The sequence below is a fragment of the Chromobacterium subtsugae genome, from assembly GCF_001676875.1.
Lineage (GTDB): Bacteria > Pseudomonadota > Gammaproteobacteria > Burkholderiales > Chromobacteriaceae > Chromobacterium > Chromobacterium subtsugae.
The window spans coordinates 1-49,706 of the sequence record NZ_JYKA01000026.1 but is presented as its reverse complement, the minus strand read 5'-3'; the positions used below and the strand labels follow the sequence as shown (position 1 = coordinate 49,706).

49 protein-coding genes and 1 pseudogene are annotated in these 49,706 nt (G+C 65.3%); 31 read left to right on the top strand and 19 right to left on the bottom strand.

The window, feature by feature from the left end; all coding sequences use genetic code 11:
* Window positions 1-418: pseudogene (locus tag MY55_RS24335) on the bottom strand (transposase); the annotation flags it as partial.
* Window positions 419-783: 365 nt separating this feature from the next.
* Here MY55_RS24335 and MY55_RS21045 point away from each other — a divergent pair.
* The gene (locus MY55_RS21045) at window positions 784-2,100 is read left to right on the top strand and encodes an esterase/lipase family protein (protein WP_157889400.1); all 1,317 of its coding nucleotides are present in this window, start codon (window positions 784-786) and stop codon (window positions 2,098-2,100) included.
* Here the strand turns inward: MY55_RS21045 and MY55_RS21040 are convergent.
* Window positions 2,018-2,545 carry a GNAT family N-acetyltransferase gene (locus MY55_RS21040; RefSeq protein WP_065202965.1) on the bottom strand — a complete coding sequence of 176 codons (528 nt, stop codon included), beginning with the start codon at window positions 2,543-2,545 and terminating at the stop codon, window positions 2,018-2,020. The genes MY55_RS21045 and MY55_RS21040 overlap by 83 nt on opposite strands.
* A gap of 54 nt (window positions 2,546-2,599) precedes the next feature.
* Window positions 2,600-3,373, bottom strand: coding sequence for a peroxide stress protein YaaA (gene yaaA, locus MY55_RS21035; RefSeq protein WP_047237246.1), 774 nt, complete (start codon window positions 3,371-3,373; stop codon window positions 2,600-2,602).
* A gap of 114 nt (window positions 3,374-3,487) precedes the next feature.
* On the opposite strand from yaaA, the gene dtd reads away from it, so the two are divergent.
* Window positions 3,488-3,940, top strand: a complete 453-nt coding sequence (gene dtd, locus MY55_RS21030) for a D-aminoacyl-tRNA deacylase (protein WP_043575630.1) — start codon at window positions 3,488-3,490, stop codon at window positions 3,938-3,940.
* Window positions 3,941-3,944: 4 nt separating this feature from the next.
* Complete coding sequence (locus MY55_RS21025) at window positions 3,945-5,000, top strand: FUSC family protein (protein WP_052258079.1); 1,056 nt, start codon at window positions 3,945-3,947, stop codon at window positions 4,998-5,000.
* An 81-nt stretch (window positions 5,001-5,081) separates the two neighbouring features.
* Here MY55_RS21025 and MY55_RS21020 read toward each other — a convergent pair whose 3' ends face one another.
* Together MY55_RS21020 and gloB are read right to left on the bottom strand one after the other, a co-directional pair.
* Complete coding sequence (locus MY55_RS21020; protein WP_244270705.1) at window positions 5,082-6,860, bottom strand: lytic transglycosylase; 1,779 nt, start codon at window positions 6,858-6,860, stop codon at window positions 5,082-5,084.
* 201 nt (window positions 6,861-7,061) lie between these two features.
* Entirely contained in the window at window positions 7,062-7,829 is a 768-nt protein-coding gene (gene gloB, locus MY55_RS21015) for a hydroxyacylglutathione hydrolase (RefSeq protein ID WP_043575628.1), read from the bottom strand.
* Between the two features lie 13 nt (window positions 7,830-7,842).
* Here gloB and MY55_RS21010 point away from each other — a divergent pair, with 13 nt between their 5' ends.
* From MY55_RS21010 to MY55_RS24680, 11 genes are all read left to right on the top strand, one after another.
* Window positions 7,843-8,610, top strand: coding sequence for a class I SAM-dependent methyltransferase (locus MY55_RS21010; RefSeq protein WP_043575626.1), 768 nt, complete (start codon window positions 7,843-7,845; stop codon window positions 8,608-8,610).
* A gap of 11 nt (window positions 8,611-8,621) precedes the next feature.
* Entirely contained in the window at window positions 8,622-9,065 is a 444-nt protein-coding gene (gene rnhA, locus MY55_RS21005) for a ribonuclease HI (RefSeq protein WP_065202964.1), read from the top strand.
* A gap of 49 nt (window positions 9,066-9,114) precedes the next feature.
* A complete protein-coding gene (gene dnaQ, locus MY55_RS21000) occupies window positions 9,115-9,834 on the top strand; it encodes a DNA polymerase III subunit epsilon (protein WP_043575825.1) in 720 nt (239 codons plus the stop codon).
* Between the two features lie 2 nt (window positions 9,835-9,836).
* The gene (gene ispD, locus MY55_RS20995) at window positions 9,837-10,523 is read left to right on the top strand and encodes a 2-C-methyl-D-erythritol 4-phosphate cytidylyltransferase (protein WP_047237247.1); all 687 of its coding nucleotides are present in this window, start codon (window positions 9,837-9,839) and stop codon (window positions 10,521-10,523) included.
* Window positions 10,524-10,545: 22 nt separating this feature from the next.
* Window positions 10,546-11,022 (top strand): 2-C-methyl-D-erythritol 2,4-cyclodiphosphate synthase, encoded by a 477-nt coding sequence (gene ispF / locus MY55_RS20990; protein WP_043575620.1) that lies wholly within the window; start codon window positions 10,546-10,548, stop codon window positions 11,020-11,022.
* A 101-nt stretch (window positions 11,023-11,123) separates the two neighbouring features.
* Complete coding sequence (gene rpiA / locus MY55_RS20985; RefSeq protein ID WP_047248969.1) at window positions 11,124-11,783, top strand: ribose-5-phosphate isomerase RpiA; 660 nt, start codon at window positions 11,124-11,126, stop codon at window positions 11,781-11,783.
* 101 nt (window positions 11,784-11,884) lie between these two features.
* A complete protein-coding gene (gene phoU, locus MY55_RS20980) occupies window positions 11,885-12,589 on the top strand; it encodes a phosphate signaling complex protein PhoU (protein WP_043575616.1) in 705 nt (234 codons plus the stop codon).
* 138 nt (window positions 12,590-12,727) lie between these two features.
* The gene (gene ppx, locus MY55_RS20975; protein WP_043575614.1) at window positions 12,728-14,221 is read left to right on the top strand and encodes an exopolyphosphatase; all 1,494 of its coding nucleotides are present in this window, start codon (window positions 12,728-12,730) and stop codon (window positions 14,219-14,221) included.
* 7 nt (window positions 14,222-14,228) lie between these two features.
* Window positions 14,229-15,293: a magnesium/cobalt transporter CorA gene (gene corA / locus MY55_RS20970; RefSeq protein WP_047243815.1), complete on the top strand. Its 1,065-nt coding sequence runs from the start codon at window positions 14,229-14,231 to the stop codon at window positions 15,291-15,293.
* A gap of 78 nt (window positions 15,294-15,371) precedes the next feature.
* Window positions 15,372-15,605, top strand: coding sequence for a DUF1902 domain-containing protein (locus MY55_RS20965; protein WP_043575610.1), 234 nt, complete (start codon window positions 15,372-15,374; stop codon window positions 15,603-15,605).
* Window positions 15,598-15,792 (top strand): type II toxin-antitoxin system HicA family toxin, encoded by a 195-nt coding sequence (locus MY55_RS24680; RefSeq protein WP_076098250.1) that lies wholly within the window; start codon window positions 15,598-15,600, stop codon window positions 15,790-15,792. Before MY55_RS20965 ends, MY55_RS24680 begins: the two co-directional genes overlap by 8 nt.
* A gap of 46 nt (window positions 15,793-15,838) precedes the next feature.
* Here the strand turns inward: MY55_RS24680 and pncA are convergent, their stop codons facing one another.
* Window positions 15,839-16,471 (bottom strand): bifunctional nicotinamidase/pyrazinamidase, encoded by a 633-nt coding sequence (gene pncA / locus MY55_RS20960; protein WP_043575607.1) that lies wholly within the window; start codon window positions 16,469-16,471, stop codon window positions 15,839-15,841.
* Between the two features lie 129 nt (window positions 16,472-16,600).
* On the opposite strand from pncA, the gene MY55_RS20955 reads away from it, so the two are divergent.
* From MY55_RS20955 to MY55_RS20945, 3 genes are all read left to right on the top strand, one after another.
* On the top strand, window positions 16,601-18,940 hold the full coding sequence (locus MY55_RS20955; RefSeq protein ID WP_065202963.1) for a heavy metal translocating P-type ATPase: 2,340 nt from the start codon (window positions 16,601-16,603) through the stop codon (window positions 18,938-18,940).
* A gap of 35 nt (window positions 18,941-18,975) precedes the next feature.
* Window positions 18,976-19,185, top strand: coding sequence for a heavy-metal-associated domain-containing protein (locus MY55_RS20950; protein ID WP_043575603.1), 210 nt, complete (start codon window positions 18,976-18,978; stop codon window positions 19,183-19,185).
* Window positions 19,186-19,309: 124 nt separating this feature from the next.
* Window positions 19,310-20,329: a linear amide C-N hydrolase gene (locus MY55_RS20945; protein ID WP_052258078.1), complete on the top strand. Its 1,020-nt coding sequence runs from the start codon at window positions 19,310-19,312 to the stop codon at window positions 20,327-20,329.
* On the opposite strand, the gene MY55_RS20940 is transcribed toward MY55_RS20945, so the two are convergent.
* Together MY55_RS20940 and MY55_RS20935 are read right to left on the bottom strand one after the other, a co-directional pair.
* Entirely contained in the window at window positions 20,326-20,643 is a 318-nt protein-coding gene (locus tag MY55_RS20940; RefSeq protein ID WP_043575820.1) for a DUF190 domain-containing protein, read from the bottom strand. The genes MY55_RS20945 and MY55_RS20940 overlap by 4 nt on opposite strands.
* Window positions 20,644-20,669: 26 nt before the next feature.
* Window positions 20,670-21,437, bottom strand: coding sequence for a 3',5'-cyclic-nucleotide phosphodiesterase (locus MY55_RS20935; RefSeq protein ID WP_043575601.1), 768 nt, complete (start codon window positions 21,435-21,437; stop codon window positions 20,670-20,672).
* Between the two features lie 182 nt (window positions 21,438-21,619).
* Between MY55_RS20935 and MY55_RS20930 the strand changes: the two genes are divergently transcribed.
* On the top strand, window positions 21,620-23,485 hold the full coding sequence (locus tag MY55_RS20930) for a S9 family peptidase (protein ID WP_043575599.1): 1,866 nt from the start codon (window positions 21,620-21,622) through the stop codon (window positions 23,483-23,485).
* Between the two features lie 50 nt (window positions 23,486-23,535).
* On the opposite strand, the gene chrA is transcribed toward MY55_RS20930, so the two are convergent.
* From chrA to lgt, 5 genes are all read right to left on the bottom strand, one after another.
* A complete protein-coding gene (gene chrA, locus MY55_RS20925; protein WP_065202962.1) occupies window positions 23,536-24,729 on the bottom strand; it encodes a chromate efflux transporter in 1,194 nt (397 codons plus the stop codon).
* 60 nt (window positions 24,730-24,789) lie between these two features.
* The gene (locus MY55_RS20920) at window positions 24,790-25,497 is read right to left on the bottom strand and encodes an amino acid ABC transporter permease (protein ID WP_244270704.1); all 708 of its coding nucleotides are present in this window, start codon (window positions 25,495-25,497) and stop codon (window positions 24,790-24,792) included.
* On the bottom strand, window positions 25,479-26,219 hold the full coding sequence (locus tag MY55_RS20915; protein ID WP_047237249.1) for an amino acid ABC transporter permease: 741 nt from the start codon (window positions 26,217-26,219) through the stop codon (window positions 25,479-25,481). Before MY55_RS20915 ends, MY55_RS20920 begins: the two co-directional genes overlap by 19 nt.
* A 76-nt stretch (window positions 26,220-26,295) precedes the next feature.
* Window positions 26,296-27,099: an ABC transporter substrate-binding protein gene (locus MY55_RS20910; protein WP_043575594.1), complete on the bottom strand. Its 804-nt coding sequence runs from the start codon at window positions 27,097-27,099 to the stop codon at window positions 26,296-26,298.
* Window positions 27,100-27,291: 192 nt separating this feature from the next.
* Complete coding sequence (lgt, locus tag MY55_RS20905; RefSeq protein WP_047237250.1) at window positions 27,292-28,143, bottom strand: prolipoprotein diacylglyceryl transferase; 852 nt, start codon at window positions 28,141-28,143, stop codon at window positions 27,292-27,294.
* Window positions 28,144-28,338: 195 nt separating this feature from the next.
* Here lgt and ilvD point away from each other — a divergent pair, with 195 nt between their 5' ends.
* On the top strand, window positions 28,339-30,192 hold the full coding sequence (gene ilvD / locus MY55_RS20900; RefSeq protein ID WP_043575590.1) for a dihydroxy-acid dehydratase: 1,854 nt from the start codon (window positions 28,339-28,341) through the stop codon (window positions 30,190-30,192).
* Window positions 30,193-30,473: 281 nt separating this feature from the next.
* Here the strand turns inward: ilvD and MY55_RS20895 are convergent, their stop codons facing one another.
* From MY55_RS20895 to MY55_RS20885, 3 genes are all read right to left on the bottom strand, one after another.
* Window positions 30,474-30,794, bottom strand: coding sequence for an SMR family transporter (locus MY55_RS20895; RefSeq protein ID WP_043575588.1), 321 nt, complete (start codon window positions 30,792-30,794; stop codon window positions 30,474-30,476).
* Window positions 30,791-31,159, bottom strand: coding sequence for a DMT family transporter (locus MY55_RS20890; protein ID WP_043575585.1), 369 nt, complete (start codon window positions 31,157-31,159; stop codon window positions 30,791-30,793). The genes MY55_RS20895 and MY55_RS20890 overlap by 4 nt, the downstream gene beginning before the upstream one ends.
* 165 nt (window positions 31,160-31,324) lie before the next feature.
* Complete coding sequence (locus tag MY55_RS20885; RefSeq protein ID WP_065202961.1) at window positions 31,325-32,413, bottom strand: AAA family ATPase; 1,089 nt, start codon at window positions 32,411-32,413, stop codon at window positions 31,325-31,327.
* Between the two features lie 813 nt (window positions 32,414-33,226).
* On the opposite strand from MY55_RS20885, the gene MY55_RS20880 reads away from it, so the two are divergent.
* Entirely contained in the window at window positions 33,227-34,309 is a 1,083-nt protein-coding gene (locus MY55_RS20880) for a hypothetical protein (protein WP_047237555.1), read from the top strand.
* 58 nt (window positions 34,310-34,367) lie between these two features.
* Here the strand turns inward: MY55_RS20880 and MY55_RS20875 are convergent, their stop codons facing one another.
* Window positions 34,368-35,297 (bottom strand): LysR family transcriptional regulator, encoded by a 930-nt coding sequence (locus tag MY55_RS20875; RefSeq protein WP_065202960.1) that lies wholly within the window; start codon window positions 35,295-35,297, stop codon window positions 34,368-34,370.
* A 168-nt stretch (window positions 35,298-35,465) separates the two neighbouring features.
* Between MY55_RS20875 and MY55_RS20870 the strand changes: the two genes are divergently transcribed.
* Together MY55_RS20870 and glyA are read left to right on the top strand one after the other, a co-directional pair.
* Window positions 35,466-36,167 (top strand): pirin family protein, encoded by a 702-nt coding sequence (locus MY55_RS20870; protein WP_043575576.1) that lies wholly within the window; start codon window positions 35,466-35,468, stop codon window positions 36,165-36,167.
* Between the two features lie 124 nt (window positions 36,168-36,291).
* The gene (glyA, locus tag MY55_RS20865) at window positions 36,292-37,539 is read left to right on the top strand and encodes a serine hydroxymethyltransferase (RefSeq protein ID WP_043575574.1); all 1,248 of its coding nucleotides are present in this window, start codon (window positions 36,292-36,294) and stop codon (window positions 37,537-37,539) included.
* Window positions 37,540-37,602: 63 nt separating this feature from the next.
* Here glyA and MY55_RS20860 read toward each other — a convergent pair whose 3' ends face one another.
* Window positions 37,603-38,289 carry a hypothetical protein gene (locus MY55_RS20860; RefSeq protein ID WP_065202959.1) on the bottom strand — a complete coding sequence of 229 codons (687 nt, stop codon included), beginning with the start codon at window positions 38,287-38,289 and terminating at the stop codon, window positions 37,603-37,605.
* Between the two features lie 169 nt (window positions 38,290-38,458).
* Between MY55_RS20860 and nrdR the strand changes: the two genes are divergently transcribed.
* The 5 genes from nrdR (at window position 38,459) to MY55_RS20835 (ending at window position 43,053) form a co-directional block, all read left to right on the top strand.
* Entirely contained in the window at window positions 38,459-38,917 is a 459-nt protein-coding gene (gene nrdR / locus MY55_RS20855) for a transcriptional regulator NrdR (RefSeq protein WP_043575570.1), read from the top strand.
* Between the two features lie 83 nt (window positions 38,918-39,000).
* Window positions 39,001-39,534 (top strand): GNAT family N-acetyltransferase, encoded by a 534-nt coding sequence (locus MY55_RS20850; RefSeq protein ID WP_052941334.1) that lies wholly within the window; start codon window positions 39,001-39,003, stop codon window positions 39,532-39,534.
* Complete coding sequence (gene ribD, locus MY55_RS20845) at window positions 39,531-40,634, top strand: bifunctional diaminohydroxyphosphoribosylaminopyrimidine deaminase/5-amino-6-(5-phosphoribosylamino)uracil reductase RibD (RefSeq protein WP_047243829.1); 1,104 nt, start codon at window positions 39,531-39,533, stop codon at window positions 40,632-40,634. Before MY55_RS20850 ends, ribD begins: the two co-directional genes overlap by 4 nt.
* A 118-nt stretch (window positions 40,635-40,752) precedes the next feature.
* Window positions 40,753-41,433: a hypothetical protein gene (locus tag MY55_RS20840; protein ID WP_047237551.1), complete on the top strand. Its 681-nt coding sequence runs from the start codon at window positions 40,753-40,755 to the stop codon at window positions 41,431-41,433.
* 132 nt (window positions 41,434-41,565) lie between these two features.
* Window positions 41,566-43,053, top strand: coding sequence for a carboxypeptidase M32 (locus tag MY55_RS20835; RefSeq protein ID WP_047237550.1), 1,488 nt, complete (start codon window positions 41,566-41,568; stop codon window positions 43,051-43,053).
* A gap of 40 nt (window positions 43,054-43,093) precedes the next feature.
* On the opposite strand, the gene MY55_RS20830 is transcribed toward MY55_RS20835, so the two are convergent.
* Entirely contained in the window at window positions 43,094-43,960 is an 867-nt protein-coding gene (locus MY55_RS20830; RefSeq protein ID WP_043575563.1) for an alpha/beta fold hydrolase, read from the bottom strand.
* Window positions 43,961-44,677: 717 nt separating this feature from the next.
* Here MY55_RS20830 and MY55_RS20825 point away from each other — a divergent pair.
* The 4 genes from MY55_RS20825 (at window position 44,678) to MY55_RS20810 (ending at window position 49,654) form a co-directional block, all read left to right on the top strand.
* A complete protein-coding gene (locus MY55_RS20825; protein WP_043575561.1) occupies window positions 44,678-45,205 on the top strand; it encodes a fimbrial protein in 528 nt (175 codons plus the stop codon).
* Window positions 45,206-45,275: 70 nt separating this feature from the next.
* Window positions 45,276-46,025 carry a fimbrial biogenesis chaperone gene (locus MY55_RS20820; RefSeq protein WP_043575559.1) on the top strand — a complete coding sequence of 250 codons (750 nt, stop codon included), beginning with the start codon at window positions 45,276-45,278 and terminating at the stop codon, window positions 46,023-46,025.
* Window positions 46,026-46,073: 48 nt separating this feature from the next.
* The gene (locus MY55_RS20815; RefSeq protein WP_081284767.1) at window positions 46,074-48,650 is read left to right on the top strand and encodes a fimbria/pilus outer membrane usher protein; all 2,577 of its coding nucleotides are present in this window, start codon (window positions 46,074-46,076) and stop codon (window positions 48,648-48,650) included.
* Between the two features lie 41 nt (window positions 48,651-48,691).
* Window positions 48,692-49,654: a fimbrial protein gene (locus MY55_RS20810; RefSeq protein WP_157889399.1), complete on the top strand. Its 963-nt coding sequence runs from the start codon at window positions 48,692-48,694 to the stop codon at window positions 49,652-49,654.
* Window positions 49,655-49,706: the final 52 nt, after the last annotated feature.

The window sequence follows — 49,706 nt, the reverse complement described above, 5'->3', positions numbered from 1 at the left end:
AGGATTCGCTGCCGCTCCGCACGATCGTCTCGAGGGTGAGGGCGGTAAAAATAGGTAGCTTGCCGCAGCTGAATGACTGCGGTGGCGCGACGGATGCTGACGCGGTACGCGTCGATCAGGAAGTTGGCCAACTCGCGTTTGCGGCCCGGCCTCACAGCTTTTTTTGGATGACTTCCTGCAGCATCTGCTTGTCCAAGCTCAGGTCGGCGACCATGCGCTTGAGACGGGCGTTCTCTTCTTCCAGTTGTTTCAGGCGGCGCAACTCGCTGACGCCCAGGCCGCCGTATTTCTTCTTCCAGTTGTAGAAGGTGGCTTCGGAGACGCCCATCTTGCGGCAGACCTCGGCGACGGTGGTGCCGGACTCCGCCTGGCGCAACGCGAAGGCAATCTGTTCTTCGGTGAACTTCGATTTTTTCATGACAAACCTCCTGCCCGGATGGGCTTAAATTTGCCAGAAATCTCTACTTTTCGCCGCTACGTTTTTGCGGGAGGAGGTCAGTCACAAGGCCTGAATGCGCTCCTGCTCGTTGCTGGGGAGAAGAGGGCTTTGCATCTAGATTGACTCCGTGATGCGGTATACAAATATAGTATCGATTCGGATTTGCCGGTTTCATAATCCGGGCCGCCGAATTCAGGCAACCGCCCCGGCAGCTTCCGCCGGGTTTTTTTCTTGGCGGCTGGAGAGGCGCCGGGATGTCTCGCCGTGCGGTAGTGTCGTCGCAGCGCTAGTGGTATGGTTTGTGTTGACGTTGTCATTTTCTGGCGCGATCGGGAGGAGGCGGAGTGACGAATTCGCGGGTGAGCCGTTTCTGCCATGCTCTGGCGCTGTGCGCCGCGTTGGCCGGGTGCGCGATGTCGCCGCGGGGGGGCGAGCTGTGCAGCTTCTCCGGCGCGGCGCAGTCGGCAAGGCCGGGGGCGGTGATCGTCAATCTGTACGCTTTGGGAGAGGGCCTGCCAGAGCTGGCCGCGCAGCAAGTGTTGCCGCAGGGTGGGGAGTGGCGGCTGGCGGCCGCGCCGGGGCGCTATCTGGCGTTGGCGTTCCAGGACGAGGCGGGCGACCAGCAATGGAGCGGCGGCGAGTCTTGGGGCGAGGCCGGCGGCGGCGAGCCGCTGGTCTGCGCGGGAGGCAGGCCGCTGCGCGGATTGGATATCGATCTGGGATCGCGGCAGCCAGGCGGCGAGGTGCGCAAGATGCTGCAGGAGTCACGGCCTGGGCCGCTTGCTCTGCCGCAGGGCCGCGCGTTGAGCGTGGGGGAGGTCGGCAGGATGGATGATCCGCTGTGGACGCCGGAGTATGGGCAGCAGGGCATCTGGCATCCGGACCTGTTTATGCGCCAGGCGCATCCCGGCATTTATTTCCTGCATCCGTACCAGGAGGGCAAGATCCCGGTGCTGTTCATTCATGGCATGGGCGGGACGCCGCGCAACTTCGACACGTTGGTCCAGAGTTTGGACGTCAGCCGTTTTCAGCCATGGCTGGCGTTTTACCCCAGCGGGAGCGATTTGACGGTTTCGGCGCAAATGCTGCACGTGGTTTTGCTGCAATTGCAGCGGCGCTTTCATTTTCCGAGTTTGGTGGTGGTTGCGCACAGCATGGGCGGGCTGGTGGCGCGCCAGCTGTTGCTGGACATGGCTGTGGATCGGTCGGCGGTCACGGTGCCGCTGCTGTTGACACTGGCGACGCCATGGGCCGGGGATGGCGGCGCAGGCGTGGGGGTGAGGCGCACGCCGGCGCCATGGGTAGTGGACAGCTGGCGCAATCTGGCGCCGGACAGCGTTTTTTTGCGGCAATTATTCGTGCGCGCGGACGGCTCGCCCAAGACACTGCCGGCGGCGACCCGGCATGTGTTGCTGTTCGGCTTTCAGCGCGGCAGATGGATGTCGCGGGAACCAGGGGATGGCCGGGTAGCGCTGAGCAGCCAACTGCGCGACGAGGCGCAGAGCCAGGCTTCCCGCATCAAGGGTTACCAGCAATCTCATGCCGGCATTCTGCATGCGGATGAAGTGTCGCGCGATGTCAGCGCGGCGCTGGCCAGCTATGCGCTGCCGGCTGCTGGTCAGCCGGATGGCGGGCGAAGGCCGCCAATGCTGCGCCGCTGATGCGGTAATACACCTTGTCCTCCACCACGCCGGCGCCTATTCGGTCATAGAAGGCGAGGGCTGCCTGGTTGCCGCGCTCGGCGGTCCAGTCCAGCCGTTGGCAGCCGCGCTCCAGCGCCAAGCTGGCTAAGGCTCGCAGTAGGGCCTGGCCGGCGCCGCTGCCGCGGGCTTCCTTGCGGGTGAACAGATCCTTCATGAACAGCTGGCCGCTGTACTCCGGCGCGGGGTAGAGCAGGGAGAATGTCGCCAGGCCGAGCGTTTGGCCATCGCGCTGGGCCAGCATGGTCTGCACGCCGCAGTGCGGCTGGAACAGATTGGCGGCGACATAGCGTGCCGAGGCGTCCAGATTGGCGCGGTCGGCGCCGAAATAATGCCGGTCTATCAGGTAAAACAGCTCGGCCAGCACATCGCAATCGGCCGGTGTGGCCAGTCGGGTAGTGATCATGTCTTTATCCTGTCGGGCCGGGTGTTGCCGGCCATGGCTCGGATGGAGCGGAGGTTATTCCAGATCGCGGCGGAACACCCAGGTCAGCTCGCTGGAGGCTGAGGCGTCGAAAGCGTAGCCTTCGCTGTCGAAGTCGCGCAAAGCTTCCGGCTGCAGCACGCGATGCTCGGCGGCCCAGCGCGCCATCAGGCCGCGCGCGCGCTTGGCGTAGAAGCTGATGATCTTGTACTGGCCATTCTTGCGGTCCTGGAATACCGGCGTCACGATGGCGGCGTTCAGCTGCTTCGCTTTGACCGACTTGAAATACTCTTCCGATGCCAGGTTGACCAGGACGCTTTGTCCCAGCTGTTCCAGTTGCGCGTTCAGCGCGTCGGTGACGATCCGTCCCCAGAACTCGTACAGGTTCTTGCCGCGCGGGTTGGCCAGCCGGGTGCCCATTTCCAGGCGGTAGGCCTGCATCAGGTCCAGCGGACGCAGCACGCCGTACAGGCCGGACAGGATGCGCAGGCGCTGCTGCAGGTAGCCGGTGGCGTCGGGACTCAGGCTACCGGCGTCGAGGCCTTCGTAGACATCTCCCTTGAAGGCGTACAGCGCCTGTTTGGCGTTGTTCGGGGCAAATGGCGGCTGCCAGTCGGCGTAGCGGCCGACGTTGAGGTTGGCCAGCGCGTCGCTGATGCTCATCAACTGGCTGATTTCCAGCGGGCTTTTGCGTCGCAGCTCGCTTATCAGTTCGGCGCTGTGCTCCAGCAGGCTGGGCTGGCTGAATTGCGCGGAGGCGGGGGGCGTCTGGTAGTCCAGCGTCTTGGCCGGCGAGATGACCATCAACATGCGGCAAATCCTTTTGATGAATAGCCGGCTATTGTAGCAAGCTTGCCGCCGCGGGCGGCGCGCGGCGGCGGGATTGGATAGAATGAACCGTGTGTGATGACGAGGAGGAGCCGGATGCGGGTGTTGGTGCAGAGAGTCAGCCAGGCGGAGGTGACGGTTGCCGGCGAGGTAAAGGGGCGTATAGGCGAAGGCTTGCTGCTGCTGGTGGGCGTGGAAGAGGCGGATGGCGGCGACGATATCGGCTGGCTGGTGCGCAAAATCAGCCAGCTGCGCATTTTCGGCGACGAGAACGGGGTGATGAACCGTTCGCTGCTGGAGAGCGGCGGGCAGGCGCTGGCGGTCAGCCAGTTCACCTTGCACGCCAGCGTGAAAAAAGGCAATCGGCCATCGTATTCGCGCGCGGCGCGCGGCGAGATTTCGCAGCCCTTGTTCGACCGCTTCGTCGCCGAACTGGCGGCGGCGCTGGGCAAGCCGGTGCCTACCGGGGTGTTCGGCGCCGACATGCTGGTGAGCCTGGTCAATGATGGTCCGGTGACCATCTGGCTGGATAGCCGCAATCCGGAGTGAGGCGATGAACAAGCTGCCGTGGCGGGTGCTGGTGGTGCCGTATTACCTGAACCGCTACGCGCGCCAGGTGCATGTGTTGCGGGTGGCGCTGGCGTTTTTGTTCGGCTTGCTGCTGACGCTCTGGTCCGGCATGCCGCATGGCGGCTGGATGCTGGTGACGATTTTGATCGTGTTGGGCGGCGCGCCGCACTGGGGCGGCGTTCAGCGCAAGGCCTTGGAGCGTATGGGCGGTTCGCTGCTGGGGGCGCTGGCCGGCCTGGCCGCCATCGTGCTGCATGGCTGGTCGCCGTATGCCTGTTATGCATGGATGGCGGCGGTGGTGGGTCTGAGCACCTGGCACGCCCAGGGCCGCGGCGGTTACCTGGCCTTGCTGACCGGCATCACGCTGGTGATTGTCGGCGGCCTGGGCGACGAACCCATCGCCGAAGCGCTGTGGCGCAGCTGCAATGTGTTGATCGGCTCGCTGATCGGCATGGCGGCGGCGGCCACGCTGCCGTTGCGGGCGATAGACAGCTGGCGCTTTCTGCTGGCGGACAATCTGCGCGAGGCGGCGCTGCTGTACAACCGCATCGCGCGGCGCCTGCCGGTGGAGGGCGATGCCGCGCTGGCGGAGTTCAACGCTCGGTTGATCCTGATGCGGGGCTTGCTGCCGGCGGTGACGCAGGAGTCGTCGCTGGCGCACGGCCGGCTGGAGCAGGTGCAGCGTTGCCAGCGCGGCATGTGGACGCTGCTGGACCGGATGGCGGAAGTGGCGGCGGCGACGCCGGCCTTGGCGGAGGAGCGTTCGCCGCGGCGCGCCATCGTGCGCACCTTGCTGCGCGCGGCGCATGCGTTGCGTTTCAACCAGCCGCAGCTGCTGGAGCAGCCCTTGCCGGCGGCTGACAATCCGTCGCGGATGCAGTGGCCGTCGCATTGCCATTGGCTGGTGGCGGAGTTGACGCTGACGGTGGAGGAGTTGCGGCAAAACCTGCGCCAGACGCTGCCGCAGCTGATCGCGGTGCCGCCGCCGGCGCGCAGCCTGGTGCGGCGCATGCTGGGTTTGGGGCGGGGGATGAAATAGCCCAAGGACGCGCGCCATCGGATATGAAAACGGCCCGGAATGTTCCGCGCCGTTCATCGTTCAGCTAGGTGGCGGCGGCGCTCACAGGCCGACGATCTTCACCTTTTGCCCCGGCTGCAGGCGACTGGCCTGGCGGCTGCCATTGAGGCGCTGGATGTCGTCGTGCTTGACGCCGAAGCGGCGGGCGATGCTGAACAGGGTGTCGCCGCGTTTCACCGTGTATTCGGTGGAGTGGCGGGCCGGCGCGGGCCGGCTGTCGCTGACCTGGATCAGGGCCGGGTCGGCGTCGCGGTCGGACGGGCCGGCGCTGGCCAGCTGAGTCTCGCCTTGTTCGACGGATTGCAGCTGCAGTTGCTGGCCGACTTGTACCATATTGCCGTCCAGCCTGTTCAGCGACTTGAGTTCTTCCACGGCCAGATTGTTGCGGCGGGCGATGCTGTACAGGGTGTCGCCGCTGGCGACGGTATAGCTGCCGATATCGCGGGTGGCCAGCGACTTGGCGGCGCCGTCCTGAACTCCGGCGCTGGCGATCACCACGGTTTGACGCGGGGCGGCATCCTGCGCCTGGGGCGCCGCGGGGGCGGCGGTAGCGGTCATGATGACGGGGGCGGGAGTTGCCTGAGCAACTGCGGGCGCCGGCTGCGGCGCGGCGGCGGTGTCGGCCTTGGCCAGCAGGGTGGCGCCGGCCGGCGCGTCGCCGATCTGCGCATCGGTGGACTCCAGCGGCTGGCCATCGTTCAGGGTTTTGTTCATCGCCACCAGAACCGGTTGGCCGGCCTTCAGCGTCGGGCTGTTCAGGCGATTGGCCGCTTGCAGCTGGCCGGCGCTCATGCCGTGGCTGCTGGCGATGCTGTTGGCGCTTTCATCGGTTTTGGGGATGTAGACTTCCCAGGTCAGCAGCGGCTGGTTCCATTTGTCCAGATTGGCCTGGAACTTGTCGGCCTTGGCGGCGGGCAGCAGCATCTGCCGGCCGGCCTTGTAGGCGAACACCGGCAGGTTGAAGGCCGGGTTCAGCTCTTTGAACTCCGCCACCGATATGCCGGCCAGCCGGGCGGCGATGTCGATGTTCATGTGCTTGCTGGCGGAAACCGCGACGAAGTAGGGCTTGTTGGGAAACTTGTCCAGCCGCACGCCGAATTTTTCCGGATTCAGCAGGATGTTGCGCACCGCCAGCAGCTTGGGCACGTAGTTGCGGGTTTCGTTGGGCAGGCGGATGCTTTCGTAGGTGGCCGGCTGGCCTGCGGCCTGCGCTTTGGCAAGCGCGCGCGCGACATTGCCTTCGCCCCAGTTGTAGGCGGCCAGCGCCAGGTTCCAGTCGCCGAACTGGGCGTACAGGTTTTGCAGGTAGTCCAGCGCGGCGCGGGTCGACTCCATCACGTCGCGGCGGCCGTCGTACCACCAGGTTTGCTCCAGGCCGTATTGACGGCCGGTGGCCGGCATGATCTGCCACAGCCCGGACGCGCCGGTGGGGGAGATATAAGCGGGCACGCGCGACAGCGCGGTGGGAACGAAGGCGCTTTCCACCATCGGCAGCAGCGCGATTTCGGTCGGCATGCCGCGGCGCTCCACCTCGTTCATGATATGGAACAGGTATTTGCGGCTGCGGTCCAGCGTGCGCTTGAAGTATTCCGGCCGGCTGGCGTAGAAACGCTCCTGCCGGCGCACGGTGTCGGCGTTGACCTCGTCCAGCCGGAAACCTTCCCTGGCCCGTTTCCAGACGTCGTCGCCATTGCGCAACAGGCTGGAGTTCTGCAGCATCATATCCAGGCCGGCGGCCATCCCTTCATCTACGCCGGGAGCGCGAACGACGGGGTCGGCGCCGGCGATGGCCGGCGATGCGGATAGCAATGCTAGAGACACGGTTAGTGCCAACGGGGTGAGGCGTTTCATGCAGACGGGCCCATAATTCAGATTCCGGCTGATCCTAAACATGCGCATATGGGGTGTCAATTGAAAAAACCACATATTTTCATGCGCTTTCATTGTTAATAGCCTATTTGCCAGGCGTGTGAAGTCGATTGGCGTCCGGCCTAGGGAATTTACTTATCCTGCATGGGGTTTTTAGCGGAAATCGTTCTTCCAGGCGCGCAGGCGAGCGAAGCTGTCGGCCTCTGCGTCGTCGGCGCGGCCGCCTTGCGCCAGCAGGGATGCGCGGATGGCCGGCTCCTGGCAGCGCAGGAAGGGGTTGCTGGCCAGTTCGACGGCGATGGTGCTGGGCAGCGTGGGCAAGCCCTGCTCGCGCAGCGCCTGGTCGCGGCTTTGCCGCATCGCCAGCACTGGGTTGAGGGGGTCGGCGGCTAGGGCGAAGCGCAGATTCGACAGCGTGTACTCGTGGGCGGGGTAAACTTTGGTCCGGGGCGGCAGTTGCGCCAGTTTTTTCAGCGAAGCGAGCAGTTGCGCGGGCGTGCCCTCGAAAACCCTGCCGCAGCCTGCGGCGAACATCGTGTCGCCGCAAAACAGGTGGTCGCCGATCCGGTATGCCAGGTGGTCCAGCGTGTGGCCAGGCACCGCCAGCACCTCGGCCGGTCCGAACGCGAGCGGCACTTCATCGCCTTCCTTGACCGCCGCCGTCACGCCGGAGATGCCCGGCGGGCCGTATACCGGCGCATCCGGCCAGTCGCGGGAGAGTTCGGCCAGGCCGCCGCAGTGGTCGGCGTGGTGGTGGGTGATCAGGATGGCCTCGAGCCGCAGCTTTTCCCGGCGCAGGAACGCTAGCAACGGCGCCGCGTCGCCGGGGTCGACGGCAACGGCGCGATCGTCGAGCCGCAAAACCCAGATATAATTGTCTGAGAACGCCCCGACCGGGGTGACGCTGAACTTGGCTGGCATAAGGCCTTCCTCAATGAAAAATTCGTTTGGCGGCTGGCTGACCGGCACCGAACTGGGCCGTTATCTGCTGGCGCGCGAGCAAGATTACTTCGAACGGGCGGTGGCTGACGTGTTCGGCTACCACGCGGTGCAGGTGGGCGTGCCGGAGATGGACTGCCTGCGCGGCAACCGCATCCCCTGGCAATGCCGGGTGGCGGAGGCCGGAGAGGTGGATGTCCGCTGCGATCCGGCCTTCCTGCCTTTCGAGAACCGCAGCCTCGATCTGCTGGTGATGCCCCATGTGCTGGATTTTACCACTCTGCCGCACCAGGTATTGCGTGAAGCCGACCGGGTGCTGATGCCTGAGGGGCGGTTGATCCTCACGGGCTTCAATCCGCTGTCGCTGTGGGGCGTGCGCCGCTTGATCCAGGGGCGCGAGTCGGTGCCGTGGAACGGCAGCTTCCTGACCCAACTGCGGGTGAAGGACTGGCTGACGCTGCTGGATCTCGAGCTGGAAGAGGCGGCCTTCATGGCCTATGCGCCGCCGTTCGCGCGCGGCGACTGGCTGTGCCGCTGCGACTTCATGGAAGACGCCGGCGAGCGCTGGTGGCCGCTGGCCGCCGGGGTATACGGCATCGAGGCGGTGAAGCGCCAGCGCGGCATGCGGCTGATCACCCCAAACTGGAAGCAGAAGCAGGCCAAGAACAAGGGCGCGCTGGGAGTGGTGGCTGGCAACGAGCGCCAGCACACCCACAAGCGCCCCGACGCAACCGAGCGGGACGGCGCGCCGTCCTGCCATTGACTAGAGACAGCATGACAACGGAAGACAAGGTCGAGATTTACACCGACGGCGCCTGCAAGGGCAATCCCGGGCCCGGCGGCTGGGGCGCGCTGCTGCGCTACAAGGGGCGGGAGAAGGAGATATTCGGCGGCGAACCCGGCACCACCAACAACCGGATGGAGATCATGGCGGTGATCCGCGCGCTGGCCTCGTTGAACCGGCCGTGCCAGGTGGTGGTCTATACCGACTCGCAGTATGTGCAGAAGGGCATCTCCGAGTGGATACACGGCTGGAAGGCGCGCGGCTGGAAGACCGCGGCCAAGGAGCCGGTGAAGAACGCCGACCTGTGGCAGCAGCTGGACGCCGAGCGCAACCGCCATCTGGCGGTGGAGTGGCGCTGGGTGAAGGGCCACGCCGGCCACGAATTCAACGAAAGAGCCGACCAACTCGCCAACAAGGGCGTGGAGACGGTCTGAGCAAGACAAGTTGCGGCCGCCCGCCATGGAGCGGCCCGCGGGAAGCAGCATGAGACAGATTATCCTCGATACCGAAACCACCGGTCTCGATCCTAACCAGGGCCATCGCATCATCGAATTCGCCGGCCTGGAAATGGTCGGCCGCAAGCTGACCGGCAAGCACCTGCATCTTTACATCCATCCCGAGCGCGACATCGATCCGGACGCGCAGCGGGTGCACGGCATCTCGCTGGAGTTTCTCGCCGGCAAGCCGGTATACCGCCAGGTGGCGCAGGAAATCGCAGATTTCCTGCGCGGCGCCGAACTGATCATCCACAACGCGCCGTTCGATGTGGGCTTCCTCAACGCCGAATTCGCCAAGCTGGGCCTGGAGCCGATCGACAAGCTGTGCGCCAGCGTGATCGACACGCTGCGCGAAGCGCGCGACATGTTCCCGGGCAAGCGCAACAGCCTGGACGCCTTGTGCGACCGCTTCGAGATCGACCGCTCCAACCGTACCTTGCACGGCGCGCTGGTGGACTGCGAGCTGCTGTCCGAGGTGTACCTGTGGATGACGCGCGGCCAGGAAAGCCTGGCGATGGACATCGACGTGGAGCTGCCCGGCGACGCCGGCGGCGCCATCCAGTTCGAGCGCAAACCGTTGACGGTGCTGGCCGCCAGCGAAGCGGAGCAGGCCGAACACCAGGCCTACCTCGACGCGCTGGACAAGGCGGTGAAGGGACAGTGCCTGTGGCGCAGCCTGGAGCAGCCGGCGCAGGCGGAGGGCTGAGCATGGCCAGGTATATCGCCCTGGTGCCGGCGGCCGGCTCCGGCAGCCGTTTCGGCGCGGCCAGTCCCAAGCAATACTTGCAGCTCAACGGCAAGCCGCTGATGTGGCACACGCTGGCCACGTTGGCGGCGGTGTCGGCGATAGACGAAGTGGCGGTGGTGATTTCGCCGCAGGACGAATGGTTCGACGACTTCGCCTGGGATCTGCCCAAGCTGCGGGTTTGCCGCGTGGGGGGGGCTTCGCGCGCCGAAAGCGTGGGCAACGGCCTAGCGGCGCTGGGATGCGATGCCGACGACTGGGTGCTGGTGCACGACGCCGCGCGCTGCTGCCTGTCGGTGGCGGCGGTGGAGCGCCTGATCGCCACTCTGTCCGGCCACCAGGTGGGCGGCCTGCTGGCGCTGCCGGTGCCGGACACCGTCAAGCGCGCGGACAGCGAAGGCCATGTCGGCGCCACGGTGCCGCGCAACGGCCTGTGGCTGGCGCAGACGCCGCAGATGTTCCGCGCCGGGGTGTTGGAAAAGGCCTTGCGCGAGCAGCCGGCCGACGACATCACCGACGAGGCGTCGGCGGTCGAGCGCGCCGGCCTGAAGCCGCTGCTGGTGGAAGGCGACGCGCAGAATTTCAAAGTGACCTACCCGCGCGACCTGGCGCTGGCGCGCGCCATCCTGGCGGCCCGCGACGGCCAGTGAACTGCAAAATCAAAGGAAGAAGATGTTCCGTATCGGACAAGGCTACGACGTGCATCAACTGGTGGAAGGCCGGCCGCTGATCCTGGGCGGAGTGCGGGTTCCGCATGAGAAGGGCCTGCTCGGCCACTCCGACGCCGACGCGCTGCTGCATGCGATTACCGACGCGCTGCTGGGCGCGGCCGCGCTGGGCGACATCGGCCGCCATTTCCCGGATACCGCCGCCGAGTTCAAGGGCGCGGACAGCCGCGCGCTGCTGCGCGAGGCCGCCGCCCGGGTGCGCGCCGCCGGCTGGCGGCCGGTCAACGTCGACAGCACGCTGATCGCGCAAAAACCGAAGCTCGCGCCCCACATCGACGCGATGCGCGCCAATATCGCCGAGGATCTGGGGCTGGAGATCGGCGCGGTCAACGTCAAGGGCAAAACCAACGAGAAGCTGGGCTATCTGGGGCGCTGCGAGGCGATAGAGGCCCAGGCCATCTGCTTGCTGATGCCGGCTTGAGCCGCGCCGGGCCGGCATGCCATGGCCGGCCCGTTATGGGATAATCGCCTATCATTGCTCATGCCCGCCATGAGCCCTCACACTTGACAGGAGGCCTTACCATGCTGACCCAGGATCAACTGAAGCTCGCCGTCGCCAAGAAGGCGCTGGAATTCGTGCCGGACGACGCCATAATCGGCGTGGGCACCGGCAGCACCGTCAACCTGTTCATCGAGGAACTGGCCGGCATCAAGGGCCGCATCAAGGGCGCGGTGTCGAGCTCCGAGGCGTCCACCGCCCGCCTGAAAGCCCATCACATTCCGGTGTTCGACCTGAACGAAGTGGAAAAGCTGACGGTGTACATCGACGGCGCCGACGAGATCAACCACCACCTGCACATGATCAAGGGCGGCGGCGCGGCGCTGACGCGCGAGAAGATCGTCGCCGGCGTCGCCGACGAATTCATCTGCATCGCCGACGAGAACAAGTACGTGGCCATGCTGGGCGCCTTTCCGCTGCCCATCGAGGTGATTCCGATGGCGCGCAGCTATGTCGCGCGCGAGCTGGTGCGACTGGGCGGGCACCCGGAGCTGCGCCAGGGCGTGACCACCGACAACGGCAACGTGATCATCGACGTGCACGGCCTGCAGATCATGAAGCCGGTGGAGCTGGAGGAAACCATCAACCACATCGCCGGCGTCGTCACCTGCGGCTTGTTCGCCCGCCGCCGCGCCGACGTGCTGGTGCTGGGCAAGCAAGGCGGCGTGGAAGTGCTGCGCTAAGCCTGTCTCCGCGGCCGGCTAGATGTCATGTCACGGCACTGTCATCTAGCCGGCTTACTATTGCTGTTTATCCCGATTACTCGCAACACTCAGAGGCGAACATGGCAGATCACATTTCCAAACAGTTCGATCTGGAACTGGAAACCATCCGGACCCGCGTATTGCAAATGGGCGGGCTGGTGGAGCAGCAGATTCTGTCCGCCATCGAAGCGATGATGTCCGGCGACATCGCCCGCCTGGACAAGGTGATGGCCGAGGACGCGCTGGTCAATGCGATGGAAGTGGGCATAGACGACGACTGTCTGCACATCATCGCGCGCCGCCAGCCGGCGGCCAGCGACCTGCGCATCGTCTTCACCGTGATCAAGATCATCACCGACCTGGAGCGCATCGGCGACGAAGCGGCGAAGATCGCGCGCATGGGCAAGACCATCCATCAGGCGGAACGCTACCAGATGCCGCGCTTCCGCGAGATCGAGAAGATGGCCGCCGTGGCGCTGGCGATGCTGCGCCGCGCGCTGGACGCCTTCGCCCGGCTGGACACCAGCGCCGCGTTGGAATTGGCGGAAGAGGACGAGCGGCTGGACGAGAATTTCGCCGCCGAGCTGCGCCAGCTGATCACTTTCATGATGGAAGACCCGCGCACCATCAGCATGTCTATCGACACGCTGTTCATCTCCAAGGCGATCGAGCGCATCGGCGACCATTCGAAGAACATCTCCGAATACGTGGTCTACCTGGTGAAGGGCAAGGACATCCGCCACACCACGCTGGAAGACAAGAAGCGCGAGACGCTGGGACGCTGATCGAGCTTCGGACATGACGCTGGATGCAAAATGGCGGTAACATTTCGCGGTTACCGCCATTTTGCTTGCCGCGCGCGCCGGTGCGCGTTTGTCCCCAGGCTGCCCGGCAGGCGCAACCGAACAAGAAAAGGGGTGTCCTTGACACACGCCACGCCCCCCCACACCGTACTGGCCACCATCGACCTGGGCTCCAACAGCTTCCGGCTGCAGGTTTCCCGCGTGGTGGACGACCAGCTGTACACGCTGGACGTGATGAAAGAGACCGTGCGCCTGGGCGCCGGCCTCACCGCCGACAAATACCTGAACGACGACACCCGCGAGCGGGCGCTGGCTTGCCTCGCGCGCTTCGGCGAGCGCCTGCGCGGCTTCGTGGCCGGCCAGGTGCGGGTGGTCGGCACCAATACCCTGCGGGTGGCGAAGAACGCCGCCGGCTTCATCGCCGAAGCCGAAGAGCGGCTGGGCTTCCCGATAGAAGTGATCGCCGGCCGCGAAGAGGCCCGGCTGATCTATCTGGGCGCCGCCCACTCGCTGCCGGACACCAAGGAGCGGCGAATGGTGGTGGACATCGGCGGCGGCTCCACCGAGTTCATCATCGGCAGCCATTACAAGGCGCTGGTCACCGAAAGCCTGCCGCTGGGCTGCGTCAGCTACACGCTGCGCTTCTTCCCGGACGGCAAGCTGACGCGCAACAACTTCCGCGACGCGGTGCTGGCGGCGCGCAACGAGATCCAGCGCATCCGCCACGAATACCGTCCCAGCGAGTGGCAGCTCGCGGTGGGCACTTCCGGCACCGCGCGCTCGCTGCGCGACGTGCTGGAGATCAACGACTGGAGCCGCGCCGACATCACGCTGGCCGGCATGGAGCGGCTGCGGGCGGTTCTGATCGAGCAGGGCAGCATGGACGCGATAAAGGTCAACGGCCTGAAGGCCGACCGCGCGCCGGTGCTGGCCGGCGGCCTAGCCATCATGATCGCGGTGTTCGAGGAGCTGCAGGTCGAGAAGATGATCGTCACCGAAGGCGCGCTGCGCGACGGCGTGCTGTACGACCTGCTGGGCCGCCAGCGCGAGAAGGACATGCGCGACAGCACGGTGGCGCTGTTCAAGCGCCGCTACCACGCCGACACCCAGCAGGCCGAGCGCGTCAACCTGCTGTCGGAACGGCTTTACCGGATGGTGGCCGGAGAGGATGTCGACCAGGACATGCTCAAGCGCCTCTCTTGGGCGGCCAAGTTGCACGAGATCGGCCTGACCATCGCCCACACCGCCTATCACAAGCATTCCGCCTACATCCTGCAGAACGCCGACATGCCGGGCTTTTCCAAGCGCGAGCAGGCGACGCTGGCGACCATCGTGCTGGGCCACCGCGGCGACATGGGCAAGATGGCGCAGTACATCGGCCAGCCGGCGCTGTGGCAGGCGGTGGTGGCGCTGCGCCTGGCAGTGCTGTTCTACCGCAGCCGCATCAATGTCGAGCTGCCGGGCAGGCTGGACCTGCGCCAGCACGCGCGCGGCTTCACGCTGTCGCTGAGCAAGAGCTGGCTCAGCGACAATCCGCTGTCGGCCAGCAGCTTCCGCCAGGAAGTGGGGCAGTGGAAAAACGTCGGCTTCCAGCTGGACATTGTGCAGGAATAGGCGGCGGATGCGGCACCCGGAATTGAAGGAGCGGCTGCCCACGCTGGGCGAACAGGCGGGGACGCTGCTGTCGGTGGGCGAGGCCAAGCATGCCGGCACCAAACTGTCCTTGTTCGATTTTTGCGCCGATGAGGCGATCGAGCTGGCCGAGCTGCCGCTGGCCAATCTGGCGAGCTACCGCCGCCGCGGCGAGGTGCTGTGGCTCAACGTCTACGGCCTCAGCGACGCCGCCGCCATCCAGGCGATAGGCGAGCGCTTCGGCCTGCACCCGCTGGTGCAGGAGGACATCCTCAATGCGCGCCAGCGGCCCAAGCTGGAAGACTACGACGATTACCTGTTCCTGGCCTGCCGGGTGTTCGACTACCAGCAGGGCGGGCGGCTGCAGTCCGACCAGATGTACCTGGTGCTGGGCGACGGTTTCGTGCTGTCGTTCCAGGAAAAGCCGACCGGGGTGTTCGAGCAGGTGCGAGAGCGGCTGCGCAAGGGCCGCGGCGCGCTGCGGCGGCGCGGCGCCGACTACCTGGCTTATTCATTGCTGGACGCCATCATTGACGACTACTTCGGCGTGCTCGGCCAGTTCAACGACAAGGTGGAGCGCACCGACGGCCAGCTGCTGGCCGGCCGCGACAACGGCGTGCTGCGCCAGATCCAGCGGCTGAAGCGCGATTGCCTGAAGCTGAGGCGCGCGCTGCTGCCGCTGCGCGAGGTGCTGCTGTCGCTGAACCGCGGCGACGAGGAGCGCTTCGGCGAGGATACCCGCGTCTACCTGCGCGACGCCTACGACCACGTGGTCCATGTGCTGGAATCGCTGGAGATGAACCGCGAAATGGTCGGCGACATGATGGACCTCTATCTGTCCACCCAGTCGCACCGGCTCAATCTGCAGATGCGGGTGCTGACGGTGATCACGATGATCTTCATGCCGCTGACGCTGATCGCCGGCATCTACGGCATGAACTTCGAGTACATGCCGGAGTTGAAGTGGCACTACGGCTACTTCATCGTGCTGCTGGCGATGGGCGGGATTTCCGCCTGCATGAGCTGGTGGTTCTGGAAGCGGCGGTGGATTTGACGCTCCATCTTCGCGGTGCCATGATGAAGCTACGCCTTGGTAGGCTATTGATTCAAATGAGAATGGCAGGAGAGCGACATGAAGCCGTTTTCGGTTCATGCGATCTGGGATGGCGAAGCCGGGGTCTGGGTCGCGAGCAGTAAGGATGTGCGTGGGCTGGTTGCAGAAGCGTCGACTCGGGAGGAATTGGTCGCCATGCTCAAGGCACGCATTCCAGAGCTGCTGGAGTTGAATGATCAACCATTGCCAGAGGGAGAGATTCGTTTTCGTCTGAAATCAGAACAAGTCTCGACCGAGGTCATTTGTGACTGACTTTACCGCTGCGGTAAAGAAAAAGCTGAAGGAGTATGGCTGCAGTTTTGATCGCCAAGGGAAAGGTGATCATGAAATCTGGTACAGCCCTATCACTCAAACGAAATTTCCGGTGGATGGCAGCATCAGATCCAGGCATACCGCCAACGAGATCATGAAACAGGCCGGAATCCCCCACCATTTCTGAGCGAGATCCATGCACATCAGCCGGCATTGTGCCGGCTGATTTCATTTTACACCTCGTCCGATCGCAGCCGTTTGACGCCGGCCTGGCGCATCTTCATCCAGGCGTCGGCCAGCGAGCCGTCTATGTCTATCGCGCGGCAGGCGTCTTCGACCACGAAAGTCTCGAAGCCGGCGGCGCGGGCGTCGATGGCGCTCCAGGCCACGCAAAAATCGGTGGCGAGGCCGGCCAGCCAGACCTTTTTCACCCCCAGCGCGTCCAGATAGCCGGCCAGGCCGGTGCGGGTGGCGCGGTCGGCCTCGACGAAGGCGGAGTAGCTGTCCACCTGCGGGTTGCCGCCCTTGCGCACGATCAGCCGCGCGTGCTGGGTTTCCAGTTCCGGGTGGAAGTCGGCGCCGACGCTGCCTTGCACGCAATGCGCCGGCCACAGCGTCTGCGGGCCGTAGGGCAGGTCTATCGTCTGAAAAGGCTTGCTGCCCGGGTGGCTGCCGGCGAACGATACGTGGCCGGCCGGGTGCCAGTCCTGGGTCAGCACCACGTTTTCGAACAGCAGCGCCAGGTGGTTGATCAAGGGCACCACTTCGTCGCCGCCGGGGACGGCCAGCGCGCCGCCGGGACAGAAGCTGTTCTGCACATCCACCACGATCAATGCGCAGTCGGCACCATAACGTTTCAGGGGCATGAGGCTACCTTGTTGTTGCAGGTTCAGTTGTCTTGTTAACACGCCAACGGCGACGGGTAAAGAGCCCGAGGCGCGTCTGGCTTGCGCTTTATACCCCTTGGGGGTATATAATCAGGGCAGGAGGACACGATGACCCAGTCCCTGCTTACCCTGCCGGTAGCCGGCATGAGTTGCGCCGCCTGCGCCGCCCGCATCGAGAAACAGCTGAACCGCCTGGACGGCGTGCAGGCCTCGGTCAGCTTCGCCAATGAAAGCGCGCAGCTGCGCTACGACCCCAATCAAACCCAGCCCGGACAACTGGTGGACGCCATCGTCCGCTGCGGCTTCGAGGTGCCGCGCCAGACGCTGCTGCTCGGCATCGGCGGCATGAGCTGCGCAGCCTGCGCGGCCCGGCTGGAAAAGGCGCTGGGCCGATTGCCCGGCGTGGAGGCCAGCGTCAACTTCGCCGCCGAGTCGGCGAGGATCGATTACCTGCCGGGGCTAGCCGACCGCGACCGGGTGCTGGACGCGGTGCGCAAAGCCGGTTTCGAGCCTTCTTTGCGCGAAGACGGCGGCGGCGAAGCCGAGGCGCGCTATCGCCGCGAGCTGGCGTGGTTCGCCGCGTCGGCGCTGCTGACGCTGCCTTTCATGGTGGAAATGGCGGCGATGTTCGCCGGCGGCCACCACGGCTGGCTGCCCAGGCTGTGGCAGCTGGCGCTGGCGACGCCGGTGCAGTTCGTCGTCGGCTGGCGCTTTTACCGCGGCGCCTGGCAGGCGCTGCGCGGCGGCGTCGCCAATATGGACGTGCTGGTAGCGCTGGGCACCAGCATGGCCTGGCTGCTGTCGGCCGCGGTGACCCTGCTGGGTCTGGAGGGCGAGCACGTGTATTTCGAGGCCAGCGCGGCGGTGATCACGCTGGTGTTGCTGGGCAAGCTGCTGGAGGCGCGGGCCAAGGGCAAGACCTCGGCGGCGATCGCCGCGCTGGCGAAGCTGGCCCCCCGCACCGCCCGCGTCGAGCGCGATGGCGAGCTGTTCGAGGTGGCGGTGGAGCAACTGCAACGCGGCGATGTGGTGGTGGTGCGCCACGGCGACCGCCTGCCGGTGGATGGCGAGGTGGTGGAGGGCCAGGCCTGGCTGGACGAGAGCCTGCTGACAGGCGAGAGCCGGCCGGTGGCCAAGCAGGCCGGCGACAAGGTCTACGCCGCCACCCGCAACCAGGACGGCATGCTCAAGGTGCGCGCCACCGGCGTAGGCGGCGACACCCAGTTGGCGGAGATCGTGCGCATGGTGGCGGCGGCCCAGGGCAGCAAGGCGCCGATCCAGCGGCTGGCCGACCGTATTTCCGCCGTCTTCGTGCCGGCGGTCACCGCGCTGGCGCTGCTGACCTTCGCCTTGAGCGGCTGGCTGTTCGGCAGCTGGACGACGGCGCTGATCCACGCGGTGGCGGTGCTGGTGATCGCCTGCCCGTGCGCGCTGGGCCTGGCCACGCCGACCGCGGTGATGGTGGGCGTGGGCAACGGCGCGCGCCGCGGCATCCTGTTCCGCAACGCCGCCGCGCTGGAGCAGGCCGGCAAGGTGGACGTGCTGCTGGTGGACAAGACCGGCACGCTGACCGAGGGCCGGCCGACGCTGCGCCACGCGTTGGCGCTGGACGGCGACGAGAACCGCTTGATCCAGCTGGCCGCCAGCGCCGAGGCCGGCTCCGAGCATCCGCTGGCCCATGCCTTGCTGCAGCGGGCGAAAGAGCGGGAACTGCCCTTGCTGGCCTGCGAGCGCTTTCGCGCCGATGTCGGCAGCGGCGTCGAGGCCGCGCTGCCGGGCGTGGGCACGGTCAAGGTGGGCGTGCCGTCCTGGATCGGTCTGGATCTGCCGGCAGAGGCGGCTGACTGGCCGCAGGAAGGCAATACCGTGGTGGCGGTGAGCCTGGACGAGCGGCCGCTGGGTCTGTTGGCCTTGGCCGATCCGCTGCGCGACAGTTCCAAGGGCGCGGTGGAAGCGCTACGGAGCTTGGGCATCAAAGTGGTGATGCTGACCGGCGATCATGAGAGCACCGCGCGCGGCATCGCCGCCGAAGCCGGCATTGACGAGTGGCGCGCCGGCATGAAGCCGCAGGACAAGGCCGATGTGGTCAAATACTGGCAACAGCAAGGCCGCAAGGTGGCGATGCTGGGCGACGGCGTCAACGACGCGCCGGCGCTGGCCGCGGCCGACGTCAGCCTGGCGATGGGCGCCGGCTCCGACGTGGCCATCGCCGCCGCCGACATCACGCTGATGCACGGCGACCTGGCGCACGCGGCGGACGCCATCCGGCTGTCGCGCGCCAGCCTGGCCAAAATCCGCCAGAATCTGGCCTTCGCTTTCGTTTACAACGTGCTGGGCATTCCGCTAGCGGCGCTGGGCATGCTCAACCCGGTGATCGCCGGGGCGGCGATGGCGGCCAGCTCGGTGTCGGTGGTATCCAATTCGCTGTTGCTGCGCCGCTGGCGCTGAGCGCGGCGGGGTTGACGATTTTCAAGGAGAGAAGCATGACTGAACTGGTTTTGAACATTGACGGCATGACCTGCGGCGGCTGCGTCAAAAGCGTGAGCGGCATCCTGGGAACCATGGCCGGCGTCGCCGAAGTGCAGGTCAGCCTGGAAGAGAAGCGGGCGACGGTGGATTACGACGCGGCGGTGGTGTCGCCGCAGGAGCTGGCGGCGGCGGTGGCCGACGCCGGTTTCGACGTCAGCTTCTGAGGCCTGGGATTTAGGCCAGTTTTCCCGCGGGGCGAGACGCGTTTTGCTAAGCGTCTTGCCCCGCAGTCCGTCGCGTCGACGGCGCCGCGGCCGCGGTTTGCGCGGGCATGCCGGGGGGACGGACATGTGCACGCATTTTCTGCTGCAGTCGCAGGACAAGCAGGTCGTGGTGGGGCGTTCGATGGATTTCTCCCGGCCGCTGACGCCGGCATTCTACGTGCAACGCCGCGGCGAGCGCTTTTCGCAGCCGGTGTGGGCCGGCGCGGAGTTCCGCAAGATGGCCGACGCCGAGGCCTGGCGGGTCCGCCATGGCTATGTCGGCGTTTGCTCTTCCCACTTGCCGCTGCCCGGCATTTCCCAGCGCATCGTCACCGACGGCCTGAACGAGGCGGGGCTGAGCGTCAGCTTGCTGTGGCTGCCGAATGCCCGCTACCAGGAATTTTCCAGCCTGGGCACCACGGTGCTGGCGCCCTTGTTCGCCGACTGGGTGCTGGCGCATTGCGCCAGCGTGGCCGACGTCTGGGAGATGCTGCCCAGCCGGCAGTTCTGGCTGCCGGCCTGGCTGGCCAAGTCGCTGCCGTTGCATGCCGCCATCGTGGACAAGGACGGCCGTTCCATCGTGGTGGAGTTCCAGGACGGCCAGCAGAAGATCTACAGCAATCCGGCGGGCGTCTGCGCCAATGCGCCGTGGTTTCCCTGGCATCTGGACAATCTGGGCCATTACCTCGGCCTGACGCCCGACGATCCGCCGCCGCGGGAGTTCGGCAATCTGCAGCTGCAAGCCAGCGGCGGTGGCGGCCTGGCCAATCTGCCCGGCGGCTATTCCTCGCCGGCGCGCTTTGTCCGCGCCGCCTATCTCAAGCAGTTCGCCGATCCGGCGGCGGATCTGGGCGCAGCCTATGCGCTGGCCGCCCAGCTGCTGGGCGCGGTGGAGACGCCGCGCGGCGCCATCCGCGACGGCGCCGCGCGCGAGCACACCCAGTGGACGGTGCTGACGGGGCTGGCCAGCGGCGAAATCGCGCTGCGCGCCTATGGCGGCATGCGTTATTGCGGCCTGAGGCTGGCCGATATCGATTTCGCCGCGGTGAAAAGCGGCGAAATCCCGCTGCCGGGGCTGGACGACATCGCCTTCATGCGCGCTTAGTCCGCGCCCAGCGTGCCGTACTCCACCGGCGTTTTCACGTAGAACACTTTGACGCCTTCTTCGCGCAGCCGCTCCAGCAGGCGCTCGGCCTCGTGCGCGCTCAGCGCCATCGTCACTTCCTCGGGCTGGTCGGCCAGCTCGAAAAAGCGGGCGGCGTGGATGCGGCGGTCGTTGCCGAAGCCCTCGCTGGCGGCGAACAGGGTGGCGCCGCCTATGCCCAGGCGGTGGGCTTCCTGTAGTATCCATTCGGCCAGCGGCACGCCGTGATGACGGTGTCCCTGCTGGGTGAAAAACGACAGCTGATAACCTTGCATGGCGGGCTCCTTCCGGCGGATGCGGCTCACAGCTCGATCAACGTGCCTTCCTTCAACGGGCATACGCGCAGGCCTGCCGGCGCGCCGCCCTGCATCTCCTGCAGCAGCATGTCGCGGCAGCAGGGATAGGCGTGCGATATCCACAGGTGAACATTGGCGGGCAGATTGGCCAGCAACGGCGCCAGCGTGGCGGGCGCCATATGGCTCTGCTCGTCGGCCTCGTGCTGGCGGTCGTTGCTGTAGGTGACTTCGCAGATCACATCGGTCAGCGACGGCACGCCGCATACCCAGTGCCAGAAGGCAGGGCAGGGCGCGGAGTCGCCGCTGAAGGCCAGCGCCCGCCACGGGCCTTCTATCAGCCAGCCCATCGCCGGCACGTGGCGCTGGGCTGGCAGGGCGGTGGCCAGGCCGTCGACGAGGGGAACGGTGTCGCCGACCTGCACCGGCATCATGCGCAGCCATGGGCATTCCGGCGAGGGCAGGCGGGTGTAGTCCGGCCAGATGGCGCCGTTGAAGAGGTGCTGGCGCAGAATGTTCAGCGTTTCCGCCAGTCCATAGACTTCCAGGCCGCTGCCGCGGTAGCCGGCGTGGACGTCGGCGAGCAGCGGCAGCAGCGCGCAGTGGTCGATGTGGCTGTTGGTGAGCAGCACGCGCCGGATGGCGAGCATCTCTTCGGTATCGAGGCTGCCGCAGCCGGTGCCGCAGTCTATCAGCGTGTCCTGGCCCACCTGAAAGCAGGTGGTCTGGCCAGGATGGCCGACGCAGGCGGAGGCGCCCAGGATTCGGATATGCATGCAGTGCTCCCTTGGCGGTGTTGATTTCATTGTAGATCAAGGCGTTATTTGCGGGTCGCCCGCCATTTTCTGTAGATGATGTGGGCATATTGTGGGCGAGGGCGGCCGGGATTATCATCGTGGCTTCCGCCTGCAAAGCCGGCTTGGCTCGGGCGGCTACAAAGAGATAAGGGGAACGAACAATGCAGAAGCAAATTCTGACCGCGCTGGCGGCGTCGCTGTTGGCCGGTTCGGCGCTGGCCGCGGATATTCCGCTGCGCGACTTTTTCCGCAACGCCGAGCAAAGCGGCTTCAGCCTGTCGCCGGATGGCCAAAGCGTGGCTTTCCTGTCGCCGTGGGAGAGCCGCAAGAACATCGTGGTGCGCCGCCAGGGCAAGCCCGACCAGCGCGTCACCGCGATCAAGGACCGCGACCTGTCCGGCTATTTCTGGAAAGGCAACGACCGGCTGGTGTATGTGAAGGACAACGCCGGCGATGAAAACTTCCACCTGTACAGCGTGGATCTCGCCAGCGGCGAGAGCAAGGACCTGACGCCGTTCCCCGGCGTGCGCGTCGACATCGTGGACGGCCTGGTCGACCGCGACGACGAACTCCTGGTGCAGATGAACAAGCGCAACCCGGAGCTGTTCGACGTTTACCGCGTCAATCTGAAAACCGGCGAGTTGAAGCTGGAAGCGGAAAATCCGGGCAAGGTGGCCGGCTGGCTCACTGATCACGACGGCAATATCCGTTTGGCGATCGAAAGCGACGGCGTCAACAACACGGTGCTGTACCGCGACGAGCCGGGCGGCCCCTTCCGCAAGCTTTTCACCACCAATTTCCGCGAGAACTTCACGCCGCTGTTCTTCACCTTCGACAATCAGCGCTTCTACGCGGCCAGCAGCCTGGGCCGCGACAAGGCCGCCATCGTCGAATACGACCCGAAAACCGGCAAGGAAGTGAGAGAAGTCTACGCCCGCCAGGATGTCGACGTCGCCGGCCTGGGCTTCTCGCACAAGCGCAAGGTGATCACCTGCGCCGACTTTGAAACCGACAAGCCGGGCCGCCAGTGCTTCGACGCGCAAAGCGAAGCCTTGCTATCCGGCCTGGAGGCCAAGCTGCCGGGTTACCAAGTGGACATCACCTCCAGCAACCGCGATGAAACCCGCTTCATCGTGACCGCCTGGAACGACCGCACCCGCGGCAAGAGCTATCTGTATGACAAGAGCAGCGGCAAGCTGGAACTGCTGGCCGAGCTGGCGCCGTGGCTGCCGGAAGACAAGATGGCCGTCATGAAGCCGATCCAGTACCAGAGCCGCGATGGCCTGACCATCAACGGCTACCTGACACTGCCGCAGGGCAAGGAAGACGCCAAGGGCCTGCCGGTGATCATCAATCCGCACGGCGGGCCGTGGTATCGAGACAGCTGGCATTTCAACCCGGAAGTGCAGTTTTTCGCCAGCCGCGGCTGGGCGGTGCTGCAGATGAACTTCCGCGGCTCCACCGGCTATGGCCGCCAGTTTTGGGAGGCCTCGTTCAAGGAGTGGGGCGGCAAGATGCAGGATGACGTCAGCGACGGCGTCGACTGGCTGGTCAAGCAAGGCGTGGCCGATCCGAAGAAGGTGTGCATCTACGGCGGCAGCTACGGCGGCTACGCCACCTTGTCCGGCATCACCAAAACGCCGGAGCTGTACCGTTGCGCGGTGGATTACGTCGGCGTGTCCAACCTGTTCACCTTCATGAAGACCATTCCGCCGTACTGGAAGCCGTTCCTGGATTCGATGTACGAGATGGTGGGCAATCCGGAAAAGGATAAGGATCTGCTGCGCGAACGCTCGCCGGTGTTCCATGTCGACCGCATCCAGTCGCCGCTGCTGGTGCTGCAGGGCGCCAAGGACCCGCGCGTCAACATCAACGAGTCCAACCAGATCGTCGACGCGCTGAAGAAGCGCGGCGTGGAGGTCGAGTACATCGTCAAGGACAACGAGGGCCACGGCTTCCACAACGAGGAAAACCGCTTCGCCGCCTATGGCGCGATGGAGCAATTCTTCAAGAAGTACCTGGACTGATTCCACCAGCCAGACGTTTACACAGCCCGCCGCATGGCGGGCTTTTTCGTTTACAGCGCCAGCCAGCCGGCCGCCGCGCACAAGCCCACCACCAGCCAGGGCGGCAGTTTCCATGCGGCCAGCGCCAGCAAGGCCAGCAGGACGGCGGCGAAATCGGCCGGCGCGCGCACCGCGCTGGTCCAGGCCGGGTGGTACAGCGCGGCGAGCAGCAGGCCGACCACGGCGGCATTGATGCCGGCCAGCGCCGATTGAGCGCCGGGCGCGGCGCGCAGCCGGCGCCAGAACGGCAGCGCCCCGGCCAGCAACAGGAAGCCGGGCAGAAAGATGGCGACCAGCGCCAGCGCGCCGCTTTGCCAGCTGCCGTCGCCGGCGGCGCCGAGAAAGGCCGCGAAGGCGAATAGCGGTCCGGGCAAGGCTTGCGCCGCGCCATAGCCGGCCAGGAAGGCGTCCCTGGGCACCCAGCCGCTGGCGACGGACGCGGTTTCCAGCAGCGGCAGCACCACGTGGCCGCCGCCGAACACCAGCGCGCCGCTGCGGTAGAAGGCGTCGAACAAGGCCAGCCGGTAGCTTGGGCCGGCCGCGGCCAGCAGCGGCAGGCCTGCCAGCAATGCGAAGAACAGCGCCAGCCACAGCGCGCCGCGGCGGCGGCTGGGCGCGGTGGCGTCGTCGAGCCCAGGCGCGCTTTGGGGCGGGGGCGTCAGCCACTGGCGACCGGCCGCGCCAGCCAGCGCGATGACGGCCAAGGACAGCCAGGGCGCGGGCATCAACAAGGCCAGGCAACAGCTTGCGCCCATCAGCGTCAACCGCGGCCGGTCTGGGCACAGCTGGCGCGCCATGCTCCACACCGCCTGCGCCACCACCGCCACCGCGGCCAGCTTCAGTCCATGCAAGGCGCCGGGCGGCACGGCCTGGGCGTGATGCGACAAGCCCAGCGCCAGCGACAGCATCAGCAGCGCCGACGGCAAGGTAAAGCCCAGCCAGGCCGCCAGCGCGCCGGCGAGTCCGCCCCGGCCCATGCCCAGCGCCATCCCGACCTGGCTGCTGGCGGGACCGGGCAAAAATTGGCATAGCGCCACCAGGTCGGCGTAGTCGCGTTCCGGCAGCCAGCGCCGGCGCTCGACGAATTCGGCGCGGAAATAGCCGAGGTGGGCGACCGGGCCGCCGAAGGAGGTGAGGCCCAACTTCAGGAAAACCAGCAGGATGCGCCAGAAGCCGCGGTCGTTCGCCGCATGGGTTGGATGCATGGCATGAAAGGGGTGGGGAAACAGCGCCACCTTAGCGGAAAACCCGCCCGGCTTGAAGCGCTACGGCTGCGACAGCGGCTGCCGCCAGCGCCGCGCGCCCCAATGCCCCAGCAACTGCAGCAGGCCGCACAACAGCAGGTAGCCGACGGCGATGGCGCTGAAGATCTCCAGCGGATACACCTGCTCGCGGTTGTTGACCTGAGTCGCGACGAAGGTGAACTCGGCGACGCCGACGATATAGGCCAGCGAGCTGTCCTTCAGCAGCGACACCCATTGGTTGACGAAGGAGGGCAGCATGATGCGCAGCGCCTGCGGCAGGATCAGCCAGCGCAGCGTCTGCCAACGGGTAAAGCCCAGCGCCAGCCCGGCGTGCCATTGGCCGCGGCCCACCGCCGTCAGGCCGGCCAGCACCGCCTGGCCCAGATAGGCCGAGTGGATCAGCGCCAGCGCCAGGATCACTGTCGCTAGGCCGGGAATGTCTATGCCGAACAGCAGCGGCAGCAGGAAATAGCACCAGAAGATCAGCATCAGCACCGGGATGGCGCGCAGCACCGCGGTGGCGGCCATCAGGCCGCGCCTAAGCCAGGAGGCGCCCAGCAATTGGGCGACGCCCAGCGCCAGCCCCAGCAGGCTGGCCAGCAGCGCCGCGGCCAGGCTCAGCAGCGCGGTCAAGAGCAGGCCGCCCGGCTCGCCGCCGGACAGATTGCCCCACAGCAGGTAGTCGAGATTGTCCTGTATCACCGGCGGAATCATCGCAATGTCCTCCATTCAGGCTCCGGCCTTTGGGCCAGCAGTTGGGTGATCAGCACCAGGATCAGATACAGCGCGGTGGCGGCGGCGAATGACTGGAAGGCCAGCAGCGTTTCGGTTTCCACCTGGCGCGAGGCGTAGGACAGCTCGGCCAGGCCGATGGCCATCGTCAGCGAAGTGTTTTTGACGATGGCGGTGTACTGGCCGACCAGCGGCCGCTTCACCAACTGCCAGGCCTGCGGCAGCACCACCAGGCGCAGCGCCTGCCAGCCGCTCATGCCCAGCGCCTTGGCCGCCAGCCGCTGCCCCTTGGACACCGCGTTCAGTCCGGCCTGCAGCTCGCCGCTGATGAAGGCGGCGCTGTACAGCGTCAGCGCGGTGAAGGCGGCCAGGAATTCGAACGACGGCCACGGCAACGCCAGGCCAAGGGGCAGCTCAAGCGCGCGCGGCGTGTTCAGCCAGATCTTCGCCTCGTCCGGCAGCAGGCCGGACACGCCGAAATACCACAGCAGCAATTGCACCATCAGCGGCGTATTGCGGTGCAGGCCGACGAATAGCCGCGTCGCTAGCCGCAGCGGCCGCGGCGCGCCGTCCAGCAGCGCGGTGAAGGCGACGCCGAGCAGGCTGGCGGCGGCGATGACCAGCAGGGACAGCCAGCCGGTCAGCAGCGCGCCCTTGCCCAGCCAGATCAGGTAATGCGGCTCCAGCCAGTTGTGGCCGAGCCAGGCGGGTGGGGTCATGCGGATGTCTTTCTACAGCGGTGAAACGGCAAAACCGCCGGGGACGCCGGCGGTTGCGAAGCGGAACGGGCTGGGGTCAGACCGCGTCGCCGATCTTGAAGTCGCGCGGCAGCGGGGCCTTGGTCTTGGGACCGAACCAGCGGTCGTAGATCTTGGCGGCGTCGCCGCTCTTTTCCAGCTGCTGCAGCGTGTCGTTCACTACCTTGGCCAGGCGCGCCTCGCCCTTGGGCAGGCCGATGGCCTGGTATTCGCGGGTCAGCGTGAACGGCGCCAGCTCGTACTTGGCCTTATCCGGCGCGTTGGCCAACAGCGCGGCCAGCTTGGAGCCGTCCTGGGTGATGGCCTGGACGTTGCCGTTGCGCAGCGCGGTGAAGGCCAGCGGGGTGTCGTCATACGCCACCACGGTGGTCTTCGGGTATTTTTCGCGCAGGTACACTTCCTGGGTGGTGCCCTTGTCCACGCCTACGCGCAGGCCGGCCAGCTGTTCCGGCTTTTGCAGCGTGCCCTTGCGGACGATGAACTGCTGGCCGGAGGCGAAGTAGGGCAGGCTGAAGTCCACTTGCTTCTTGCGCTCGTCGGTGACGGTGAAGTTGGCGGCGACGATGTCGGCTTTGCCGGATACCAAGAGCGGCACGCGGTTGGCCGGGTTGGTGGCGACCAGTTGCAGCTTCACGCCCAGCTTCTTGGCGATGTGCTGGGCCACGTCGACATCCAGGCCGGAAATCTGGCGGGTTTTGGCATCGAGGAAGCCGAACGGCGGGTTGCTGTCGAAGGCGGCGACGCGCAGCACGCCGGCTTTCTTGATGTCGTCCAGGCGGTCGGCCAGGGCGGCGGTGGAGGTCAGGGCGACGGCGAGTGCGAGGGCGAGTGTCTTTTTCATGGCGAGCCTTAGTCTGATGATTTGCCGATGTGCAGCGGATGGCAGTCATCTTACCCGGCTTTGTTAATGCCCATAAATTATAAAAAATTAGTTATATATTCCATTTTTTAGTTTTCATGAGGCGCATCCGGCCTGATGGACGTGAAAAAGGCCGGGTTGCCCCGGCCTGTCGGTTGCGTCGCGCCGCTGCGGTCAAGCGGCCTTGCGCTTGCCGAAGAATACGAACAAGGCGACGCCGATGATGATCATCGGCAGGCTCAGCCACTGGCCCATGCTGATCACATCGGACTTGCCGAAGATGCCGGCGTCTGGATTGCGGAAGAATTCGCTGCAGAAACGCGCTAAGCCATAGCCGATCAGGAACAGCGCCGACACCTTGCCGGTGGCGCGCGGTTTGGCGCTGTAGATCCACAGCGCGGAAAACAGCGCGATGCCTTCCAGCGCGAATTCGTACAGCTGCGACGGATGGCGGGCGAGGCCGCCGTACTGCATCAGCATGTTCATCAGGTCGGCCGATTGCTGCGCCTCGGCGACGTCGTCGAGCCGCGCCTGCGGAAACAGCATCGCCCACGGCAGGTCCGGGCTGGCCACCCGGCCCCACAGCTCGCCGTTGATGAAGTTGCCGACGCGGCCGGCCGCCAGGCCCAGCGGCACCAGCGGCGCGACGAAGTCGGTTAGTTGCCAGAAGGAGCGGTTCACCTTGCGGCCGTACAGCGCCACCGCGACCAGCACGCCGATGAAGCCGCCGTGGAAGGACATGCCGCCCTTCCACACCATGAAGATTTCCAGCGGATGGCTGAAGTAGAAGCCGGGCTGGTAGAACAGCACCTCGCCCAGGCGTCCGCCCAGCACCACGCCGACGGCGCCGTACATCAGCATGTCGTCCAGCTGGGCGACGGTCAGCACGTCATTGCCTTTTTTCAGGCGGTATTTCCCCATGACGAGGAACAGGGTGAAGCCCAGCAGGTACATCAAACCGTACCAGTGGACCGCCAGCGGGCCGAGATGGACGGCGACCGGGTCGAACTGAGGATGAATCAGCATTTGTCAGGGATGTGCGTTTGCGGTAAAAGAAATGTGACGAGATTATACGGAAAGCGTTCCCCGCCGTCGCGCCGCTCACCCGCGGCGACTCGGCTTCTGGTTTGGGCCACCCGGCACCCATGGGCCAAACGCCGCCAGCTTACCCTGCTGGCGTGACGGAACGACGACCGGCTTTGAACAGATAAAGGAAGCCTCATGCCTCAATACCGCTCCCGCACCTCCACTGCCGGCCGCAACATGGCGGGTGCCCGCGCGCTGTGGCGCGCCACCGGGATGACCGACGCCGACTTCGGCAAGCCCATCATCGCCATCGCCAACTCCTTCACCCAGTTCGTGCCCGGCCACGTGCACCTGCAGAACATGGGCCAGCTGGTGGCGCGCGAGATAGAAAAAGCCGGCGGCGTGGCCAAGGAGTTCAACACCATCGCCATCGACGACGGCATCGCCATGGGCCACGGCGGCATGCTGTACAGTCTGCCTTCCCGCGATCTGATCGCCGATAGCGTGGAATACATGGTCAACGCCCACTGCGCCGACGCGCTGGTGTGCATCTCCAACTGCGACAAGATCACGCCCGGCATGCTGATGGCGGCGATGCGACTGAACATCCCGGTGGTGTTCGTCTCCGGCGGGCCGATGGAGGCCGGCAAGGTGCAGTGGGGCAACGAGGTGCGCAAGCTGGATTTGGTGGACGCGATGGTGGAGGCCGCCAACAGCGCGGTGTCCGACGAAGACGTCGATCGCGTCGAGCGTTCCGCCTGTCCCACCTGCGGCTCCTGCTCCGGCATGTTCACCGCCAACTCGATGAACTGTCTGACCGAGGCGCTGGGCTTGTCGCTGCCCGGCAACGGCAGCCTGGTGGCCACCCACGCTGACCGCAAGGAACTGTTCCTCAAGGCTGGCCGCCTGATCGTCGAGCTGGCCAAGCGCCATTACGAGGGCGAGGACTATTCCATTCTGCCGCGCGGCATCGCCACCAAGGCGGCCTTCGAGAACGCGATGAGCCTGGACGTGGCGATGGGCGGCTCCACCAATACCGTGCTGCACCTGCTGGCCGCCGCCAGCGAAGCCGGGGTCGACTTCAAGATGGCCGACATCGACCGCATCAGCCGCGGCGTGCCGTGTTTGTCGAAGGTGGCGCCGGCGACGCAGAAATATCATATGGAGGACGTGCATCGCGCTGGCGGCGTGATCGGCATCCTGGCCGAGCTGGACCGCGCCGGCCTGATTCACCGCGACGTGCCTACCGTTCACAGCCCGACGCTGGGCTCGGCGCTGGAGCAGTGGGATGTGATGCGCCATGGCGAAGGCAGCGAGCCGCACCGTTTGTTCCGCGCCGCGCCCGGCGGCGTGGCCACCACCATCGCCTTCAGCCAGAGCATGCGCTACCCGACGCTGGACGACGACCGCGCCGACGGCTGCATCCGCGACAAGGCGCACGCCTATTCGCAGGATGGCGGCCTGGCGGTGCTGTACGGCAATATCGCCGAGCGCGGCTGCATCGTGAAGACGGCGGGCGTCGATGATTCCATCCTGAAATTCACCGGGCGCGCCCGCATCTTCGAAAGCCAGGACGCGGCGGTGGAAGGCATCCTCGCCGACCAGATCGTCGCCGGCGACATCGTCATCATCCGCTACGAAGGGCCCAAGGGCGGGCCGGGCATGCAGGAGATGCTGTACCCGACCTCCTATCTGAAGTCCAAGGGCCTGGGCAAGGCCTGCGCCTTGCTGACCGACGGCCGCTTTTCCGGCGGCACCTCCGGCCTGTCGATCGGCCACGCTTCGCCGGAAGCGGCCGAGGGCGGCGCCATCGGCCTGGCGCAAGAGGGCGACACCGTGGAGATCGACATCCCCAACCGCCGCATCCATCTGGCGGTGCCGGACGAAGAATTGGCGCGCCGCCGCGCGGCGATGGAGGCCAAAGGCCGCGACGCCTGGAAGCCGGTGGGCCGAAATCGCGTGGTCAGCCCGGCCTTGCGCGCCTACGCGGCGATGACCACCAGCGCCGACACCGGCGCGGTGCGGGATGTGTCCCAGGTCGAGAAATGACCTATCGGGATGGCATGAAAAAGCAGCCGCTTGCGGCTGCTTTTTTTATTTTCCTTAACATGTATTCAACGACTGTTCATACATCCGGCTATCTGTTTGATTATGATGCCATTTGATTGAGAGGGTGTCCGCGCGCAATTCGCCGCGACGCATGGGTCGGTATAGGCCGGCACGGATGTCCGTTCTGCAGTCCAAAACAGGCCGCCCGCGCGGGCGGCCTGCCTGGGGCAGCCGGGCCTGAGAATTTCACCGTGCGGTGAAATTTTCGGGCCTGGCTGTTATTACACGGTGGAGAGCGTCACCACCGCGGCGGAGACGATGGCGATGCCGGCCCAGCCTATCGGTTTGAGTTTCTGCTTGTAGAGCACGCGCGCGCCCAGCGCGGTGCCGAGTATGCCGATGGCGCCCCACAGCGCGTAGGCTATCGCCAGATCCATGCCCTTCACCGCCTGGCCCAGCAAGGCGAAAGCCAGCCACACCAAGGTGATGGCGCCGAAGCCCCAGGCCTTGCGGCGGAAGCCGTCCGATTTTTCCAGCATCAGGTTGGCCCCCACTTCTATCAGCGCCGAAGCCAGCACGAACAACAGATAGATGGTTTTCATGCGGCGGCCTCCTCGTCATGGGTTTCGCCCAGCGTGACGCAAGCCAGCCCCAGCAGCGCGAGTCCCAGGCCCAGCCATTCCTGCGGCACCAGCTTTTCGCCGAACAGCCAGACGCTGACCGCGGTCAACCCTGCCAGGCCCAAGCCTTCCCACACTGCGTAAGCGACGCCGACCGAAATGGCGCGCAAGGCCAGAGACAGCAGGTAATAGGACAGGGCCAGCGCGGCGGCCATCCAGATGTAGCCCAGGTAGCTGCCGCTGCGGGCGGCCATGGCCATCAGCGAAGTGCCGACGATTTCGCAGCCGATGGCGGCCATCAGCAGCGCCCAGGCGATGAATAATGGGGAGGATATTTTTTTATACATAGCGTCCAATAAATTAAACAAGACAAGGGTCAGACTCGGCCCCAATCGGCCGAGTTCCTGGCCGTCTCGATAAATAAAACCGGCATATCGGCGGAATTGGGCGCATATGGGTGAAAAAGGCGTAAAAAAACCGCCAGAGGCGGTGTTGGACTTTGCGGACGATTCTCACTGCAGCACGGTTTCGCCATCCTGCAAGGCCAGCGCGAACTGTTTGATCGGGCGTCGCCGCTCGATCAGTTCGGCCAGTTGCGGCGAATGGCTGGTCACCCAGAGCTGGCTGTAACGGCTGGCTTCGGCGATTAACCTTGCCAGCGCCGGCAGCAGCGCCGGGTGCAGGCTGTTTTCCGGCTCGTTCAAGGCCATGAAGGCGGGCGGGCGCGGGCTGAGCAGCGCCACCGCCAGGCAGAGGAAGCGCAAGGTGCCATCGGACAATTCGGCGGCTTCCAGCGGACGCAGCAAGCCGTCGCGCCGCATCAGCAGCTGGAAGCGTCCGTGCTGGGCATCGGCCTGGAAGCGGCTGTCGGGGAAGGCTTCGGACAGGATGCTGCCCAGCAGCTCGCCATCGCCGATCTCGACGATGGTCTGGTAGGCGGCGGCCAGGTTGGCGCCGTCGTGCGACAGCACCGGCGAGCGGATGCCGACCTGGAGCGCGCGCAGCGGCGAGCCCGGCCAGACGGCGAATTCGTGGTAAAAGCGCCAGTTGCGCAAAGTCTCGCGCACTTGCGACAGTTCTGGGTAGCGGTGAGGCTCGGCCAGTTGGCCGAAGATGGACTCCTCGGCGCGCAGGGCGGCGGGATAGGCGTTGCGCTCTCCCTCGATGCCGGTCAGGAAGGCGGCTTGGTTGCGTCTTTCCAGCAGCAGGGTGGATGGGCGGCGGCCCTGGCCGGCTAGCCACAGGCTTTCCTCCTTGACCAGCGGGTCCAGCGCGAACAGGCTGAGGCTGGGTTCCGGGTAGCCCAGCTGCAGCTCGTAGTCGAAATCGCTCAGCTTGGCCGACAGCGCCATCCGCCTGGGGGCGCCGGCGCGGTCGCCGCGGCGCGGGCCGCCGGCCCACATCGCTTTTTGCGCGCCGCCTTCTTGCGCCAGCGCCGGCGACAGGCGGCCTTCGGCGGCGTCGTGCAGCAGCTTGATCGCCTTGTAGAGATTGGATTTGCCGCAGCCGTTGGCGCCGACCACCACATTGAGCGCATCCAGCTCCAGCGTGAGTTTGCGGATGGAGCGGAAGCCGGACAGGCTGAGGCTGTGTATGGGCATGGCGGATCGGAGAGTGGGAAGGCGGAATGGTTTGAGACTGGCGCGCGCGCCGGCGGTTCCTGGCCGCGGTGGGCGGCGGAGCCGGTCAATTGATTAGGTCTTGATGTTTGTCATAATCAAGTCAGGCGGCGGTGCTAACATGATCATCGTTCCTGTCCGACAGTCGGGAAGCCGGGTGAGCGGCTTCGTTTCCATGCCTTGCCGCGCGTCTCTGCGCCGGTCTCCTATATTCGGTTCGTTTGGTGAAAAACCGAATCATTCCTTCTGTTCAATATTCGTTTTGTTTCGCAAGTGAAATATTTGCTAAATGACAATAGAATTATGAATTCTATGTAACCTCCCTTTTGGGATGCCGTGCAGGCTTGCGGCTGGGTGATTGCAGCGGCTGGCCTCGGCAGGTTTTGGCGTGGGAATCGCGTTTGTGAAGCTGAGATGAATTGTGAAGAGACTGTGTCTATCGCAATGATTCGTAAGATTTTTGTCCGAATGAACATGGCGGGAAGGCAAAAAAAATGCGCGGTGCCTTTCGGCCCGCGCCAAGTCTACAAAGGAGAAATAGAGGAGAAACTATCAAGAAGCAATTGCTGCATCTCAACGAGAACGGATTATCCGGATTGCGGTAGCGAGTGTCAACATGTGCGTTTCCGAAAATGTCGAGAAATGTAAGTTTTTGTCGCGCTTCGATACATAGGGGCGGGAAAAAGGCTGAAACGGCAGACCTTCAGCATGTCGTCATGCCCGGCGCGCCGCCGCCCCATAACGTGGCAGCTGTGCCACAATACGTTTTTTCCGTTTGCAGCAGGATGTCAGCACATGGACGCCGTCCGCCATATTCTTCCCGATCCGCGCCAGTACCACCCGCAGGTTTCCCTGACCAACCGCCTGATCCACCATGCCCAGTCGGCGCTGGACGCCGCCGACGCCGGCGAGCGCGACATGTGGCGCCAGGCCCTGGTGGGAGCCATGGATGAAATGCTGCAGCGCGGCGAGCTATTGTCGATTTCGGTGGCGCTGGCCATGGTGCCGACCCAGGCTTGCTATCAGTTGGTGTGGGACGCGCTGCGCCAGGCGGTGGAGGAAACCGGCGGCGCGCGCGCGCAGGTGTTCGCGATGCCGCTGGTGCTGGTGGCCGGCAGCCGCAACGAAGCGACGCTGCCGGGCGAGATCGCCGATGTCGCGGGCCTGAACGCGCTGCTGCGCCAGCATGGCGTTTTCGCCGCCGACGGCGATGTCGCCATATCCGGCGCGCTGCTGCATCCAGACAGCCTGGTGGGCTTGGACGCGATCCGGCTGCATCAATTGGCCCGCCAGGATGGCGCGTCGGCCCGCGCCGGCTTGCCGAGCCAGGCGGCGCCGATCACGGTGAAGGAAGAAGGCGTGTTCCTGCGCTATCTGATGGGCGTGGCGGCGCAGCGCGACGGCGAGGCCTCGCCGCTGCGCCAGGGCGGCTCGGTCGGCGCCTGGGGCATGCCGCTGATGAAGTTCCTGGGCGAGCAGCTCAAGACCGAAGGCGTGACGCTGTTCCCCATCGCCCGGCCGCCGCTGCCGGCGATGCAGGCGCTGGTGGCGGGCAACTTCGCCCGCTTCGAGGTGGCGCTGCAGGTGTTCGCCAGCAGCCAGATCCGCCGCCTGCGCGAATTGGACAAGGAGCCGGTGGCGATTGTCTCCGCCCATGAAAACGGCGAATTGCACTTCACCTTGTCGGCCAAGGGCGACGAGCGCAATTGGGAGGCTTTCGTCTGGCCGCTGGCGTCGCTGGACAACGTCAAGCTGATAGAAGAGAACTTCCGCGAGCTGATGGCCGAGTGCCACGTGCGCGAGGTGCATGTGATGGCCGAACTGCAGCCGGAAAGCCGCGATGGCATTCCGCTGTTCTTCACCGCCGACGATTTATAAGCCAGCGCGCGTTCGCCGGCCAGACAGCCCCGCCGCGAGCGGGGCTTGTTTTTGGTGTTCAGTCGGCGGCGGCTGGCGTGCGCGCCCAGGGCGAGTCTGCCAGGCGGCGGGCCAGGTAGTCGATCAGCGCCTGCACCCGCGCCGGGCGGCCGCGGCCCGGCGGCGTCAGGATGTAGAGCGCGATGGGGTCGACCTGCCAATCGGGCATCGCGGTTTCCAGCCGGCCGTCCTGCAAATCCCGCCAGACCAGGAATTCCGGCTGCAGCGCCAGCCCTAGGCCCGAGTGCAGCGCCGGCGCCAGCGCGTCGGCGTTGTTGACGCGCAGCGGCGCGTGCATTTCCAGCGAAAACTCTCCTTCATCGGCGTGGCGGAAGCGCCAGTGGCGGCCGCCAGGCGCGTTGCTGTATTGCAAGGCGCGGTGCCGGGCCAATTGCGCAGGGTGCTCCGGTTTGCCGTGGCGCGCGAAGTAGGACGGCGCGCCCACCAGCAGGATGCGCACCGCGCACAGCCGGCGCGCCAGCAGGCTGGAGTCGGCCGGCGAGGCGATGCGCAGCGCCAGGTCCATCCGTTCCGCCACCAGGTCCGCCTGCTCGTCGCTGAAGCGCAGGTCCAGTTCCACCTCCGGATGCCGCGCCATGAAGTCCGGCAGCAGCGGCGCCAGATGCGACAGGCCGAAGGACATCGGCGCGGCCATGCGCACTGGGCCGCGCAGCGCGCGGGATTGCTCGGCGATGTCCGCTTCCACCGCCTCGCCCTCCGCCAGGATGCGCGCGGCGCGCTCCAGCGCGGCGTCGCCGGCCGTCGTCAGCGACAACTGGCGCGAGGTGCGATGCAGCAGCACGGTTTTCATCCGGTCTTCCAGCCGCGATACCGCCTTGGACACCGTGGCCTGCGACAAGCCCAGCTCTTCCGCGGCGCGGGCGAAGGCGCCGCATTCGGCCACCTTGGCGAAGATGGCCCAGGCTTCCAGGTCGGGAAGTCGTTTCATGATGGCTCCGGAGAAGAGGAGAAACTGCCGATACTAGCATTCCGGCTAGCCGGTTTGGCCTGGATTATCTAAAAAATGGAAATCATGGTATTCGATATATTCCATTAACGCGATGCTGGCGGCAGCTTATAGTGGCGGCATCACTATCGACAGCAGCAGGAGCGCGCCATGATCGAACGCCGTCCCTACGCCAGCCTGGGCGCAGCCCAGCACGGCTGGCTGGATGCCAAGCACCACTTTTCCTTCGCCGAATACCGCGATGCCGAGCGCACCCGCTGGGGGCGGCTGCGGGTGTGGAACGACGACACCATTGCCGCCGGCACCGGCTTCGATCCGCATCCGCACGCCGACATGGAAATCATCACCTATGTCCGCGAAGGCGCGATCAGTCACGAAGACAGCCTGGGCAACCGCGGCCGCACCGAGGCCGGCGACGTGCAGGTGATGAGCGCCGGCAGCGGCATCACCCACTCCGAGTACAACCGGGAAGCCGTCGCCACCCGCATCTTCCAGATCTGGATCTACCCGGACCGCCACGGCGGCGAGCCGGCCTGGGGCAACAAGCCGTTTCCCAAGGCCGATCGCTCCGGCGCTTTCGTCGCGCTGGCCAGCGGCATGGACGGCGACGCCGACGCCTTGCCGATACGGGCCGACGCCCGGGTGCTGGGTGCCACCCTGAAGGCCGGCGAGAGCGCGGGCTACCGCTTCGGCGCGGCGCGGCGCGGTTACCTGGTGTTGTCCAGCGGCGAGGCGCAGGTGAACGGCGTCGCCCTGCAGGCCGGCGACGGCGCGGCCATCGCCGGCGAAGCGTTGATCGAGGTGTCGGCCAGCCGCGACGCCGAACTGATCCTGGTGGACACCCGCGAGTAAGCGTTCGCCGCCGCTCTGGCCTGCGCCGGGCGGCGCGCCAGAGTTGCCTTCACGTCAAGGTTCCGCCGCAGGCATTTCGTGTAGAATGGCCTGATCGTTAACCTATTGATGGAAGAGCCAGACGATGTTTGCTGCCGACCAGACGATTGCCAAATTCGACCCCGAACTCGCCGCCGCGATTGCCGCCGAGTGCCAGCGCCAGGAAGATCATATTGAACTGATCGCCTCGGAAAACTACACCAGCCCGGCGGTGATGGAAGCCCAGGGCTCCCAGCTGACCAACAAGTACGCCGAAGGCTACCCGGGCAAGCGCTTCTATGGCGGCTGCGAGCATGTCGACATCGTCGAGCAACTGGCCATCGACCGCGTCAAGCAACTGTTCGGCGCCGAATACGCCAACGTGCAGCCGCACTCCGGCTCGCAGGCCAACCAGGCGGTGTACTTCTCCATCCTGAAGCCGGGCGACACCGTGATGGGCATGAACCTGGGCCACGGCGGCCACCTGACCCACGGCTCCCCGGCCAACCTGTCCGGCAAGATGTTCAACATCGTCGCCTACGGCCTGAACGACAAGGAAGAAATCGACTACGACGACATGGAGCGCGTGGCGATGGAAACCAAGCCGAAGCTGATCATCGGCGGCGCGTCGGCTTACGCCTTGCGCTTCGACTTCGAGCGCATGGGCCAGATCGCCAAGAAGGTCGGCGCTTACTTCATGGTGGACATGGCTCACTACGCGGGCCTGGTGGCCGCGGGCCTGTACCCGAACCCGGTGCCGCACGCCGATTTCGTCACCTCGACCACCCACAAGACCCTGCGCGGCCCGCGCGGCGGCATCATTCTGGCCAAGGCCGAGTTCGAGAAGAGCATCAACAGCAATGTGTTCCCGACGCTGCAAGGCGGCCCGCTGGAGCATGTGATCGCCGCCAAGGCCGTCGCCTTCAAGGAAGCGCTGCAGCCGGAATTCAAGGAATACCAGCAGCAGGTGCTGAAGAACGCCGCCATCATGGCCAAGACCCTGGCCGAGCGCGGCCTGCGCATCGTGTCCGGCCGCACCGAGAGCCACGTGTTCCTGGTCGACCTGCGCGCCAAGGGCCTGACCGGCAAGCAAGCCGACGCGCTGCTGGGCCGCGCCCACATCACCGTCAACAAGAACGCCATCCCGAACGATCCGGAAACGCCGTTCGTCACTTCCGGCATCCGCATCGGCTCCCCGGCCATCACCACCCGCGGCTTCAAGGAAGCCGAGGCCATCGAAGTGGCCAACCTGGTCGCCGACGTGCTGGACAACCCGAACGACGACGCGCTGATCGCCCGTGTCGCCGAGAAGGCCACCGCGCTGTGCCACCGCTTCCCGGTGTACGCCAAGTAAAACCGGCCGCGCCGCAAAAAAAGCCGCTCCTTGGAGCGGCTTTTTCTTTGTGCGGCGGCGGTGTCAGAACGCGTAGTTAAGAGTCAGGCGGGCCACCGGCCAGAAGTTCAGCTTGTTGGTGTCGTCGCGCAGCTTGTTCTGTTCGACGCCGACATCGTTTTGCAATTGCTGGCATTGCGCCGCGCTCAGCGCGCTGGTGCAGCTGGCGGTCAGGGTGGTATCCGGCTTGCCGGTCAGCAGCACGCCGAAGTCGCCGCTCAGGCTCAGGCCCTTGTTCTTCACGCTGTTGCCGAAGCCCAGGCCCAGGTACAGCGCCGGCTTGTTCCATTTGGCTTCGCCGTCCAGGTCGCCGACCTGGTTGGAATAGTAGGTGTTGCCGTTGAGGCGGTAGGTGGTGCTGCTGCCGGCGCTGGCTTGCAGGCCCAGCTTGGTCTGGTTCAGCGCCAGGCCGCCGCTCATGCGGAAGCTGTTGCCGAACGGGAAGTAGTCGGCCAATACGCCGGTCTGGAACAGCTTGAACTTGCCGTTGTAGTGGGTGTCGGTGTTGTAGTCGCCGTCGCGGCTGTAGTTCAGGCCAGAGAGGGTGCCGCGGACGTTGAGATTGTCCAGCACTTTGTAGCTGGCCATCAGATCGTAGCCGGTGGTGCCGAGACCGGCGCCCACTGCGAACTGGGCATCGTCGCTCTGGGCGAAGGCGGCTGCGGGGAGGGCGAGGAGGGCGAGCGCGACGGCGCGTTGAAACACTTGCATGAAAATCTTTCCAGCTGTTCTTGTAATGATTAATAAAGTACTAATCATAAAATTTCATTTTATAAAGAGCCTGTGAAAAATACGCTTGCGGCATGTGCGGGAAGGCTCCGATGCCAGAAGCGGACTTTGCTGATAACATTCAACTATTACAACCTTCAGGACTATTGGCATGAAATGCGCGTTTTGCGGCAACGCCGATACCCAGGTGATCGACTCCCGCGTCAGCGAGGATGGGGCCAGCATCCGGCGGCGGCGCCGCTGTCCGGTATGCGATAAACGCTTCACTACCTTCGAAACGGCCGATGTGCGCATGCCGCAGGTGGTGAAGACCGCCGGCCATCGCTCCGAGTTCGATATCGAGAAAGTGCGCACCAGCTTCCTGCGCGCGCTGCACAAGCGGCCGGTGTCCACCACGCTGGTGGACGAAGCGATAGACCGCATCTGCCACAAGCTGCTGCAGCTTGGCGAGCGCGAGGTGAGCAGCCGGCAGATCGGCGAGATGGTGATGAACGAGCTGGCGCGGCTGGACAAGGTGGCCTATGTCCGCTTCGCGTCGGTTTACCGCAGTTTCCAGGATATTTCCGAATTCACCGATGCGATCAAGGAAATCCAGAAGTCTGCGCATTGACGCAGCCGGCGCAGGCCGAGCATGAGCACGGCCGTCCCGAGGAGCGCCGCGCCGCGGCCTGATGTCGCCCGCGGGGGGCGCGCATGAGCCGAGTGGGCATTCGCGAGGCCGATCCGGCGCGCGACGCACCGGCCTTGTTCGCCTTGATGGCAAGCAGCCGTCCGACGTTGGCGCAATGGCTGTCCAGCACGGTCAGGCCCCAATCGGCGGCGGATATGGCCGCCTTGCTGCTGGCGCAGGCGCGCAGCAACCAGGAAGGGCGCGCCGCCCACAGGCTGATTGAGGTGGACAGCGAGGTGGCCGGCGTCTGCTCGCTGCATGGCATCAATCTGGCGCATGGCTACGCGCGCCTGGGCTACTGGCTGGCGGATCATCACGTCGGCAAAGGGACGATGGGCCTCGCGTTGCGGCTGTTGCTGGCGTACGCGTTCGACGAACTGGGCCTGCACCGGCTGGAACTGGGCTGCGCGCCGGAGAACCTGCGCAGCTGCCGTGTCGCCGAACGCCTGGGTTTCAAGCTGGAGGGAGAGCTGCGCGACGCGCAATTTCTCAATGGCCGTTTCTGGAACATGCGTTGTTACGGCCTGTTGGCCGATGAGTGGAAGAATCGAACATGACGGACTATAGCGCCGACGATCACCTGCACATGCAGCGCGCGCTGCGCCTGGCTGAAGCCGCCACCCGCCGCGCCGCGCCCAATCCCGGCGTCGGCTGCGTGCTGGTGCGCGATGGCAGGGTGATAGGCGAGGGCGCCACGCTGGCGGTAGGGTCGGACCACGCCGAAATCCAGGCGATCAAGGATTGCCTCGCCCGCGGCGATACCCCCCGCGGCGCCACCGCCTACGTGACGCTGGAGCCCTGCAGCCACCACGGACGCACGCCGCCGTGCGCGGAGCGCCTGGTTGCGGAGGGCGTGGCGCGCGTGGCGGCGGCGATGGTCGACCCCTATCATGAAGTGGCCGGGCGCGGCATCGCCATGCTGCGCGCGGCCGGCATCGAGGCATCGGCCGGGCTGATGGAGACGGAGGCGCGGCGCACGCACCGGGGCTTCCTGTCGCGTGTCGAACGCGGCCGGCCGTGGGTGACGCTGAAGGCCGCGGCCACGCTGGATGGCAAGACCGCGTTGCTCAACGGCTGCAGCAAATGGATCACCGGCGCGCAGGCGCGGCTGGATGTGCAGCGCCTGCGCGCCGAGAACTGCGCCATCCTTACCGGCAGCGGCACCGTGTTGGCCGATGACCCGCAACTGACGGTGCGCGAGGTTCCGGTGGCGGCGCAGCCGTGGCGGGTGGTGCTGGACGGCGCGCTGAAAACCGATCCCGCCAGCCGCATTTACCAGGGCGGACGGACACTGCTGGCCAGCTGCGTAAGCGATGCCGGGCGGCTGGCCGCCTACCGCGAGCGCGGCGTGGAGACGCTGGCGCTGGCAGGCTGCGCCGGCGAAGCGGATCTTGGCGATCTGTTGCGGCAACTGGCGGCGCGCGGCGTCAACCAACTGATGGTGGAGGCCGGCGCCGGCTTGAATGGCGCCTTGCTGCGAGCCGGGCTGGTGGACGAGATCGTGCTGTACCTGGCGCCGTCGCTGGCGGGCGATGCGGCGCGCGGCCTGTTCGCCTGGCCGGCGTTGACCGACCTGGCCGACAAAGTGAGGCTGGACATCGTCGACTTCGGCAAGGTCGGCGATGATTTGCGCCTGATCCTGCGGCCGGCGGCCTGATCCACCGCGCATGGCCGCCGCCCGTTCGGGCGCGGCGTCATGTATGCTGGAAGCAGGCCATGCGGGATGGCCTGAGAGCGTGTCCGCCGGGGCGGGATGCGGTTGGCTGGAGGGTGGCATGGCGGATGTGGCATCGGCGCTGGGCGCGTATCTGCACCTGATTGACCGTTTGGGCGCGAAGGCCGAGGTGGTCGAACAGCGGCGGGCGTTGTTGCTGCGCCTGCTGAAGCGGCTGGAGAGCCAGGCGCGCAATGCCGAAGCCTATCATGCCGCGGTAGAGCTTTTCGTCGCCGATTGCCCGCCGCGCGAGCGGGTGCTGGCGATGACCTGCGGCCGCGAATTCTACTGCTTCTGGCTGGACGACATGAAAAAGGTGGTGGAGATCACCGCCCGCAACGGTTTTTCGCTGCACAATCCGCAAATGCTGAATGTCGGCACGTTCGATCATCTGGTCGCGCAGATGCGGCAAAAGCGCTTCCGCCATTTCCCCCCTTCGCTGGGCCTGTATCTGGGCAAGCTGTTCGAGGACGGCCATCCCGAGGAGGGCATACGCCAGCGCGACATTCTGCTGAAGGCGCTGTTGTTCCTGCTGTCCCCCCATCCCTTTCATTCCACCAGCTACCGGATGGCGGTGGACGCCTTGTTGCTGCACTTGCAGGATCGCGCCGAGCGCCAGCTGCTGTTGCCGGCGGTGCGCGAATACTTTCCGTACTGGCAAGCTTTTCCCTTCGCCCGGCAGCGGGCGCAGGCGGAGCGGGAGGCCGGCGGCGAGCCCGGCGCCGCCCAGGATAAGGCATGATAAAATATCATTTGATATAAGTTTTCATGTCGTTTTCCCCTTTATTTCCATGCGCTTATTGTCGATCTTCCTTGTCTTGCCGATTATTTATTCTCATGAGAATATGTTTTCTCCATTACAAGGGAGAATGCCATGGGGAATCAGACGGCCTATCAGAGCCTGACCCAAACTTTCCAGCGTTTGCATCGTTTCGGCCACCTGTCCGCGATCGCCAGTTGGGACCAGGCGGCGATGATGCCGGCCAAAGGCAACGAGGCGCGCGCCGCCGCCCAGGCCGAATTGCAGGTGCTGATGCACCAGCTGATCACCGCTCCGGAATTGAAAACGCAGCTGGACGCCGCCGCACAAGAAGAACTGGACGCGGCGCAACGCGCCAATCTGCGCGAAATCGGCCGCGAATGGCGGCAGGCGAATTTGCTGCCGGCCGCGTTGGTGGAAGCCAAGGCGCTGGCGGCGGCCCGCTGCGAGCACGCCTGGCGCAGCCAGCGCAAGAACAACGACTGGCAGGGGTTTCTGCCTAATTTCCGCGAGGTGCTGCGCCTGGCGCGAGAAGAGGCGACGCTGCTGGCGGAGGCGACAGGCGTCAGCCGCTACGACGCGTTGCTGGACAAGTACGAGCCGGGGATGACCAGCGCCAATCTGGAGCGCATTTTCGGCGACGTCAAAACCTGGCTGCCGGGCTTGATCGCCCAGGTGCGGGACAAGCAGTCCGGCGAGCGCGTGATCCAGCCGCAAGGCCCTTTCCCGGTGGAGAAGCAGCGCCAGCTGGGCCTGGAGGCGATGGGGCTGCTGGGTTTCGATTTCGATGGCGGCAGGCTGGATGTCAGCAGCCATCCTTTCTGCGGCGGCGTGCCGGAAGATGTGCGCATCACGACCCGCTATCGCGACGACGATTTCGTGCAAAGCCTGATGGGCATCGTCCACGAAACCGGGCACGCCCGCTACGAGCAGGGCCTGCCGCGCGACTGGCTGCCGCAGCCGGTCGGCCGCGCCCGCTCGATGGGCATCCATGAAAGCCAGAGCTTGTCGTTCGAGATGCAGCTGGGCCGCAGCCGCGGCTTCCTGCAATTGATCGCGCCGCTGATCCGCAAGCATTTCGGCGACCAGCCGGCTTTCGACGCCGACAACCTGGCGCGCCTGTACACCCGGGTGCAGCCCGGCTACATCCGCGTCGACGCCGACGAGCTGTGCTACCCGGCGCACGTGATCCTGCGCTTCGAGATCGAGCGGGCGCTGATCGACGGCGAGATCGAGGCCGAGGACGTGCCGGCGCTGTGGGACGAGAAAATGATGGCGTATCTGGGCGTGGATACCCGCGGCAACTACCGCGACGGCTGCCTGCAGGACATCCACTGGACCGATACCTTCGGCTATTTCCCCAGCTATACCCTGGGGGCGATGTACGCGGCGCAGTATTTCTCGGTATTGCGCAAGCAGACGCCGGATCTGGACAGCCGCATCGCGAAGGGCGATCTCGCGCCGGTGTTCGATTGGCTGAACGCCAATATCTGGAGCCAGGGCAGCCGCTGGAGCACTGACGAGCTGGTGGCCCGGGCCACCGGCGAGGCGCTGAACCCGGCGCACTACCGCGCGCATCTGGAAGCGCGTTACCTGGGTTGAGGCGGTATGGCCGGCCGGGCCGTGGCGGTCCGGCCGGCGCTTATTCGCCGCGCAGCAGGAAGCGTTCGACTTCCGCCGCCATTTGTTCCGGTTTTTCCCATTGCAGCATGTGGCCGGCGCCGGCGATCTTGACTTCATCCAGATGGGCGAAGCAGGAGCGGCGCTGATCCAGGGTGTCCATCACGCCGCTGATCGCCGGATGCTCGAACGAGCGCTCTCCCAGCAGCCACAGCGTCGGCGCGGCGATGCGGCGCCAGCAGGCCATCGCTTCCTCCAGCCGGTACAGCACCGGATTGACCATCTTGTGGCGCGGATCGGCGCGGTAGATCACGCCGCCGTCAGCCGGGCGCGTCAATTCAGCCGCCAGCCAGCGCGCCCTTTCCCCGGTCAGCAAGGGGTTGCGCGCCATCAGCTTGTCCGCCGCCTGGGCCGGCTCCATCGGCTCGAAAGCCATAGCCTGGCTGGTCTCGCGCAGCCAGCGGCCGTAGCGGCCCGGCGCCTCGGCCGGACGGGTGGCGCCGAGGCCGAAGCCTTCAGCCAGCACCAGTCGATGGATCCGTTGCGGACAGACGCCGGCGTAGATGCCGGCGATCATCGCTCCCATGCTGTGGCCCAGCAGGTTCACCGGTTGTTGCGGCGACAGTTGCCGCAGCAGATCGTCCAAGTCTGCCAGGTAATCGGGGAAATAGTAGCTGCCGTCATTCCATTGGCTGTCGCCGAAGCCGCGCCAATCCGGGGCCGCCACCTGCCAGTCGCCGGCCAGGGCGTCCACCATGAATTGAAAGGTGGCCGAGCTGTCCATCCAGCCATGCAGCAGCACCAGCAGCGGCGCCTGTTCCGGCCCCCAGCGGCGGATATGGCAGCGGCGTTGATTGAGCGTGAGGTATTGGCTGCGGGAGGGCTTCATGATCGGCGGATTCCTGATGGGCGGGCATCCAGTGTAAACGCGCGGGGAACGGGTGGGTAGCGGCTGGAGCGGTGGGCATGAGCGGATTTATGCCTTTGGCTTTTTTTGTTCGGTTTGATTTTGAATTTGGCGTTATTTGAAATGTTTTAATTTAAAATGTTGTCAATGTGATGCAATAATGCCACATGCGAGTTATGTGCGAAAAATGAATTTTCCACTAATGAATTCATTTTTTATCAGCATGTTATGTTTGTTTTTGCCACGGTTTTGCGGGCGCGCAGCTGTTGAAGACTATGGGCGGTTTACTTTAACCTTGCGCTCAATCACTTCTGAACCGGTAGCGAAAAGCCTTGTCGAAGGCTGGTTTGCCGGGGGGAAGGCGATTGGCGCTGAGCATCGTCCAGCCATGGCATCACGGTCTGGCGCAGCTTTTCCGCACCGAATCTCTGGCCGGATTTCGGCCAATTTTTAAACCATATGACGCTTCAGTTTGAAGTCTTTCGTTTTTATTTGATGGGCTTTGTTTGATCTGATTATGGTTTTGTTGATTGGTTGCGGAAGGTGGGATGAATTCGGCGCTGGAGCGCCCGAGGCGCGGGCAGATCGCAGGACTGCCGAAGCCGCTCCGGCGCGATGAACGACATATCAATTTCAGCCCTTTCGCGAGGGCGAGCAATCGGGCAGACCACTGCCTGCAACTTCAACGGAGACTTTGTAATGAAACAGATCGTAACTGCCGCGCTGATCGGACTGGGTTTGTATTCCACGGGCGCCATGGCCGCTGACGGCACCATCACCGTCAATGGAAACGTCGTTGCCCAGACTTGCACGGTTTCCGGCAATGGCGCCAGCGCCAATGTGACTGTGACGCTGCCGACCGTCGGCGCGTCCGCGCTGGCCAGCCAAGGCCAAACCGCCGGCGCCACGCCGTTCACCATCCGTCTGAGCAGCTGCCCGTCCGGCCTCAACAACGCCCAAACCCGCTTTGAAGTGGGTCCGAACGTCAACTCGGTATCCGGCAACCTGCTGAACGCCGTCGGCAAGACCTACGCCTCCAACGTGGAAGTGCAGCTGCTGAACAACAGCTTCACCGCCATCAACCTGAACAACAACGCCAATTCCCAGATCGTGTCGATCAACAACGGCTCGGCCACGATGAACTACTACGCGCAGTACTACGCCACCGGCGCCGCCACCGCGGGTTCGGTGAACAGCTCCGTTCAGTACTCGATGACCTATCAGTAATCGGTTCGGTCGTCCGGCGGTTTCTTGCGAGGCCGCCGGACGGTTTTCTCGACTCGGAAGCGGATTGAAAATGAAACAAGCAGTAAGGCGAGCGGCGCTGGCGCTGATGTTGGCGGGCGCGGCACTGAGCGGCGCGGCCCAGGCGGGCGTGGTGATTTCCGGCACCCGCGTGGTGTACAAGGCGGATGACCGCGAGGTGACCGTCAAGGTCAACAATCCGGGCAAGGAGCCCTCCCTGGTGCAGGTATGGGCCGACAGCGGCAATGAGAAGTCGGTTCCCGATACCGCCGACGCGCCTTTCCTGATCATGCCGCCGATTTTCCGCGTCGACCCGACCAAGGGCCAGACCCTGCGGCTGACCTTCACCGGCGCCGATCTGCCCAAGGACAAGGAGTCGGTGTTCTGGCTGAACGTGCTGGATGTGCCGCCGTTGCCCAAGCTGACCGCGGAGCAGCGCAATTTCATGCAAGTGGCCTTTCGTTCGCGCATCAAGCTGTTTTACCGGCCCGCCGGGCTGGCGGGCACGCCGGACGATGCCGCCGACAAGCTTTCCTGGACTTTGCTGCCGCAGGCCGGCGGCAAAGGCTATACGCTGCGGGCCACCAACCCGGCCGCGTACCATGTTTCTCTGAATCGGGCGATTCTCTTGTCCGGCAAGCATGAGTTCGACACGGATGGCGGCATGGTGCCGCCGGGCGGCAGCAAGGATTTCGCGCTGAAGGATGCGAAGTTCAAGCCGGAAGGCGGCCTCAAGCTCAATTACGAAAGCATCAATGACTACGGCGCTCCGGTGATGCATAGCGCGCCGCTGGCTCCCTGATCCTATTCCCTGCGCCAGCCCGCGCGGCGCGCTCCGGATTCTCTAGCGATGAAGCACTTGACTACACGGCGGCACGATCGCCGCTGGGCGCTCAGCCCGCTCAGCCTGTTGATCTGCGGCCTGTTCGGCGGCCAGGCCGCCTGGGCCGACGCGCCCGCGGCGGCAAGCGCCCCTGCCGACGACGTCCAGTTCAATCCGGTGTTCATCAATCAGAACTCCAACGGCCAAAAGGTGGATCTATCCCGCTTCAACCAGACGGGTGGCGCTCTGCCCGGCAACTACCGCGCGGATGTCTACGTCAATGATGTCTGGCTGGGGCGTCGCGACGTGCTGATGAAGGAGATGGCCGAGCGCAAGGTGCTGGCCTGCTTCAACCGCGCGATGCTGGACGAGCTGGGCGTGGATTTCGCGCGCTTGGGAGAAACGGCCGAACTGCCCGGACGGGACGAGCCCGGCCGCTGCGCGGATATCGCCGCGGTGGTGCCGGGCGCGCGTTCCAGTTTCAACAGCACCGATTTGCGCCTGGATGTCAGCCTGCCGCAGAAGTATCTGCGCGCCCAGGCGCGCGGCTATGTCGCGCCGGAATACTGGGATGCCGGCGCGCCGCTGGCCGGCTTCCTCAATTACAACGCCAATGGCTACCGTTACGACAACGGCGCCTCCGGCAAATCCACGCAGTTCTATTTCGGCGCCAACGCCGGCCTCAACGTCGGCTTGTGGCGGCTGCGCTACGACGGCGCGCTGACGCAACAGAACAGCGGCAACGGCCAAAGCCAGCGCAACTACCAGCACGCCTCGACTTATGTTCAGCGCGACATCACCGGCTGGCGTTCGGTGTTGACCGTGGGCGACTACTTCACCCCGTCCGACCTGTTCGGCAGCGTGGCCTTCCGCGGCGTGCAGCTCAGCTCCGACGACCGGATGCAGCCGGAGTCGCTGCAGGGCTATGCGCCGGTGGTGCGCGGCGTGGCCGAGACCAATGCCAAGGTATCGATCCGCCAGAACGGCAACCTGATCTACGAAAACGCGGTGCCGCCGGGCGAGTTCAGCATCGACGACCTCTACAACACCGGTTTCGCCGGCGATCTGGAAGTGACTGTAGCCGAAGCGGACGGCCGCGTGCGCAAATTCGTGGTGCCTTACGCGGCGGTGCCGCAGCTGCTGCGCGACGGCCAGTCGCGCTATGCCGTGATGGCCGGACAATGGCGCGGCGCCTCCTTGAGCAAGCTTCCCGTCTTCGCGCAGGCAACCTACCAGCGCGGCATCAGCAACGGCCTGACCTTGTATGGCGGCCTGATCGCGGCAGACCATTACCAATCCGCGCTGTTCGGCTCCGGCATCAATACGCCGCTGGGCGCGCTGGCGCTGGATGTGACGCAGTCGTGGGCGAGCGGCTTGCCTTACGGCGGGGCGGACAGCGATATGCAGGGCCAAAGCTACCGGGTCACCTACAGCAAGCTGATCGAATCCACCCGCACCAATTTCACGGTGGCAGCGTATCGCTTTTCCACCGCCGGTTTTCTCGAACTGGGCGACTACGTCAACCTGATCAACCAGCAGGGCGCGGTCTTCCGCGCCAAGAACAAATTCCAGCTCAACGCCGACCAGGCCCTGGCCAAGGGCTGGGGACATATCTTCATGGCCGGCTCGTCGCAGGATTACTGGAATCAGCAAGGGCGAGATCTGACCTATCAACTGGGCTACGGCAACAGTTTCCAGTCAGTGAGCTTCAACCTGAGCGCGGGCCGGACTCACGATGCTAGCGGACGCAATATCAATCAGTACATGCTAAGCGTATCGATGCCGCTGGGGCGCGAGCCTTATGCGCCGCTGTTGAGCGCCAGCGCGAGCAGCAGCAGCGACCGCAGCGCCAGCGGGCAGCTCAGCTTGAGCGGCTCGGCCGGCGAGCTGCGCAATCTCAGCTACAACCTGTACGCCAATACCAGCCGCAACAGCGCGGGCGGCAACAGCAGCGGCGGCGGCGGCAGCGTGCAGTACGCCAGCTCGATCGCCACGCTTACCGCGGGGGCCAGCTCCGGCGGCGGTTCGTCGCAAGCCAATGTCGGCTTGAGCGGCGCGCTGGTGTTCCATCCCGGGGGGGTGACGGCGGCGCAGTCGCTGGGCGAATCCTTCGCGGTGGTGGAGGCGCCGGGCGCTGAGGGCGCGGCGGTCAGCAATACCAGCGGCGTGCGCGTCAATAGCCGAGGCTACGCGGTGGTGTCCAGTTTGATGCCGTATCGCCAGAACGAAATCACGCTGGACCCCAAGGGCATGAGCCAGGATGTGGAACTGCAGGAAACCAGCGTGCAGGACGCGCCGCGCGCAGGCGCCATCGTCATGCTGAAGTTCAACACCCAGCAGGGCAAGCCGGTGATCGTGACGCTGCGGCGGGCGGACGGCAGCCATTTGCCGGTGGGGGCCACCATTGCCGCCGACGGCGGCGAAGACGCGCGCGCCATGGTGGGGCAGGGCGGGCGCGCCTTCCTGCGCGGGCTGGAGGGCAAGCCGCTGGTGGCGCGCTGGGGCGGCGAACCGGACCAGCGCTGCCATTTCCGTTACGCGCTCCCGCAAGCGACAGGCGGAGCGGCGTATCTGCAGATGGACGCGGTCTGCGCGCCGCAATGATATTCAACCGTGGCGGCATCGCCCGTCGGGAAACGATGACAATGAAAAAATGGATCACTCAGGGATTGCGCGGATGGTTGCTGGCGCTGTGTTTGGCCATGCCGCTGACCAGCCATGCGCTGGGTTGCTGGAATGGCGACGACGGCTCGGGCGGCGTGACGTCGACCTTCAACCTGCCCGGCAATCTGTACGTCGCCGCCAATGCGCCGGCAGGCACCATCATCTGGCAGTCGCCGCTGCAGAACCTCAAACTGTATTGCACGCAGAGCATAGGCGAAAACGTGTATTTCTGGGTGAACCCGCAAAGCCAGGCGCTGGCGCCGGGCTTGCAGATCGGCATCCTGTTCAAGGGCCGGACCTATACCCAGAGCAGCGGCGCCATCGATACCGGCATCTATGTGCCGTGGAACGGCTGGATCAATACCACGCTGCAGTACTCCATCGTGTTGCTGAAGACCTCCGGCGCGCCTTCCAGCGGCACCGCCACGGTCAGCCAGTACTCGGTGTTCCAATTGGACGGCATCGGCGGGATCAACGCCACGCCCAATATCAACTTCAACCAGCTGATCAACGGCACGGTCACCTTTACCCCCGGCGGCACTTGCAATCTGAGCGCGAACGGCCAGTACACGGTCAATCTGCCGACTGTCGGCAGCGGCCAGTTCGCGGCGGTGGGCAGCGCGGCGGCCCGCACCGGCTTCACCATCAGGGCCACCGATTGTTCGGATGGCGTGAAGACGGCCACCTTCCGTTTTTCCGGCGCGCAGGACAAGAACAACGCGGTGTTGTTCGCCAATAGCGGCTCGGCGCGCGGCGTGGCGATCAATCTGGGGAGTTCGGACGATGGCGCGAATATCGGCGCCAACAAGACCAACAATACCCGGGTAGTCAATGTGCAGTCGAAGTCGGCGCAGCTGGGGCTGTTCGTCGAGTACATGCGAACGGCCGCCATTGTGCCGGGCAGCCTGCAAACCGCGATTACGATAGACATGTTGTACCAATGACCTGGCGCCGCCGCGCCCGGAACGCAAAAAAGCTCGGCCGTTTGGCCGAAGG

Excerpts from the sequence above, each read along its gene's own strand:
- MY55_RS21040 (WP_065202965.1), bottom strand. The coding sequence starts at position 2,545 with ATGATCACTACCCGACTGGCCACACCGGCCGATTGCGATGTGCTGGCC.
- yaaA (WP_047237246.1), bottom strand. The coding sequence starts at position 3,373 with ATGTTGATGGTCATCTCGCCGGCCAAGACGCTGGACTACCAGACGCCC.
- dtd (WP_043575630.1), top strand. The coding sequence starts at position 3,488 with ATGCGGGTGTTGGTGCAGAGAGTCAGCCAGGCGGAGGTGACGGTTGCC.
- MY55_RS21025 (WP_052258079.1), top strand. The coding sequence starts at position 3,945 with ATGAACAAGCTGCCGTGGCGGGTGCTGGTGGTGCCGTATTACCTGAAC.
- gloB (WP_043575628.1), bottom strand. The coding sequence starts at position 7,829 with ATGCCAGCCAAGTTCAGCGTCACCCCGGTCGGGGCGTTCTCAGACAAT.
- MY55_RS21010 (WP_043575626.1), top strand. The coding sequence starts at position 7,843 with ATGAAAAATTCGTTTGGCGGCTGGCTGACCGGCACCGAACTGGGCCGT.
- rnhA (WP_065202964.1), top strand. The coding sequence starts at position 8,622 with ATGACAACGGAAGACAAGGTCGAGATTTACACCGACGGCGCCTGCAAG.
- dnaQ (WP_043575825.1), top strand. The coding sequence starts at position 9,115 with ATGAGACAGATTATCCTCGATACCGAAACCACCGGTCTCGATCCTAAC.
- ispD (WP_047237247.1), top strand. The coding sequence starts at position 9,837 with ATGGCCAGGTATATCGCCCTGGTGCCGGCGGCCGGCTCCGGCAGCCGT.
- ispF (WP_043575620.1), top strand. The coding sequence starts at position 10,546 with ATGTTCCGTATCGGACAAGGCTACGACGTGCATCAACTGGTGGAAGGC.
- rpiA (WP_047248969.1), top strand. The coding sequence starts at position 11,124 with ATGCTGACCCAGGATCAACTGAAGCTCGCCGTCGCCAAGAAGGCGCTG.
- phoU (WP_043575616.1), top strand. The coding sequence starts at position 11,885 with ATGGCAGATCACATTTCCAAACAGTTCGATCTGGAACTGGAAACCATC.
- corA (WP_047243815.1), top strand. The coding sequence starts at position 14,229 with ATGCGGCACCCGGAATTGAAGGAGCGGCTGCCCACGCTGGGCGAACAG.
- MY55_RS20965 (WP_043575610.1), top strand. The coding sequence starts at position 15,372 with ATGAAGCCGTTTTCGGTTCATGCGATCTGGGATGGCGAAGCCGGGGTC.
- pncA (WP_043575607.1), bottom strand. The coding sequence starts at position 16,471 with ATGCCCCTGAAACGTTATGGTGCCGACTGCGCATTGATCGTGGTGGAT.
- MY55_RS20955 (WP_065202963.1), top strand. The coding sequence starts at position 16,601 with ATGACCCAGTCCCTGCTTACCCTGCCGGTAGCCGGCATGAGTTGCGCC.
- MY55_RS20950 (WP_043575603.1), top strand. The coding sequence starts at position 18,976 with ATGACTGAACTGGTTTTGAACATTGACGGCATGACCTGCGGCGGCTGC.
- MY55_RS20945 (WP_052258078.1), top strand. The coding sequence starts at position 19,310 with ATGTGCACGCATTTTCTGCTGCAGTCGCAGGACAAGCAGGTCGTGGTG.
- MY55_RS20940 (WP_043575820.1), bottom strand. The coding sequence starts at position 20,643 with ATGCAAGGTTATCAGCTGTCGTTTTTCACCCAGCAGGGACACCGTCAT.
- MY55_RS20935 (WP_043575601.1), bottom strand. The coding sequence starts at position 21,437 with ATGCATATCCGAATCCTGGGCGCCTCCGCCTGCGTCGGCCATCCTGGC.
- MY55_RS20930 (WP_043575599.1), top strand. The coding sequence starts at position 21,620 with ATGCAGAAGCAAATTCTGACCGCGCTGGCGGCGTCGCTGTTGGCCGGT.
- chrA (WP_065202962.1), bottom strand. The coding sequence starts at position 24,729 with ATGCATCCAACCCATGCGGCGAACGACCGCGGCTTCTGGCGCATCCTG.
- MY55_RS20920 (WP_244270704.1), bottom strand. The coding sequence starts at position 25,497 with ATGGAGGACATTGCGATGATTCCGCCGGTGATACAGGACAATCTCGAC.
- MY55_RS20915 (WP_047237249.1), bottom strand. The coding sequence starts at position 26,219 with ATGACCCCACCCGCCTGGCTCGGCCACAACTGGCTGGAGCCGCATTAC.
- MY55_RS20910 (WP_043575594.1), bottom strand. The coding sequence starts at position 27,099 with ATGAAAAAGACACTCGCCCTCGCACTCGCCGTCGCCCTGACCTCCACC.
- lgt (WP_047237250.1), bottom strand. The coding sequence starts at position 28,143 with ATGCTGATTCATCCTCAGTTCGACCCGGTCGCCGTCCATCTCGGCCCG.
- ilvD (WP_043575590.1), top strand. The coding sequence starts at position 28,339 with ATGCCTCAATACCGCTCCCGCACCTCCACTGCCGGCCGCAACATGGCG.
- MY55_RS20895 (WP_043575588.1), bottom strand. The coding sequence starts at position 30,794 with ATGAAAACCATCTATCTGTTGTTCGTGCTGGCTTCGGCGCTGATAGAA.
- MY55_RS20890 (WP_043575585.1), bottom strand. The coding sequence starts at position 31,159 with ATGTATAAAAAAATATCCTCCCCATTATTCATCGCCTGGGCGCTGCTG.
- MY55_RS20885 (WP_065202961.1), bottom strand. The coding sequence starts at position 32,413 with ATGCCCATACACAGCCTCAGCCTGTCCGGCTTCCGCTCCATCCGCAAA.
- MY55_RS20880 (WP_047237555.1), top strand. The coding sequence starts at position 33,227 with ATGGACGCCGTCCGCCATATTCTTCCCGATCCGCGCCAGTACCACCCG.
- MY55_RS20875 (WP_065202960.1), bottom strand. The coding sequence starts at position 35,297 with ATGAAACGACTTCCCGACCTGGAAGCCTGGGCCATCTTCGCCAAGGTG.
- MY55_RS20870 (WP_043575576.1), top strand. The coding sequence starts at position 35,466 with ATGATCGAACGCCGTCCCTACGCCAGCCTGGGCGCAGCCCAGCACGGC.
- glyA (WP_043575574.1), top strand. The coding sequence starts at position 36,292 with ATGTTTGCTGCCGACCAGACGATTGCCAAATTCGACCCCGAACTCGCC.
- MY55_RS20860 (WP_065202959.1), bottom strand. The coding sequence starts at position 38,289 with ATGCAAGTGTTTCAACGCGCCGTCGCGCTCGCCCTCCTCGCCCTCCCC.
- nrdR (WP_043575570.1), top strand. The coding sequence starts at position 38,459 with ATGAAATGCGCGTTTTGCGGCAACGCCGATACCCAGGTGATCGACTCC.
- MY55_RS20850 (WP_052941334.1), top strand. The coding sequence starts at position 39,001 with ATGAGCCGAGTGGGCATTCGCGAGGCCGATCCGGCGCGCGACGCACCG.
- ribD (WP_047243829.1), top strand. The coding sequence starts at position 39,531 with ATGACGGACTATAGCGCCGACGATCACCTGCACATGCAGCGCGCGCTG.
- MY55_RS20840 (WP_047237551.1), top strand. The coding sequence starts at position 40,753 with ATGGCGGATGTGGCATCGGCGCTGGGCGCGTATCTGCACCTGATTGAC.
- MY55_RS20835 (WP_047237550.1), top strand. The coding sequence starts at position 41,566 with ATGGGGAATCAGACGGCCTATCAGAGCCTGACCCAAACTTTCCAGCGT.
- MY55_RS20830 (WP_043575563.1), bottom strand. The coding sequence starts at position 43,960 with ATGAAGCCCTCCCGCAGCCAATACCTCACGCTCAATCAACGCCGCTGC.
- MY55_RS20825 (WP_043575561.1), top strand. The coding sequence starts at position 44,678 with ATGAAACAGATCGTAACTGCCGCGCTGATCGGACTGGGTTTGTATTCC.
- MY55_RS20820 (WP_043575559.1), top strand. The coding sequence starts at position 45,276 with ATGAAACAAGCAGTAAGGCGAGCGGCGCTGGCGCTGATGTTGGCGGGC.
- MY55_RS20815 (WP_081284767.1), top strand. The coding sequence starts at position 46,074 with ATGAAGCACTTGACTACACGGCGGCACGATCGCCGCTGGGCGCTCAGC.
- MY55_RS20810 (WP_157889399.1), top strand. The coding sequence starts at position 48,692 with ATGAAAAAATGGATCACTCAGGGATTGCGCGGATGGTTGCTGGCGCTG.